Origin of the sequence: Lysobacter yangpyeongensis (assembly GCF_042655745.1) — a bacterium.
Lineage (GTDB): Bacteria > Pseudomonadota > Gammaproteobacteria > Xanthomonadales > Xanthomonadaceae > Agrilutibacter > Agrilutibacter yangpyeongensis.
Genome location: NZ_JBHSNM010000009.1, coordinates 1 through 56,907 on the forward strand (window position 1 = coordinate 1; position 56,907 = coordinate 56,907).

Genomic DNA, 56,907 nt, shown 5'->3' on the forward strand with positions numbered 1-56,907 from the left:
CTTGTCGCCACGCTCCAATAGCCGAACCGCCTCTCGCTTGAATTCCGCAGTGAACCGCTGCCTTGCCATCCAAACACCTCCGGGGTTGTCCCCATTTTCAGGTGTCTGTGGAAGCCGGGCCACTCCAAACTGTGCGACGTGATCGCCGATGCCGCGCTGTATCTCGCGCTGCTGGCGATCGCGGGTCTGCCGGCATGGCTGCCGTGGCTGTTCGCGCTGCTGGCGGCGCTGACCGAATACGCCGGCGTGCTCGGCCTGATGGTCGGCGCGCAACGCCGCTACGACGGGCCTATGGGAAAGAGCGATCGCGCCTTCGTGGTCGGTGCCATCGGCCTGTTGCTGGCCTGCGGCGTGCCAGGCGGACGCTGGATTGCCGTCGTGCTCGGTGTCGCGTGCGTGTTGTGCGCGGCCACGGTGGTGAACCGCGTGCGCGCCGGCCTGCGCCAGGCCCGGGACGCGGCATGAGCGCAGCGGTCGCGGCCGGCGCAACGGCATCCACATTCCGTCGCTGGCGTCTCATTGCGCTGGTTTGGGGCTTCGCCGAGGCGACGCTGTTCTTCGTGATTCCCGATGTGTGGATCACGCGCGTGGCGCTGCGCTCGCGGCGCGAGGCCTTCGCGGCGATCGCCCATGCGATCGTCGGTGCGATGGCCGGCGGCGCGCTGGTGTACCTGTGGGGTGCACGCGATCCCGCGGCGGTGCGCGCAGTCTTCGACGCCCTGCCGGCGATCAGCCCGGCTCTGATCGACAGCATCGGCGCGCGCTGGCAGCAGCTGGGCGTGTGGGCGCCGCTGGTGGGTGCCTTCAGCGGCGTGCCGTACAAGCTGTATGCCGCGCAGGCGGCGGGCTTCGTGAGCCTGCCGGTGTTCGTGGCGCTGAGCGTGCTCGCGCGCGGTGCGCGCTTCCTCATCTTCGCCCTGTTTGCGCACGCGATCGCGCGCCGGGCCACGCCGCGTTTCGGCGAGCGCCGCGTGTTCGCGCTGTGGCTCGGCTTGTGGATCGTGGGTTACACGCTGTACTGGCTGCGCATGCCGAACTGACCACCGGGACCTGCAACGATGCTCGAAGGACTGATCGCCCGTTCCATCAGCTTCACCATCCGTGCGCTCACCGGCGCGCGCGGCCTGTGGCGCGGCTGCGCGCCCTCCGACGATCTGCGCGTGTATTACGGCAACCACGCCAGCCACGGCGACTTCGTGCTGATCTGGTCGGCGCTGCCGCCGGCCCTGCGGCGCAGCGTGCGCCCGGTCGCGGGCGCGGATTACTGGAACCGCGACGCGCTGCGCCGTTACATCATCAACGCGGTCTTCAACGGCCTGCTGATCGAGCGCAATCCCGCCAGGCGCAACACCAATGCCATCGACACGCTGTGCGAAGCGGTCGATGGCGGCGCTTCGCTGATCCTGTTCCCCGAAGGCACGCGCAATCCCGGCGAGAGCGGGTTGTTGCCGTTCAAGAGCGGCATCTACCACCTGGCGTGCAAGCGGCCGGAGGTCGAATTCGTGCCGGTGTGGCTGGACAACCTGGCCCGGGTGATGCCCAAGGGCCGCGTGCTGCCGTTGCCGCTGCTGTGCACGGCCACGTTCGGCGTGCCGCTGCGCCTGCATGCGGGCGAAGACAAGGCGGCGTTCCTGCAACGCGCGCGCGATGCGCTGCTGGCGCTGGCGCCGCCGGAATTCCTCGCCGAAGCCAATGCCGCGAAGGAGGCCGCCGCATGAACGATCCCGTCGTGGTGCAGCGCGAGTTGTGGCTGTTCGGCTCGCGCATGACCTGGCTGTTCCTCGGCATCGCGCTGGTGCTGGTGGTGGCGACGGCGGTCGCCGAGTTCCTGCGCTGGCGCGCACGCGGCAGGCCCAGCAGCGTGATCGACAACCTCGTCTCCCGCATCCGCGCATGGTGGGTGATGGCGGCGCTGGTCGGCGCGGCCTTCGCGCTCGGGCGCATCGGCGTGACGGTGTTGTTCGCACTGGTGTCGCTGTTCGCGCTGCGCGAATTCATCACGCTCACGCCGACGCGGCGCGGCGACTACTGGGCGCTGGTCGCGGCGTTCTACGTGGTGCTGCCGTGGCAGTACTGGCTCGTGTACACCGGCTGGTACGGGCTGGCGACGCTGCTGATCCCGGTCTATGCATTCCTGTTCCTGCCGATCCTGGCAACCTCCGGCGGCGACACCACGCGCTATCTGGAACGCACGGCCAAGGTGCAGTGGGGGCTGATGATCTGCGTGTACTGCATCTCGCACGTGCCCGCGCTGCTCAACCTGCGCATCCCCGGCTACGGGGGCGGCAATCTGCTGCTGATCGCGTTCCTGGTGATCGTGGTGCAGTCCTCCGACGTGCTGCAGTACGTGTGGGGCAAGCTCGCGGGCCGGCGCCTGGTCGCGCCGAAGCTGTCGCCGTCGAAGACGCTGGAAGGTTTCGTCGGCGGCGTGCTCTCGGCGACCGCGCTGGGCGCGGCCCTGTGGTGGATCACGCCGTTCACGCCGCTGCAGGCGGCGGGCATGGCACTGGTGGTCAACCTGATGGGCTTCTACGGCGGTCTGGTGATGTCGGCGATCAAGCGCGACCGCGGCATCAAGGACTGGGGCCACATGATCGAGGGTCATGGCGGCATGCTCGACCGGCTCGATTCGGTGTGTTTCGCCGCGCCGGTGTTCTTCCACTTCACCCGTTACTGGTTCTCGCTGCCGGCGTGAGGCCGCGGGTCGCGTGCCGGCGGCGCGCGGCTTCGGCCATTTGACAGGCGCCGGAAATGGTCGTATTGCTGGCCGCGCTCGCCGCAGCGGGGATGTGGGCCTAACGGAAGAGGCGGCCAGATGGCGAATCGGATCCGTGTACTTGGACGTTGCTGCGCAACCGCGATTGCGCTGATCGGCATTTCGCCCGCGATGGCCGGGCAGGCAGACCCGGGTACCCTCGCCGACTTCAGTCTGGAAGAACTGGGCGACATCGAGATCACCTCCGTGTCGAAACACGCCGAGCGTCTCGCGGATGCGCCGGCGTCGGTGTTCGTGATCACGGCCGAGGACATCCGCCGCTCCGGCGTCACCAGCCTGCCGGAGGCGTTGCGGCTGGCGCCCAATCTCGAAGTCGCGCGCGTCAGTGCCAGCTTCTACGCGATCAGTTCGCGCGGCTTCAACAACGGCGCCGGCAACAAGCTGCAGGTGCTGCTGGACGGCCGCATCCTGTACACGCCGCTGTTTTCCGGCGTGTTCTGGGATACGCCCGACGTGATGCTGGAGGACGTGGAACGCATCGAAGTGTTGAGCGGTCCCGCCGCGACCCTGTGGGGCGCCAACGCCGTCAACGGCGTGATCAACATCATCACGCGACGAGCGTCGGACACGCAGGGCACGCTGCTCGGCGCGAGCGCCGGCGACCGCGAACGCAACTACGCGCTGCGTTACGGCGGCACCGCCGGTGCCGCCTCCTATCGCATCTACGGCAAGTTCTTCGAGCGCGACGCGACGGAGCAGGCCGGCGGCGCGAGCCAGGACGACGCCTGGCATCGCGGCGAGATCGGCTTCCGCGCGGACTGGGGCACGGCGGCGGACGGCTTCACTGTGCAGGGCGCCACGTACCGCGGCGACCTGGACGGACCGGCGGGCGACACGGAAATCGCCGGTACCAACGTGCTCGGGCGGTGGAACCGCACGCTGGCCTCCGGCGGCGCGACGCAGTTGCAGGCCTACTTCGATCGCAACGACCGCGACGTCGACAACCGCCTCGTCGGCGACGCCGGCCAGCGGCTGCAGATCTACGAAGTCGACTTCCAGCACGAGGTAGGCGGACTGCAGCGCCAGACCATCGTGTGGGGCATCAACCACCGCGCCGCGAACGACGACATCGACAACGCCCTCCTCACCGCCTTTCTGCCGGCCGAGCGCAGTCTGCGCTGGACCAGCGTGTTCGTCCGCGACGAATTCGCACTGCGCGACGACCGCCTGCGGCTCATCGGCGGGCTGCGCGTCGAGCGCAATTCCTACACGGGCACCGAGGTGATGCCGACCCTGCGGCTCACCTGGAAGCCGACCGGGTCGCAGCTGCTGTGGCTCTCGGCCGCGCGCGCCGTGCGCACGCCGTCGCGCTTCGATCGCGATTTCTTCCGGCCGTCGCAGCCGCCCTTCATTTTCGCGGGCGGGCCGGATTTCCAGTCGGAAGTGGCCAACGTGTATTCGGTGGGTTACCGCTTCCAGCCGTCGTCGCGGCTGTCCTATGCGATGACGGTGTCGCACCACGATTACGACCGGCTGCGCAGCATCGAACAGATCGCGCCGTTCCGTTTCATCATCGGCAACAAGATGGAAGGCGATGCCACCAGCGTCGAAGCCTGGGGGACGCTGCAGGTGACCGAACGCTGGCGCCTGAGCGCGGGTGGGGCGTGGCTGGACCAGCACCTGCGGCTGAAGGCCGGCAGCGCCGATCCGGCCGGTCCGCGCCTGGCTGGAAACGATCCGAAGTACCACTGGATCATGCGCTCGTCGCTGGACCTGCCGGGCCGGCTGGAGCTGGATGCCAGCGTCCGCCATGTCGCCGAACTGCCGCTGCCGCAGGTTCCGGCCTATACCGCATTCGACATGCGGCTGGGCTGGCATGCGAACGATCGGCTGGAGCTCTCGTTGACGGGGCAGAACCTGTTCGACGCACGCCACGTTGAGTTCAACGCAGGGTCCGCTCCCAGTCAGATCGAGCGCGAAGTACGGATGGGTATCCGATGGCTGTTCTGAACCGTCTTGTTCCGCCCCAGCTGCGCACCGCACGTGTGGGAGGATGGCTCGCCGTGGCAATGCTGGCGCTCGCGGTGATGTTGCACAGCGCGAGCGCACAAGCGATCGCGGCGCCGGTCGAGTTGCAGGCCAGCGAGAGTCGGGTGAAGGCCGCCTTCGTGTACAAGTTCGGCGACTACGTCGAATGGCCCGCGCAGGCTTTCGATGCGCCGGACAGCCCGCTGGTGATCGGCGTGGTCGGCGACGACACGCTCGCGCAGGAACTCGTGCGGATCTCGCAGGGGCATACGATCGACGGCCGCCGCGTGGCCGTGAAGCGAATGCGCCACGGTGATCCGCTTTCAGGATTGCACATCGTCTTCATCGGCGCGTCGGAGGCGCGCCGTGCGGCCCAGGCCATCGAGGCGGGCAGGACCGGGCATGCCCTCACCATCACCGATACGGACGACGGGCTCCGGCTCGGCAGCGTGATCAACTTCGTCGTCGTGGCCAACAAGGTTCGCTTCGATGTCGCGCTGCCTTCGGCCGATGCGAGCGGATTGAAGATCAGTTCGCGCCTGCTCGCCGTCGCACGCACCGTCGTGGAGGGAGCGCCATGAAGCTCGGTCTTGCCGGTTCACTGCGGCGCAAGCTGATGGCGGTGATCCTGCTGACGACCCTGTCGGCGCTGGTCGTCGCCCTGGTGACCATCGTCGTGTACGACCTGCGCGCCTATCACCGCACCTGGGTCGCCGACGTCACCACGCAGGCGACGCTGCTGGGCAGCGCCTCGGCGCCGGCGATCGCCTTCGACGATCCCAAGGTGGCCGAAGAGAACCTGCAGCTGCTGCGCCTGCGCCCGCAGGTGCAGGCAGCCGCGATCTACACCGCGCGCGGCGGCCTGTTTGCCTCGTATGCGCGGCCCGGCGTTGAGGCGCGCTTCCCGAAGTTGCCCGGACCTGAGGGGACACGCATCGACGGCCGCGGCCTGGTGCTGTACCAGCGCATCGTCAACGACAAGGAGATCCTCGGCACCGTTTATCTGCGCACCGATTACGAGATGCTCAAGCGCACCGGCGACTACGTGCTGATCGGAGTCCTGGTCGCGGTGGTCGCGATGTTCGTGGCCCTGCTCATGTCCAGCTACCTGCAGCGGATCGTGACGCAGCCGATCCTGGCCATCACCGGCGTCGCGCGCGAAGTGGTCGAGCAGAAGGACTACTCGCGCCGCGCCGTGAAGATGAGCGGGGACGAAGTCGGTGTTCTGGTGGATGCATTCAACGGCATGCTCGCCGAAATCGAGCGCCGCACGGGGGCGCTGGAGGTTTCCAACGCCGAACTGGGACGCGAGATCGCCGAGCGCAGCCGGGTGGAAGAGGAAGTCCGGCGCCTCAACGCCGAGCTCGAAGATCGCGTCGAGCGCCGTACCGCGCAGCTGGCAGCCGCCAACCGCGAACTGGAGGCCTTTTCGTTCTCGGTATCGCACGACCTGCGCGCGCCGCTGCGGCACATCGATGGGTACGCCCACATGCTGCAGGAAGAAGCGGCCGACCGGCTCGATGGCGACGCGCGCCGCTACCTGGACACCATCAGCGAGAGCGCGCGGCGCATGGGGCTGCTGATCGACGACCTGCTGGCGTTCTCGCGGATCGGCCGCAACGAGGTCCAGCGCACCACGGTGGACATGAACGCCATCGTCGAAAGCGCGCGGCTGGAAGCCGGCAGCGCGCAGACCGTGCAGGCGCAGGTCTGGGTGGGGCAACTGCCGTCGGCGTACGCCGATCCGCGGTTGCTGCACCAGGTGTGGGTCAACCTGGTGTCGAATGCGCTCAAGTACAGCGCCCCGCGCGGCGATGCGGCGCGCATCGAAATCACCGGCGAAGCCTACGGCGATGTGAGCCGCTACCGGATCCGCGACAACGGTGTGGGCTTCGACATGCGCTATGCCGACAAGCTGTTCGGCGTGTTTCAGCGCCTGCACGCGCGCGACGATTTCGAAGGCACCGGCGTGGGCCTGGCGATCGTGCATCGCATCGTGACGCGCCACGGTGGCCGGATCTGGGCCGAGGCCGAACCCGATCGCGGTGCGACGTTCACAATCGAATTGCCGAATGCGGGACCGGGTGTGCGCCCGTCCGGACCCCGGCCCGCGGATACGCGGCCGCCGCCGCAGGAACAGACGGCCGCGACGGGACCGGCGACGGACCAGCCCGATCCGTCGCTCGCGCCGAGCGCCTAGTGCCTGCTGCTGATTTCTAGTCCAGCCCGTATTCGCGCAGCTTCTTGCGCAGTGTCGCGCGATGGATGCCGAGCATCGCCGCCGCGCGGCTCTGGTTGCCGTCGCAGTGGGCGAGCACTTCGATGAACAAGGGAATCTCGAGTTCGCGCAGGGCGATCTCGTAGAGGTTCTCGGTACCGCTGCCGTTGAGGTCGCCGAGATAGCGGCGGATGGAAGTGGCAACGTGGTCGCGCAGAGGGGGGCGCGGTTTCGAGCGTTGATCGTGGCGATCGGCAGCGGCGTTCAAGCGGTTCCCCCCGGAATTCGTCCGCCGCGCCGGCGGCGGGCCGGTGCGGCGGGAGGGGGAGTCTAGCGCGCGCGCGTCGCAGGCAACAACAAGAACTGCGGTGGGTGCCGCAGTTCGCCGCTGTAACGGCGCAAGCGATTTACATGAAGTCGAAGGTGAACGCGACGACCTGTTGCGCCGGCTCGATCACGTCGAGCTGGATGGTCGCGCTCTGTCCCGGCGCGATGCGTCCGCCCTGGCCCGCGGGGAGGTAGTCCGACGGCGCGAAGGCGCGCGATCCCACCTGTCGTCCGTCCATGTCGGACAGCGTGAGCAGCACGGTGGGCCACGGCTGCTCCCAGCGCGCATCGTTGCGGAAACTCGCGCTGACGCGCAGCACGCCGCGTTCGCCCGCCTTGGGCTGCACGCTGCGCTGGAGCATGGTGAAGGCCGCCGGTTCGCGCCAGGCGGGCACATCGCAACGCAACAGCGAACAGGCGCCGCCGACCAGCGGTCGCCAGCGCGCGTCCGCCGCCAGCGTCTCGCGCTGCGCGAGCAGGATCTGCACGCAAAGCAGCAGCGTCAGCGCGGCGATCACCAGCCAGCTGCGCCAGTGCGTGGCACGCACCGGTGCCGGCGCATGGCGCCGCGCGAAACTGGGGGCGTGCGCGGCGCGCCGGCGGCGCGGCGGTTGCGTTTCGGATGCGGCGACGACGTCTTGCTCCTCTACGGCCGAGGCGTCGTCGCCGGATGCCGCATCCGCAGTGGGCACCGGTGCCGGCACCTCGTCGCGCGCCAGCGGCCGGGCGAGCCGGGGATCGATCGCGCTGCCGCAACGCGGGCAACGCTGGATCGCGCCGCCGTGCGCGGCGACCAGGAAACCACAGTGCGGACAGGCGACGAACATGGGCCTATTCAAGCACGCCGGCGTGCATGCGGTCAGCCGTGCCGGCGTACGCCCGTGACGCGCATCCAGTCTTCCAGACGTTCGGCGCGCAGATCGTCGAAGGCGCCCGCATAGCGCGCGATCACTTCGTCTTCCTGCCCCGCGAGGATGCCGGACATGGCGAGCACGCCACCGGGGGCCACGCGTGCGGTGAGCGTGTCGGCGAGTGCGATCAGGGCCGAAGCGAGAATGTTCGCCACCACCACCGGATACATGGCCGTCGGTTCGTCCTGCGGCAGGTGCACGTCGAGCCGGTCGGCAACGTCGTTGCGTTCGGCATTGTCGTGCGTGGCGATCAGCGCCTGCGGATCGTTGTCGACGCCGACCGCACGCGCCGCACCCAGCTTGAGGGCCGCCAGCGCCAGAATGCCGCTGCCGCAGCCAAAGTCGAGCACGCGCTGTCCCTGCAGCGCATTGGTCGAAGCGAGTTCGTCCAGCCACTGCAGGCACAGGGCGGTGGTGGGATGCGTGCCGGAACCGAAGGCGAGACCGGGATCGAGGCGGACGATCGCGGCGTCGTCGGCCTTTGCTTCCTCGGGCAGCTCGCTGTTCCAGGGCACGATCCAGGTGCGGGCGCCGAAGCGCAGCGGCACGTACTGGTCCATCCACGCGCGTTCCCAGTCCTGGTCTTCGACCTTGCGGAAGCGGGCCTGGGTCCAGTCGAGTTCCTCGTCGAACGCCTCCAGGGCGGCCAGCAGCACCAGGCCGTCGGTGTCTTCGGGGAACAACGCCGTCAGGATCAACTCGCCCCACAGCGGTTGTTCGCCGACACCGGGCTCGAAGATCGCCTGTTCGTCCGGCGCATCGGCGTGCGCATCGGCGAGCGTGACGGCGAGCGCGCCGACGTCTTCCAGCGCACGCTCGTAACGCGGTTGCCGGGCTTCGGTGCAGGGGAGGGAGAGTTCGAGGAAGGGCATGAGGGCGTGGTGCGTGAGCCGGCGCGCATTATCCCACCGGGTGGGTGCGGCGCGCTGGGCTGGGATCTGCGCCGCTCGTGGGAATGCGGGCCGCGGCTGGTGCGCCGGTAGCCGGGCGGCCATTCGACTTCGCTTGGCTACGCACAGGGCGAACGGTGTCTTGCGGATTTCCGTAGCGGAGTCTGTGTGCCTGTGCTCCTCAGTGGGAGTCTGCGCGCGTGCACCCAGCGCGCAGACGCGGCGTTGGTTCGCCCGCAATGAACTGCTTTTGGTACTGAGCGAGTGACGTGCTGCGCTTGTGCGTAGGCGCGTAGCGAAGTCGAAGGGAGCGTAAGCGCGCAGAACCAGGAGATTTCTACGCAACCAGCGCAGGAACGCCCCATGAACTTATCCGGCGCCTAATCCCCACCCTCCAGCCACGCGCGTCGCTGGGCCAGTGCCGCATCCAGATCGAAATCGGCCCGGAACGCGCGGCAGGCGTCGGCCAGGATGCGCTGCTGCTTGTTCTCCAGCGCGTTGGCCAGCGCCAGCTGCACGTTTTCGACGACGCAACCGGCCTGTTCCTCTGCGGAACAGTCGAGCCAAGGCTGCCAGTCGACGGCCAGTTCGAGTTCGAGTTGCTCGCCCTGGCGGCGGAACCGGGCGCGCGAAGCGCTGGTGTCGGTCGCGTCGAACAGGCCACAGGTTGCATGGAACTGACGCAGCGGCGAGCCGTGCTGCGCCACGGTCGTGGCCAGATGCCGGGCGAATTGCCCGGAGGCCTGCTCCAGCAGGACCTCCAGCGCTTCGGAAGACGGATCGCGGCCGCCGAACAGGCGCTTGTCGACACTCAATCCGATGAAGACCTGCAGGTCCATGCGGGAGACCTCCGTCCTGCCTGTTGCCGCGTCTGCCTTGCGACCGGAGCGACGCTCGGTCGCTTCGGTTCGCGGACAGCTGCTGCCGTCGCTTACGCCATCGAGATCGACTTTTCCTTCTGTTCCTTCAGCCGCTTCTCGAGGTAATGGATGTTCTGTCCGCCCTGCTGGAAACCGGCGTCGGACAGGATCCGCTGCTGCAGCGGGATGTTGGTCTTGATGCCGTCGACGACCATTTCCGACAGCGCCACGCGCATGCGTGCGATCGCGGTCTTGCGGTCGGGACCGTGCACGATCAGCTTGCCGATCATCGAGTCGTAGTTCGGCGGCACGCGATAGCCCTCGTAGATATGGCTGTCGACGCGCACACCGGGGCCGCCCGGTGCGTGGAAATGCTGGATCAGGCCCGGGCAGGGCATGAAGGTCTCGGGATCTTCCGCGTTGATGCGGCATTCGATCGCGTGGCCGTCGAGGACGATGTCCTCCTGCTTGATCGACAGCTTGTGGCCGGCCGCGATCATCAGCTGTTCCTTCACCAGGTCGATGCCGGTGACCAGTTCGGTGACCGGGTGCTCCACCTGGATGCGGGTGTTCATCTCGATGAAGTAGAAGCGGCCGTTCTCGTAGAGGAACTCGAACGTGCCCGCGCCGCGGTAACCGATGCGCTTGCAGGCCTCGACGCAGACCTTGCCGATTTCCGCGCGCTGTTCGGGCGTGATGCCCGGTGCCGGCGCTTCCTCGACGACCTTCTGGTGGCGGCGCTGCATCGAGCAGTCGCGTTCGCCCAGATGGATCGCGTTGCCCTGGCCGTCGGCGAGCACCTGGATCTCCACGTGTCGCGGGTTCTCCAGGAACTTTTCCATGTAGACCATGTCGTTGCCGAACGCAGCCTTCGCCTCGGTCTTGGTGGTCTGGATCGCCGCGTTGAGGTGCGCTTCGGTGTGCACCACGCGCATGCCGCGGCCGCCGCCGCCACCGGCGGCCTTCACGATCACCGGGTAGCCGATCTCGCGCGCGATCTTGACGTTGGTCGCGGCGTCGTCGCCGAGCGGACCGCCGGAACCGGGCACGCAGGGCACGCCCGCCGACTTCATCGCGCGGATCGCCTCGACCTTGTCGCCCATCAGGCGGATCGTGTCGGCCTTGGGGCCAATGAAGATGAAGCCGCTTTGTTCGACGCGCTCGGCGAAGTCGGCGTTCTCGCTCAGGAAGCCGTAGCCGGGATGGATCGCCTGCGCGTCGGTGACTTCGGCCGCGGCGATGATCTGCGCCATGTTGAGGTAGCTGTCGGTGGACGGCGCAGGGCCGATGCACACCGACTCGTCGGCCATGGCGACGTGCTTGAGGTTGCGGTCGACGGTGGAATGCACCGCGACCGTGCGGATGCCCAGCGCGTGGCACGCGCGCAGGATGCGCAGCGCGATTTCGCCACGGTTGGCGATGACGACTTTATCGAGCATGGGGCTCTTCTCAAAAAACGGGAATAGGGAAGAGGGAGTGGGGAACGCAGGGCCGCGGGGAGCTTTCGTTCCCCATTCCCTTTTCCCCGTTCCCGCTTTACCCGATCACAAACAACGGCTGATCGAACTCGATCGGCTGGCCGCTCTCGACCAGGACCTTGACGATGGTGCCGGCGACGTCGGCTTCGATCGGGTTGAACATCTTCATCGCTTCGATGATGCCGAGCGTTTCGCCGGCCTTGACCGACTGGCCCTGGGTCACGAACGGCGGCTTGTCCGGCGCCGGCGAGGCGTAGAAGGTGCCCACCATCGGCGCGCGCACGACGTGACCCGGCGGCAGGTCGGTCGCCGGCTTGGGCGTGCCGCCGCTGGCGGCTTCGGTGGGGCCGTGCATCGGCATCACCGGGGCGGCGGCGACGGGCGCGGCCGGCATGGCGGGCACCGCGGCCATCGCGAAACCGCCCTTGGGGGCGCGGGCGAGGCGGACCGACTCTTCGCCTTCCTTGATCTCGATTTCGGCGAGGTTCGACTCTTCCAGCAGGTCGATGAGCTTCTTGATCTTGCGCAGGTCCATGGTGGGCCTCTGGTACTCGGAATGGGAAAAAGGGAAGCGGCTTCGCCGCGCTGGAACTAGTCCAGCCGCGCGAGCGCCGCGTCGAGTGCGTAGCGGTAGCTGTCGGCGCCGAAGCCGGCGATCACGCCGACCGCGAGGTCGCTGAAGTAGCTGGTGTGGCGGAACGGTTCGCGGGCGTGCGGGTTGGACAGGTGCACTTCGATGAAGGGAATGCCCACCGCCGCCAGCGCATCGCGCATCGCCACGCTGGTGTGGGTGTAGGCGGCCGGATTGATGACGATGAAGCGGGTCCCGTCCTCGCGGGCGGCCTGGATGCGATCGACCAGTTCGTGTTCGGCATTGCTCTGGAAGCTGGCCAGCTCATGCCCGGCCTTCTGCGCCAGCTGCGCGAGATAGGCGTCGATCTGCGCCAGCGACATGCGGCCGTAGACCTCGGGCTCGCGCGTGCCGAGCAGATTGAGGTTGGGGCCGTGCAGGACCAGCAACTTGGCCATGGCGGGGAAGCGGGTCCGGGAAGCGAAGGCCGCGAGTGTGGCCCAAGGGCGCCGGCGTGTCCAGACGTTCGCTACCGTATCGGCGAAGTTGTCGGGAGTTAAGCAGTTGTTGGAGTGGACGCTCTAGAGGGGCGCCGCGAATGACCAGGGCTACAAGGATCCCCAGCGCGCCGCAGCGCGCCAGGTCACAACACGCACGGGCTTTTCCCATGCGGTCGCATTGAACAGGAGATCGCGTAGCCCGGGTAAGGCCGAAGGCCGCACCCGGGGAGGGTGCCCGCAGGCAAGAGCCCAGGGACGCCGATCATTCTCCCGAGTTGCGGCGCCTCGCATATCATCGCGGGCCGCGTTCCTGGCGGCGCGGCCCTCACCGCACCCAGCCCTCGATTTCCCCTTCCCCGAACGGCCCGACCTTCTGCTTCAGCACGCGCCCGTCCGCATCGAGCAGCACCGAATAGGGCAGCACGCCCTTGCGATTGCCCAGGCGCACGCCGGCATCGCCGGGTCCCGGGGCATCGACGAGCACCGGATAGGCGACCGGGACGCGCCGCAGGAAGGCGCGGACGGCCTCAGGCTCGTCCAGCGCGATGCCGACCACTTGCATGCCGTTCGCCGCCTGGCTCCGGGCGAAGCGGTCCAGTTCGGGCATCTCCTTCACGCAGGGGCCACACCAGCTGGCCCACACGTTCACCAGCACCGGCCGGCCGGCATAGGCGTCGGGCAGGGTGACGGCGCCGCCGTCCAGAGCCGGGACGCTGAAAGTCGGCAGGATCGCGCCACGTTCGGCGATCTTCAGCCCAGCGGGCGGCTCGGGTGCCGAGGCGGACAGGGCTTCCTGCAGGGCACGCTGGCCGAGTTCGGTGTGCAGCAGGGGGTTGGGGCCGTTGCGCCACACGCCCACCGCGACGCCGAGCGCGCCGGCGACGAGCGCGACGCCGAGCAGCCTGGCGGTCGGCCCGAATTTCATTTCGCCGCTTCGGCCAGCGCGTCGCGCACGCTGTCGCCGGTCAGGACCACCGGCAGCACGCGGCCTTCGCCGCCGTTGCGCGGAAACACCACGTAAAGCGGCACGCCGACCGCGCGGTAACGCTGCAGGAACGCCGTCAGCGCCGGGTCGACGTCGGTCCAGTCGCCGACCATGTACACGGCGTTGGCGGCCGTCATCGCGTCGCGGAAGCCGTCGGTGCGGAACACCGCGCGTTCGTTCGCCTTGCAGGTCACGCACCAGTCGGCGGTCATGTTGACGAAGACCACGCGCCCGGCGGCGCGCAGGTCGGCCAGGCGCTGTTCGGAGAAGGGAACCGCGACGATGCCTTCGCTGGGTGCGGAGATCGCGGCATTGGCCGACGGACGCGGCAGGGTATGGATCGCGCGCAGCGGCCAGATCAGCGCGACCGCGGCCAGCACGGACGCCACCAGCGCCCAGCGGTGGCCGGTGGTGCGGGCGCGCGTCCACGCCCAGGCCGTGAAGGCCAGCAGCACCGCGGCGAGCAGCCACCAGCCCATGGCATCGGCGCCGCGCTGACGCGCCAGCACCCAGGCCAGCCAGGCGGCGGTGAGGTAGAGCGGGAAGGCGAGGGCCTGCTTGAAGGTTTCCATCCACGCTCCGGGGCGCGGCAGGCGGTGCGCGAGCGCCGGCACCAGGCCGATGACGAGGAAGGGCAGGGCCAGGCCGAGGCCCAGCATCAGGAACACCAGCAGGGCCACGCCCGCCGGTGCGGTGAAGGCCCAGGCCAGCGCGGCTCCCATGAACGGCGCCGTGCACGGCGTGGCCACCACCACGGCCAGCACGCCGGTGAAGAAGTCGCCCAGCGGGCCGGTCTTCGTGGTCAGCGCATGGCCCATGCCGGTCCAGCGGCCGCCGACGTGCCACACGCCGGACATGCTCAGGCCCAGTCCGAACATGAGCAGCGCCAGCAGCGCAACCACCACCGGCTGCTGCAGCTGGAAGCCCCAGCCCAGGGCCAGGCCCGCCTGCCGCAGCGCCAGCGCCAGGCCGCCCAGCAGCATGAAGCTGAGCACCACGCCGGCCGTGTACCAGAGCGCATGCCGGCGCGCGCGGGCGGGATCCTCACCGTTGCCGGCCAGCGACAGCGCCTTGAGCGACAGCACCGGCAGGACGCAGGGCATCAGGTTGAGCACGAGCCCGCCCAGCAGTGCGAGGGCCAGGGCAGACAGCAGGGTGAGGTTCGCACCGCGCGGCGGGGCGGGGGTCGGCGCGGCTGTCGCCGGCGCCTTCGTCGATGCGGTGCCGTCGGACGAAGGCGTGCCCGGCGCTGCCGCGATCGACGCGTCGGTTGCGCTGACGGTCGCGGTGCCCGCATCGTTCGCACCCGTTGCAGCGCTCGCCGGCGTGATCCGGCCGCGCGGCACGTCCAGCGTCACCGCGCGCGTCATCGGCGGATAGCAGACGCCGTCGGTCTGGCACCCCTGAAAGGTTGTGCTGACCGTCACCCGCGCCGCATCGGCGCGCGTGCGTTGCAGGGGCAAGGGCACGTCGACCTGGTCGAAGTAGACGATGACGTCACCGAAATGCTCGTCGTGATGGCGCGTGCCCGCGGGCCACCGCGGTGCCGCAAGTGCGATCCCCGCCTTCGCCGCCGCATCGAGCCGGAACGAGGTCTTGTCGCGATACAGGTAATAGCCGTGCGCCGGCGTGAAGCGCAGCAGCAGCGTATTGCCGTCGCCGACGATCGCCTCGAACGCGAAGGCCTGTTCCGGCGGCAGCGGTTCGGCGTCGATCGCGCCCGCACCGGAGCTGCCGAGCAGTCCGCCACCCCGCGGCACGCCACGCGCGCTGCCGCGGCCGAAATCCACCACCGGTTCGTCGGCGGCCGCGGGCAAGGCGACGGTGACATTGCGCGTCTGCGGCGGATAGCAGATGCCCGCATCCGCGCAGCCCTGGTAGCGCACCTTGAGCGTGGCCGAGGCCGCGCGCGCCTGGCCGGGCACGACGACCATCAGCGCCTCGCGATACGTCTCGACCCGGCCGAAGATCTCGTCGGTATGCGGCACGCCGGCGGGAATCTGCGGCGCGTCGGCGGCGAAGCCCGCGTCCGCCTGGATCCGCAGCTGGTGCCGGTACAGGTAGCAGCCGGGGGCGATCTTCCAGCGCAGTTCGATGCGGTCGGCCGCGGTCGCCTGCGCCGAGAGCACGAAAGCCTCTTCGACCGGCAACAGGTTGTCGGCGTCCTTGCACGAGGGCGCGGCGGCCAGGGTCGGTGCGATGCCCGCGCCCCACAGCGCGGCGACGGCGAGGAACCAGGGAAGCAGGGCGCGCACGCGCGCAGGCGAAGAATTCATGCGGATCAGGCGTCGGGACCGGGCAGGGGGGCGGATTCCGCCGTTACCCAGTCGAGATAGGCAGGGAGGCCGGAGCGGACTTCGACCGCGACCAGTTCCGGCAGTTCATAGGGATGCAGGGCGCGCAGCCGCGCGGTCAGCGCTTCCAGACGATCGGCGGTGGTCTTGATCAGCAGCAGAACCTCGTCGGCCTCCTCGACCTGGCCCTGCCAGCGATAGGTGGAACGGATGCCGGGAACGCGGTTCACGCAGGCGGCGAGCCGTTCGGTGACCAGCGCCTGCGCGATGCGTTCGGCGCTCGCCGCGTCGGGACAGGTGCTGTAGGCGAGCAGGACGGGCATCGGGCAATTGTACCGGCGGGGGTCCGGCGCCTGGTTTGCCGCAACAACGAAAAAGCCCGGGCAGGCCCCGGGCTTTTCCTGCCTCCATGGCCGGAGCGTCAGTTCAACTGGCAACTGGCCGGCTTGGTCGAAGTGAACAAGGCCGACGTCGCCCACTCGGGATGGTCGATGAAGGGATTGCGGTTGCCCTGGAAGCTGTAGATCACCTCGTTGCGCTCGCGCTCCGCCGCATCCGGCGGATCGGCCTGGTGCCACGCCAGCAGCGTCGACAGCAGGCCCATGTAGGCCGGCGAGGCGGAGGTGATCACGATCCTGCTGCGATCGTCGGTCAGTTCCAGGTCGGGCTCGCTCTGCCCGTTCCGGTCGACGCCGCCTTCGTAGCGGATGGCCATGTACAGCACCGCGCGCGCGACGTCGCCCTTGCGATGGCCCCAGACCTGGAACGAGCCGCTGTTGCCGTCGGGGCCTTTCACCCAGTTCGAATTGCCCGGGTACACGCCGGTGCCGCCACCGAAGCCGTTGTTGGCTTCGGTCGCGCGTTCGCCGCAGCCGCCGGCGAGCGTGCAGTCGGCGTACGGCTTGTTGCCGCGATCGGCGTTCCACGTGGTGTCGCTCAGGTACAGCATGTGCGTGTCGGTGTAGGGCGAATACGGCAGGCCCTTGTCGCCGGTGGGCGTGCCGAAGCCGAGCGAGTTCGGCCAGGTGTGCTCGCGGTTGTAGGTCAGTCCGGTACCGGTGCCCGCGCGTTCGCTGCCCTTGAGGTAGCTGCGGTTGCGGTACACGTCGAGGACGCGGCTGGCGTTGTCGGGATCCTCGTCGGCGATCTCGAGGATGCTCCAGGTATTGGTGGTGCCGCCGCTGTACGGATAGGCCGCGTGATCCTTGATGGTTTCGTGCAGCGAACAGCGCAGCTGGCTGGCGCTGCCGGTATTGACGTGCGCGTAGTAGCCCGTGCCGCCGCTCGCGGCGACGGTGAAATTCACCACCTTGTTCTGCGCCAGCTTCGCGCCACCGGTGTCGGTCACCCGGGTCGCATCGATGGTGAACGTGCAGGTTTCGCCGCCGATGAGGGTTTTGCCCGTGGTGGCGGTGAATCCGGTGCTGCTGGCCGGATACGTCAGCGGCACCGTGCCCGACTGCGTGCATTGCAGCGCGAATGCGCCGCTGGTGAGCGTCACCGCTTCGCTGAAGGTGACGGAGATGTCGGTCGCGGCGGCGACGCCGGTGGCGCCGTCGGCGGGCGAGGTCGACACCACGGTCGGCGGCGGATTGGGCGCGGTGAAACTCTGCGCGTTGTTGCAGGTGCCGAAGGTCTGCGTGGCCGACGCGCGCCAGGTGAAGTTGGCATAGCCGCTGCCGCTGCCGCCGAGCTGCAGCGAGGTGTTCGACGGCGATTCGCTTTCGGACACCGGCAGATTGCTGCTGGTACGGCCCGCGGCCGGGCCGTTCGACGCGGTGATCGCGCCTTCGTAGCTGAGGAACTGCACGACCTGCCCGTTGCCGTTGACCAGGGCGATGCCGTCGTTGGCACCGTTCTGGATGCCGTTGGCGGCATAGCTCAGCGTCGCGATGCGCACGCTGCCGCCGCAGGTCACCGTGCTGCCGGCGGGCACCGGGTCGTTGTCGTAATAGGTCGCGGCCGACGGCGTGGCGCCGTTGTAGAGATAGAGGCGATAGCCCGACAGGCTTTCGCCATTCGTGGCGACCACCTCGATGCGCTCGCCGGTATCGCTACCGTTGTTGTCGTAATGGATCTCGTTGATGAAGACCTCGGCCGACGCCGCCAGCGGCGTGAGCGCGAGCACGGCGGCGAAGGCGCCGCAACGGGCACCACGGATCGACAGCTTCATGCAGGACTCCCTCCCAAGGAAGCCGCGACTCTAGCGGGCGCGGATGACCGTTCGCATGCGGCAGCGCCGCACCGGTCGACCTGGGCGTCCGCTCAGCGGGCGCTGCCGATCTTGCGGCCGGTACGCAGCGACGCGAGTTGCTCCACCACTTCCACCAGCGGCGCGCGCGCGCGCGTGGGCGCATCGCGGAAGGCGAGGATCAGGCGCAGTTCGATCGGATCCTCGATCAGCAGGGCGTCGGCCGCGGCGACCGAGTCCAGCGCCGTATCGCTGGACAGGCTCATCTTGCCGCGGCCGGTCGCGAGCCATTCGAACTGCACGCCGCAGGCCAGCGCGACCTCGCGCATGTGGGTCACGCTCGGATGCTTGCCGTTGTTGGTTTCCCAGTGGCTGACGGCACTGCGCTGCACGCCGATCGCACCGGCCAGCGCGGCCTGGGAGAGGCCGGCATGGCGCCGGGCGAGGCGGATGCGTTGCTGGGGCGTCATGCGTGGGAGCTCCCTGGACGGTCCGGATAGGCCGATTGTTACCGTAAGTCACGTCGCTAGCAAAAGACACCAAGCGGTGTGCGCCGCTGGTCTCCTAAATTCGGGTTAAACCATTATGAATCAGCAGCTTAAAGCGATAAAACGTGCCAATCCGATACCAATAGTAACCAAATGACTACGATTTCATACTGGACAACCCGCCACGACCGGCACAAATTGGCCCCGTCCGGCACGGATGTCGGCGTCGACAAGAGGTCAGGTACGGAGACGCGGCGCGGGAATGCGCCATGCCGAGGACGGCCATCTCCAAACCGGAAAGAGCGCGAACCCCTGTCCGCGCTCTTTCTTTCTTTTCAGGCCTCCGAAGGTCCGGACGTTCCCCGTCCGGACCTTTTTTCTTTCCGGCGCTTGAAAGCGTCCGCTGCGGCCCCATCTGCTGCCAGTCCCGGCTCGCCCGGGTCTTTCTACGCCCCAGGTCTGGCACTCGCCCATGGCGACTGCTAAAGCCAGGGGCATTTGTCCCGTCAATCAACCAGTTACGTGAGGGTTGCCATGAATATCAAGCCGCTGTTCGACCGCGTGGTCATCAAGCGCATGGAAGAGGAAAAGCTGTCCGCGGGCGGCATCGTGATCCCGGACTCGGCCACCGAGAAGCCGATCAAGGGTGAAGTCGTCGCCGTCGGCGACGGCAAGGTCTTCGACAACGGCAACGTCCGCGCCCCCAAGGTCAAGGTCGGCGACAAGGTGCTGTTCGGCAAGTACAGCGGCACCGAAGTGAAGCTCGACGGCACCGAATACCTGGTGGTGAAGGAAGACGACATCTTCGCGACGATCGGCTGATCGCGCGTCCGCTTCCGATTTTCCTTTTCGACTGAATTCTTTTTGAGGTAATCGCAATGGCTGCTAAGGAAATCCGCTTCGGCGAAGACGCGCGCACCAAGATGCTGCGCGGCGTGAACGTGCTCGCCAATGCCGTCAAGGCAACGCTCGGCCCGAAGGGCCGCAACGTCGTGCTCGAGAAGAGCTACGGCGCCCCGACCATCACCAAGGACGGCGTGTCCGTCGCCAAGGAAATCGAACTGGCCGACAAGTTCGAGAACATGGGCGCGCAGATGGTCAAGGAAGTCGCTTCCAAGACCTCCGACAACGCCGGTGACGGCACCACCACCGCCACCGTGCTGGCGCAGGCGCTGATCCGCGAAGGCATGAAGGCGGTCGCCGCCGGCATGAACCCGATGGACCTCAAGCGCGGCATCGACAAGGCCGTGGGCGAAGCCGTCGGCGAACTGAAGAAGATCTCCAAGCCGTCGTCGACCTCGAAGGAAATCGCCCAGGTCGGCACCATCTCGGCCAACTCGGACGCCAACATCGGCGACCTGATCGCGCAGGCGATGGACAAGGTCGGCAAGGAAGGCGTGATCACCGTCGAAGACGGCTCGGGCCTGGAGAACGAACTCGACGTCGTCGAGGGCATGCAGTTCGACCGCGGCTACCTGTCGCCGTACTTCATCAACAACCAGCAGTCGATGCAGGCCGAACTGGAAGATCCGTTCATCCTGCTGCACGACAAGAAGATCTCGAACGTGCGCGAACTGCTGCCGGTGCTCGAAGGCGTCGCCAAGGCCGGCAAGCCGCTGCTGATCGTCGCCGAGGAAGTCGAAGGCGAAGCCCTCGCCACCCTCGTCGTCAACACCATCCGCGGCATCGTCAAGGTCTGCGCGGTGAAGGCCCCGGGCTTCGGCGACCGTCGCAAGGCGATGCTGGAAGACATGGCCGTCCTCACCGGCGGCACCGTGATCTCCGAGGAAGTCGGCCTGCAGCTCGAGAAGGCCACCATCAAGGACCTCGGCCGCGCGAAGAAGGTGCAGGTCTCCAAGGAGAACACCACCATCATCGACGGCGCCGGCGAAGTGTCGGGCATCGAAGCGCGCATCAAGCAGATCAAGGCGCAGATCGAAGAAACCTCTTCGGACTACGACCGCGAGAAGCTGCAGGAGCGCGTGGCCAAGCTGGCCGGCGGCGTGGCCGTGATCAAGGTCGGTGCCGCCACCGAAGTCGAGATGAAGGAAAAGAAGGCCCGCGTCGAAGACGCGCTGCACGCCACCCGCGCTGCCGTGGAAGAAGGCATCGTCCCGGGCGGCGGCGTCGCGCTGCTGCGTGCGCAGGCCGCGATCGCCGGCCTGAAGGGCGCCAACGAAGACCAGAACCACGGCATCCAGATCGCCCTGCGCGCGATGGAAGCCCCGCTGCGCGAGATCGTCTCGAACGCCGGCGAAGAGCCCTCCGTGATCGTCAACAAGGTCAAGGAAGGCAAGGCTTCGTTCGGCTACAACGCCGCGACGGGCGAGTTCGGCGACATGCTGGAGCTCGGCATCCTCGACCCGACCAAGGTCACCCGCACCGCGCTGCAGAACGCCGCGTCGATCGCCGGTCTGATGATCACGACCGAAGCGATGGTCGGCGAACTGCCGAAGAAGGAAGAGCCGGCGATGCCGGGCGCCGGTGGCATGGGCGGCATGGGCGGCATGGACTTCTGAGTCCGGTTGCCGCGATGGCGCCGCCGGTTCCGGCCGGCGACGCCTCATCGAAAAGCCCCGCAGCGATGCGGGGCTTTTTCTTTGCCTGGATGTGATGCGGGCATCGGAATGTCCGCGATGCAACGGCGGCGTCGTGTCACCCGGGGCACTTCGCGCTGCGCGATGCATTCGCCGCAATACGAAGCATCCACGTCGCGCGAACGTGCGAAATGGCGATTGCGGTCGCTATCCTGAATTCCGGTGGCGGATGCCATGCGCGCAGGAGCCTGACCGGTCAGGCAGCGCGGGAACGTTGTCCAGCAAGCCTGTCGACCGCAGGAGCCAAGGAGCACACCGTGGCGCGTACGCCTCTTTTCCGTCTGTTGCAACGCGCTGCCCGCATCGCGCGGGCGGCGAACCGTTCACCGGTTTCCCTCGACGACTTCTACGGGGAGGGTGTCGCCTCGCGCGTCGATGCGCAGCGACGCCGGCTGGTCCAGGGCGCGGGTGCGGCGATGCTGCTGTCCGGCTGCACGCACGTCGCGCGGCCGTTGACCGGACGCGACGACGAAGTGGCGATCGTCGGCGCCGGCATCGCCGGCCTCACCGCCGCGTGGCGTCTGCGCCAGGCCGGCGTGCGCGTTCGCGTATTCGAGGCGCAGGGCCGCGTCGGCGGCCGCATGCTGAGCCTGCGCAACCATTTTCCCGATGGCCAGGTGATCGAACTCGGCGGCGAACTCATCGACACCGGGCACACCCGCATCCGTACGCTCGCATCGGAACTCGAACTCGTGCTCGACGACCTGCTCGAAGGCGACACCGGTAGCGATGCCTGGTACTTCGACGGGCGCACCATCGGCGAGCACGAGATCGTCGAAGCCTTCGTGCCGGTCGCGCAGGCGATCGAACGCGACCTCGCCGCGCTCGGCGACGGCGATCTCGACTACCGCGATGCCAATCCCGCGTTCCGTGCACTCGATACGCTGTCAATCGCGCAATGGCTGGACCGCAACGGCGTCAGCGGCTGGCTGCGCCGGCTGATCGATGTCGCCTACACCACCGAGATGGGGCTGGAGATCGACCAGCAGTCCGCGCTCAACCTGCTCACCTTCATCGGCACCGATACCGACGCGTTCAAGGTCTTCGGCGCGAGCGACGAGCGCTTCCACGTGCGCGGCGGCAATGATCTGGTCGTGCAGCGCCTGGGCGAGCGGCTCGCCGATGCGGTCGAAACCGGCCAGATCCTCGAAGCGGTGGCATCGCGCGGCGACGGTTATGTGCTGTCGTTCCGCAGCGGCAGCGCCTCGCGCGAAGTGGTGGCCCGCCAGGTGATCCTCGCCTTGCCCTTCACGCTGCTGCGCGAGGTGCGCATCGACGCCGAACTCCCCGCGCACAAGCGCCATGCGATCGCCGCGCTCGCCTACGGCACCAATGCGAAGCTGATGATCGGCTTCGATCGCCGTGCGTGGCGCGCGCACGGTGCCAACGGCGCATCGATGAGCGACCTGCCGTACCAGACCACGTGGGAAACCTCGCGCAAGCAGCCCGGCGACAGCGGCGTGCTGACCAACTTCACCGGCGGCAACCACGGGCGGGCGCTGGGCGACGGCAGCGCGAAACAGCAGGCCGATGCCGCAGTGGCATCGCTGGAGCGGGTTTTTCCCGGCGTCGCGGCCGCGCGCGCCGGCGCGCGCGAGGCGCGCATGCACTGGCCGTCGCAACCGTGGGTGCGCGGCAGTTACGCCTGCTTCCGTCCCGGTGACTGGTCATCGCTGCGCGGCGTGATGGGCGAAGCGGTGGGCGGCCTGCACTTCGCCGGCGAACACTGCGCGCTGGAGACGCAGGGCTTCATGGAAGGCGGTTGCGAATCGGGCGAGATCGCCGCGCGCGAGGTCATGATGCAGCTTGGCCTGGCGCGATTCCCGTTCCCGCGCCTGCGCAAGGTGGCGGCCACCGCGTAAGCAGGTGCGTCCGCCGCGCCGCCCCCGGGGAGGATGCGGCGCGGCGACCCTGTCAGGGCACAACGATGTCCGCATCCCGTCTCGCGGTGGCGGGCGAAGCCGCCGCCGCGCGAGCGCGCCGCGACCACGGCAGCAGCATCGGCACGCGCCGCTGGTAGTCGCGGTAGGTATCGCCGTAGAGCGCGAGCAGGTCGCGTTCTTCCAGGAACTTCACCGCCACCAGGATGTAGCCCGTGGTCATCACCGCGAACAGCAGGTGTCCCAGCGTCATGGTCGGGGTGGCCCAGAACGCGATGAGGAAGCCCAGCATCAGCGGATGCCGCACGATGCGATAGAACGCGCGCGTCACGAACGGTTCGTCGGGCATCGGGCGCCGGTGCGCGAAGAACCAGGTCTGGCGCAGGCCGAACAGCTCGAAGTGGTTGATCAGGAACGTGCTCGACAGCACCAGCAGCCAGCCCAGCGCCGACACGCCGTGCACCGCCCAGCGCAGGGCCGGCGCGTCCACGTCCCAGAGCTGCTGCGGCAGCGTGCGCCACTGCCAGAACAGCAGCGCAAGCACGAGGCTGCTGGCGAGCACGTACGTGCTGCGTTCGATCGGCTGCGGCACGTAGCGCGTCCACCAGCGCTTGAACGCGGGACGCGCCATTCCGCTGTGCTGGACCGCGAACAGCGCAAGCAACGCGAGGTCGATACCGAGCGCGACGGCGAACGGTGCATCTATGCCGTGGTCGACGTGCCGCGGCACGCCGACGCCGGCAACGAAGGCGATGGCGTACAGGAACGTCGCCAGGAACGCCGCGTAGCACGCGGCGCCGTAGAGCAGGGCAGGCAGGCGGGACATGGCACGCACCTCCGTGACTAGCGATAGAAGTACGGATCGAGGACCCGCACTTCGGTGATGCGCTCGACCGGCAGGTTGTTGCTGCCGGCCGCGCGGCGAATGGCCTCGGGGCTGGGGCCGTCGTAGACGCAGAAGGTCTTCGTCTTGTCGTCGCTGACGTAGGAATGCACCCAGGTCACGCCATCGCGGGCGTTGGCGTCGACGACGCCCAGGCACGCGCGCGCGCCCTCGTCGTTGACCGGGATGTGCAGGCCGGCGGGGAAGTGGCGTTCGATCATGTAGCGGGGCATGTCGGTTCTCCGGTTGTGAGTTGCAGTTGTGCGGCGCGCGGCCGCGTGGCCGCGCGCGGGGGAAGGGCGTTACCTGGCCTCGAGCGTGACGGGGACTTCGGTGATCGAGTCGACCGGCAGGTGGTTGGCCGCGGCGGCCTGGCGGATGGCGTTCTCGGTCGGGCCTTCGTAGATGCAGAACGTCCGCGTGCGATCGCCGTTGGCGAAGGACATCAGCCACTTCACGCCGAAGCGCGCATTGGTCTGGTTGACCTTCGTTTTGGTCGCAGCGTCCAGCCCGTCGAGGGCGCCTTTTGGGAAGGTGCGCTGGACGACGTAGCGGTGCGTGGGCGCGGTGGCGTTGTCGGCGAAGGCCAGGCCCGACAGGGCCAGGCCGCACGCGGCACTGCAGGCCAGGGCCAGCAGCGGCTTCATCAGGGACTTCATGGGGGAATCTCCGGTCAGGCAGCGGAATGGCTGCGAGGGAGAGGCTACGCAGGCGCCCGCGGCGCGACGTCGGCAGGCTTGCCCGTATTGCGCGGGGCGATTGCCTATTTTTGCGGGTGGATGCCCGCGGCCACCGCCGCGGCCATCGCCTCGGTGCGCGAGCTCACCCCGAGCTTGGCGAAGATCGCCGCGACGTGGTGATCGACGGTGCGCACCGAGCGGCTCAGGCGGGCGGCGATCTGCGCGTTGCGCAGGCCGTCGCACAGCAGCCGCAGCACTTCCACTTCGCGTTCGGTCAGGGCGTGCGGATTGGCTTGGGTCGAAGCGCGCTGGCCGCGCGGTACGCCGCGCACGCCCGCATCGCGCAGGTCGCGGCGCAGGCTTGCAGCGATCGGATTCGCGCCGAGTCGTTCGAAGATGGCGACCGCCGCGAGCCGCGCCTGCGCATCGCCTTCGGCCAGCGCGCGCGCTTCCTCGTACGGGCAGCCGAGCGCGCGCCACGCCGCCGCGGCTTCGTGCCACTGGCCGGCGAACTGCAGCGCGTACGGCGCCGGGCTTTCGTCGGGAAGCGGCGTTGCGATGCCGGCGCAGCGCAACTGGTAGGCCACTTCCGCCATGATCCAGCGGCGGTATTGCGACTGCGCGCGCAGCCCCGCGAGCACCGCGACTTCGCCCGCGCAGGCGGCATGGTCGCCGCGCAGCCGCGCCGCTTCCGCGCGCGCGGCGACGACCGGCCCCACCCGCAGCAGCGAGCGCGTCGGCAGCGCGAGTTCGAGTGCTTCGTCGAGCACGCGCAGCGCGTCGGGATCGCCGCGACGCACGCGCACCTGGCCGAGGACGGTGAGCGCCACGATGCGGTTGATCGTCGCCAGCGCGGGGGCCTGCAGGAGGCGGCCGGCCTGCTCGGCGGCGCGGTCCCACTGTCCCGCCGCGAACCAGGCCGAGGCCTGGTAGGCGGCCAGGTAACGTGCCCATGCGTCGAGATCGCGCGCGTCGCAATAGGCGATGCCTTGTTCCATCAACTCGTGCGCGGGCGCGAAACGCATCAGCATGACGGCGTCGAACGCGAGGTTGACGTAGGCGCGCGCGGCGTGTTCCTCGAAATCGTGCTCCAGCGAGAGCGCGAGGCTGCGCTCGAGCTGCGCGCGCCCGGCTTCGTCGCCGGCATCGAGCCGGGCGGTGCCGATGTTGTTGAGTGCGTGCGCCTGGATCTCGCGGTCGCCCAGTTGCGTGGCCAGTTCCAGCGCGCGCGTGCCGATGGCGACGGCGTCGGCGGTTTCGCCCTGCAGCATGTGCAGTTGCGCGCGGTTGCTGTAGGCCATCGCCAGTTCGCGGCCCGGCGGCAGCGCTTCGAGCACTGCGATCGCCTCGTCGGCGTGGGTTTCGGCGATCGCGGTGCGCCCGTCGTACCAGGACAGGCGCGACAGCCAGCGGATCGCATCGCCTTCCTTCAGGCGATCGCCCAGGTGCTGCCACAGCGCGCGCGCCGCCGTGCGCGCCGCGAGCGCGTCGCCGATGCGGTCGGTCAGGTAGCTCTCGTAGGACAGGCGGTCGAGCAGCTCCGCGCGCACGCGGTCGGGTTCCTGCGTGGCATGGTCGAGCGCCGTGCGCAGGTGCGCCGCGGCTTCGCGATGCGCGCCGCGCCGTCGCGCCTCCAGCGCGGCTTCAGGGGCCAGGCGCAGCACGGCGTCGCGATCGTGCGCGCGCTCGGCGTGGTGCACGCGCCAGGCGAGCGAGGTCCGCGACGGTTCGGCGTGCTCGAGCGCGGCGAGCACCTGGGCATGCAGACGCTGCGCGCGCACGTCCGACAGCGATTTCTCGACCGCGACGCGCGCCAGTTCGTGGCGGAACGCGAGGGCGTCGCGCTGGGCGACCAGCAGGCCCGCATCGAGGCAGGCCTCGATCGCTTCCAGCGGCGGCGCCAGCACCGCCTGCATCAGCCAGTCGTCGATGCGCCGGGGCACGATCGACGCGAGTTGCGCGACCTGTTGCGCCTGCGGGTCCAGGCGGGCCAGGCGCGCCAGCACCAGGTCCTGTACGCCCTGGGGCACGCCGGCGGTCCCGTGCTGGAGCAACTCGCTGACGAAGAAGGGATTGCCGCGCGTCAGCGCGTGCAGGCCTTCGGGCGAGCGCAGCGCGCTTCTGGCCATCGCCGCGACCGCGTCCGGCGAAAGCGATGGCACCTGCACGCGGGCGACGCGCGATGCCGGCAGCTCGCCCATCAGTCGCCGCAGCGGGTGCTGGGCGGTGACTTCGTCGTCGCGATAAGTCACCAGCAGCAGACAGGGCACGCCGTCGAGACGCCGACCGAGGAACCTGAGCAGGTCCAGGGTGGCTTCGTCCGCCCAGTGGGCGTCTTCGACCACGAACAGCGTCGGCGTCGCCTGCAGTTCCGCCAGCACCGCTTCGAACAGGCGCGCACGGCCGGCGTCCTGGGCGAGCAACGGCCCGAACCGCACGGCGTTGGCGCGGGCGATGTCGTGCAGCGGCGCGAGCGGGTGCGGCGTCTGCAACGCATCGCAGGCGCCCCACCACAGTGCGGTGGCGCCGCGGCGGTCGCGCAGCGCGGTCGCCAGGCTGGTCTTGCCGATTCCGGCTTCGCCGCCGACGAGTACCGCGCGGCCGCTGCCACCGGCCGCTTCGCGCAGCAGCCGCTCCAGCGCGTCCAGCAGCGAATCGCGTTCGAACAGATGCATGCGACGCTCCGTAAGCGGCGTGGGGATGAGCGGCCGCGACGGATGCATTCAAGCGCGCGGCGGGGTGCACAGGACATGCGTTCACGCACTCGCGCGATTCGCATCGCCTCCGCAAAGCAACACGTCCGATCGGTCCGGAGCAGGACGACCGCGTGGGCGCCGGCGTTCCGACCGGCCGCGAGGCGCGGAAAGCCGGGGTGTTCTTCGGGCTTGATGAACTGCTCAGTATCGTTTTGCACTGCAGCGTGCAAACCGAATAACGGTTCCTTCACGATCGACCCGCATCCCGACGTGGGGGAGGGAGCAAAGCCCGCTACCGGTTACGGCCGCTAGCGGGCTTTTTTATTTCCGCCGTTTGCATCCGCTGCGATCCGGTTCCCCCCGGAGCGATGCGCGCCACGGCATCGCACCGCCTTCACCTGCGGTGGGCATGATCCATGCGGGGTTGCGCGCGCGGCATCACGGTTGGGGTGGTTCTTCCCACCAGCGTGGCCGGTCGGACGGGGTTTCTGCGTGGCTGCTTGACGGGGCGCGAGGGGAACATTCCGTCGCCGGGCCGCGACGTCGAGCGCCCCTTGGTCAATCACCCAGAGGGACAACCGACATGAGTAACCTTTCCCGGGCCATTACCGTGGCCCTCGGCACGCTTGGCTTTGCCGCATCCGCCCACGCCGCCACCTACGTGGTCACCGCGAAGTCGCAGAACTTCGACACCGTCCTCGCGCGCAAGATCGAAGCCGCCGGCGGCACGATCACCTCGCGCCTGCCGCAGATCGGCGTCGCGTTCGTGCAGTCGAGCGATCCGAACTTCGCCACCCGCGCCGCCAAGGTGCCGGGCGTGCGTTCGGCGGTCGCGGACGTGACGCTGCAGTTCGAGCAGCCCGAGCCGCTGCAGATCAGCGAGGACTTCGCCAATCCGCCGAACTCCGGCGACAACGACCGCTTCTTCGACCTGCAGTGGGGCCATGCCGCCATCGACGCGGCCGGCGCCTGGAATGCGGGCTATCGCGGTGCGGGCGTGCGCGTGGCGGTGCTCGATTCCGGCGTGTACTGCACGCACGTGGATATCGCCCCGAACCTGCTCGCGGCCGATTCGACCTCGTTCGTGCCCGGCGAGAGCTACTGCAACACCAGCGGCAGCAGCCACGGCACGCACACCTTCGGCACCATCGGCGCGGCCGACAACGGCATCGGCACGATCGGCGTGGCGCCGGACGCCAAGCTGATGGCGGTCAAGGTGTTGAGCGCAGCCACGGGCAGCGGCAGCTTCGAAGGCATCATCAGCGGCATCGTCTACGCCGCCGACCACGGCGCCGACGTGATCAACATGAGCCTGGGTGTGCGCGGCGGCCTCGACATCGGCGGCAAGGAAGTGGCCGAACTGGTCAACGCGACCAAGCGCGCGGTGCAGTACGCGCGTTCGCAGAACGCGATCACGATTGTCTCGGCCGGCAACGACGGCCGCGACCTCGATCACGACGCGGGCGTGCAGATCTGCGACGACGACGGCGTGTGCTACCGGGCGAACCTGCGTGCGTTCCCGGCGCAGCTGCCGAACGTGGTGTCGGTGTCCGCGCTGGCGCCGGAAGGCTGGGCGATCGATCCGACCACCGACCTGGATCCGCTGGCCAGCTACAGCAACTACGGCAGCTCCGCGATCAGCTTCGGCGCGCCGGGCGGCGACGGCCGCCTGCCGGGCACGCAGCTGTGCCAGGTCGGGCCGGTGGTGCAGCAGTGCTGGGTGTTCGACCTGGTGTTCAGCACCACCAGCGTGTCGGGCGCCAGCAACTTCTACGGCTGGATGGCGGGCACCAGCATGGCGGCGCCGCACGTCTCGGGCGTGGCCGCGCTGATCATCGGCAAGCACGGCGGCGAGATGGCGCCGGCCGATGTCGAGCGCATCCTGCGCGCCTCCGCCGACGACCTCGGCAAGCCGGGCAAGGACGACGCCTACGGCTATGGCCGCGTCAATGCAGCCAGGGCCGTGCAGCTCTGATCGCTCCTGCTTGTCGGTACCGATGCGGCCGCCTCCGGGCGGCCGCATTTTTTTGCGCATGCCAGAATCGCGGCGATGAAGCACGCCCATTGCCACGCCCTCGCCGAACGCGCGCTGCAGCGCCTGCGCAACCTGCCCGCGTGCGCGGCTGCCCTCGACGATCCACGCGCGGTGGAGCAGGTGCGGCAGCTGGCGATCGCCAGCGACTTCGCCATCGACACGCTGCTGCGCCAGCCCGGGCTGCTGCCGCGCCTGCTGGCCGATCCGTCGCCGGCCGCGCCGCCGCGGCTCACGCCGGAGAATCGTAGCGACTGGCCCGCCCTGCTGCGCCGTTACCGCGCCGCGGAATCCACGCGCCTGATCTGGCGCGACGTGCTCGGCCCGGATGCGGTGGGCGACACGCTCGCCGGCGCCACGGCACTGGCGGAAATCTGCCTGCGCAGCGCGCTCGCCGCGCTCGAGGACGAATTCGCGCAACGCCACGGCGTGGTCCGCGATCGCGATGGCGCGCCGCAACGGCTGGTGGTGTACGGCCTGGGCAAACTCGGCGGCGGCGAACTCAATTTCAGTTCCGACGTCGACCTGGTCTACGCCTACGAATGCGACGGCGAGTCGGACGGCGCGCGCCCGCTGGCGGCGGAGACCTACTACGCGCGCCTGGGCCAGCAACTGGCGAAGCTGCTCGACGAAGTCACCGCCGACGGCTTCAGCCATCGCGTCGACCTGCGCCTGCGCCCGTACGGCAATGTCGGCCGCGTCGCCTGGTCGTTCGCGGCGATGGAGCAGTACTTCCAGCACGAAGGCCGCGACTGGGAGCGCTATGCGTGGCAGAAGGCGCGTCCCGTCGCCGGCGACATCGATGCGGGCGAACGCTTCCTCGAGACGCTGCGGCCGTTCGTGTACCGCCGTTACCTCGATTACGGCGCGCTCGACGGCCTGCGTGCGATGAAGGCGGCGATCAGCGCCGAGGTCGCGCGCAAGGAGCTGGCCGACGACATCAAGCGCGGCCCCGGCGGCATCCGCGAGATCGAATTTCTGGTGCAGGCGCTGCAGCTGATCCGCGGCGGTCGCGAACCGCAGTTGCGCGAACGGCGTCTGTTGCCGGCGTTGCAGGCCCTGGTCGATGCCGGCCACGTGACCGCGGAAGCGGGCACGGCACTGGCCGAGGCCTACGGTTTCCTGCGGCGGCTGGAAAACCGCCTGCAGATGCTCGCCGACGCGCAGACGCATGCCTTGCCCGAACGCGACGCGGATCGCGAGCGCATTGCTGCGGCCCTGGACTGCGCGGACTGGGACGCGCTGCGCGCGGCGCTGGACCTGCGACGTGCGCGCGTCACCGCGGAGTTCGAAGCGCTGCTCGCGCCGCGCCGGCGGACGCAGGCGCCCGATGCGCTGGCGTCGTACTGGCGCGCCCTGCCCGAGGCCGGTGATGCGGAGGAATTGCGCAACGCCGGTTTCGACGAAGCCGAGTCGGCCGACGGCCTGCTGCGCGATCTGGCGCGCAGTCCCGGGGTGAAGGGTTTGTCGGATTCGGCACGTGCGCGCCTGGATCGCGTGCTGCCCGCGCTGCTGCAGGCCGCGGCGGGTTCGCAACAACCGATGCTCGCCTTGCGACGCCTGCTCGCGCTGCTGCAGAACATCCTCCGGCGCAGCGCCTACCTGGCCCTGCTCGACGAACAACCGGCCGCGCTGCAGCGCCTGGTCGACGTGGTCTCGCGCAGCGCGCTGCTGGCCGAGCGGCTCGCCGCGTATCCGCTGCTGCTCGACGAACTGCTGGATGCGCGCGTGGCCGGTCCGTTGCCCGGTCGCGATGCGTTGCTCTCGGCCGCTGTCACGGTAGCCGGCGAGGATGCCGAGAGCGTGCTGCAGGACCTCAACGAAGTGCGGCAGGCACTGAGCTTCCGCATCGCGATGGCGGTGCGCGATCGCCGCCAGCCCGCGGCGACGAGCGCGCAGCAACTGGCATGGCTCGCCGACGGCGTGGTCGCGCGCGTGCTCGCGCTGGCATGGCATGAAGTCGCTGGCGCGCATGGCGTGATCGACGGCGCGCGCTTCGCGGTGCTGGGCTACGGCAGCCTCGGTGGCGAGGAACTCGGTTTCGGTTCCGACCTCGACCTCGTCTTCCTCTACGACGCCTCGCGCGCCGCGGACGGCAGCGAGGCGCATTCCGACGGCGCGCGGCCGCTGGATGCGGCGCGCTGGTTCGCGCGGCTGGCGCAGAAGATGGTCGCGCTGCTGGGCACGGTCACCGGCGCCGGCCGCCTGTACGAAGTCGACGTGCGCCTGCGCCCTGATGGTGCCAAGGGCCTGCTGGTGTCGTCGCTGGCGAGCTTCGACGAGTACCAGCGCGAGCGCGCATGGACCTGGGAACACCAGGCGCTGGTGCGCGCACGCTTCATCGCCGGCGACGACGACCTGCATGCCGACTTCGAGCACGTGCGCGAACGCACCCTGGCACGCCCGCGCGATCCCGCGCAGGTGCACGAAGACGTGGTGTCGATGCGCCGGCGCATGCGCGCGGAGCTCGATCGCAGCGATGCGGCCGCCTTCGATCTCAAGCAGGGCGAGGCCGGACTGGTCGATCTGGAATTCCTGCTGCAGGCGCTGGTGCTGATGCATGCGCACGCACGGTCCGAGCTGCTGGTGCCGCGCAATACGCCGGGACTGATCGCGGCGCTGCATGATGCGGGGCTGATCGGTGAGGCGGCGCCGGCCTTGCGCGTCGCGCACGCCACGCTGCTGGAACGTGGCCTGGACTGCACGCTGGATCGCCGCCAGCGCCGCCTGCCGCTGGACGAGGACATCGAAGCGGCGCGTGCCGCCATCCGCGCCGCCGCGCAGGCGCAGGGCCTGGATCTCGCGACGCTGCCGGCAGGTCCGGGCGCGGCTTAGAGGCCGAGCCGCTGCCGCACTTGCGCGGCCACGCGCGCGGTTTCGCGCAGGGGTTCGACCGCGAAGGGCGCGAGCGTCGCATCGAAGCCGCGAATGCGTCCGCTCGCGAGCAGGCTGTCGACGAAACGCCGCGGCCGGCCGCGCAACGCCGCGATGCCGGTCGCATACACCGGGGCTGCCGTGGCTGCGGCTTCCGACAGCATGTTCACCGAATCGGCGGAGCACACGATGCGGTCGGCCCAGCCGAGCAGGCCGGCATACGGATTGGCGCCATCGCGCTCGTCGCACCACACCATGCCGGGCAGGTGCGCGAGCTTCGCGCGCAAGGCCGCGCGTGCGGCCCCGGGCGTGCGTCGTGACGCAGTCGCCAGCACGCTGCCGCCCTCGCGCGCGAGGTGCCGTGCGAGGGCGTCGAGCCACGCGTCGAGCGCGGCCGCATCGAAGCGTGCATGCGCACTCGTGCCGCCGAGCAGTATCGCCGTGCGTGGCTGCGGCCATTGCGCGAACGCGGCGAACTGCCGGCGCGCCGCCGCCAGCCAGAGGTCATCGACGGAATGCAGACTGCCCAGCAGCGTGATGACGTTGTCGCCGCGCAGTCCGTCGTGCTCTGGTGCGATGACCAGGTCCCAGTGGCGCGGCGCGATGCGCGGATCGAGGATCTGCACGGCGCGTGCGCCGTGTTCGCGCAACAGCCGTGTCGCCAGCGCCGCCTGCCGGCCGCAGCCGATGGCCAGCCCCGGTGCCTGCATCAGTGCGCGGGCGAATTCGTCGCCGAACGCCCCATCTGCGCCCGGCAAGCGGCGCGGCGACAGCCAGCGCCACGGTGCGCGCGCCTGCAGCGTCCATTCGCGTGTGGGCTCCACGCCGAGCGCGGCGGCCAGCGCCTGCGCCTGCCGCACGTTGCCGGCGTGGCCGTCGCTGAGGGCCCAGGCGTCCTGGCGCGGTGGCGATGCGCTTTGTTGCATCGGGGAGTAGGTCCGTTCCGGGGTCGCCGCCTGTCGATTCACGCGCGAGACTCTACACTTTGCCGCCCTGGCCGATGGCCGCACCGTCATTCATGGAGATCGATTGATGCATTCCGCCTTGCCGGCCGATGCGCTGGACCAACTGTTCCGCAACGCGCGCACCCACAACGAGATCGGCGGCGAGGTCGACGATGCGCTGCTGCACCAGCTCTATGACCTGCTGAAGTGGGGGCCGACCACGGCCAACTCGTGCCCGGCGCGCTTCGTGTTCGTGAAGTCCGCCGAAGCCAAGGCCAAGCTCGGCCCGGCGCTGGACGAAGGCAACTACCGCAAGACCATGGCCGCGCCGGTGACCGTCATCGTCGCCTACGACATGGCCTTCTTCGAGAAGATGCCGTACCTGTTCCCGCACACCGACGCGAAGGGCTGGTTCGACACCAAGCCCGAGGCCGCGATCGAGGCGATCTGCCTGCGCAACGGCAGCCTGCAGGGCGCCTACCTGCTGCTCGCCGCGCGCGCGCTCGGTCTGGACTGTGGGCCGATGTCGGGATTCGACAACGCCAAGGTCGATGCGGCGTTCTTCGCCGGCACGACATGGAAGTCGAACTTCCTGGTCAACCTCGGTTACGGCGATCCGGCCAGGCTGTTCCCGCGTTCGCCGCGCCTGGCCTTCGACGAGGCCGCGCGCATCGTCTGAGTTGCGCGAATCTTCCGGCGCCCTGCGCGCCTCTGCTTCCTGTCCCCCATCCCACGGAGCCCGCACCATGCTCAAGCCGCTGACCCTCGCCGCCGCGCTGCTGCTCGCCGGCAACGCCTTCGCCGCCCCGGTCTCGTACAAGATCGATCCCAACCACACCAACGTCGTCGCCGGCTGGACCCACTTCGGCTTCTCGCACCCGGCCGCGAACTTCGGCCAGGTCGACGGCACGATCGTCTACGACGCCGACCACGTCGGTCAGTCGTCGGTCAACGTGACGATTCCGCTGACGGGCCTGGACACCGGCGTACCGGATCTCGACGAGCACCTGCGCAGCAGCGACTTCTTCGACGCGGAGAAGTACCCGACCATCACCTTCGCCAGCACGAAGACCGAGGCGGCCGGCGACAACAAGCTGCGTGTGTTCGGCGACCTCACCGTGCACGGCGTGACCAGGCCGGTCGTGCTCGACGTCACCCTCAACAAGAGCGGCGTGCACCCGCTGGGCAAGCGCGAAGCGATCGGCTTCGATGCGAACACCACGATCCGGCGCAGCGAGTTCGGCGTGGGCAAGTTCGTGCCCAACGTGAGCGACGACATCACCATCCGCATCACCACCGAAGCGATGGTGCCCAAGGCCGACGCCGCGAAGTAAGCCGCGATGATCGTCGATCGTCCTGCCGACAGCCGTGGACGCGGCGGTGCCGACTGGCTGCAGAGCTGGCACACGTTTTCGTTCGCGCGCTATTACGACCCCGCGTGGATGGGCTTCGGCCCGCTGCGCGTGATCAACGAAGACCGCGTCGCCCCCGGCGCGGGCTTCGCGCCGCATCGCCACGCCAACATGGAAATCCTCAGCTACGTGCTCGAGGGCGGGCTCGCGCACCGCGACGACAATGGCGGCGGCGGGGTGATCCGCGCGGGCGAACTGCAATGGATGAGCGCCGGCCACGGCATCGAGCACAGCGAGTTCAACGCGAGCGATGCCGAGCCGGTGCACTTCCTGCAGATCTGGATCCAGCCCGACCGGCTCAACGCGCAGCCCGCATATGCGCAGCGCGCGCCGGTCGGTGCCGATGCCGACGGGCGCTGGCTGTTGCTGGTGTCCCCCGATGGCGCCGAGGGCAGCATCGCCATCCGCCAGGACGCGAAGCTGTACGTCACGCGTCTGCCGCCCGGCGCCGGCATCGAGCGCACGCTCGAACCCCAGCGCCGCTACTGGCTGCAGGTGACCCGCGGCACGGTTGATGTCGCCGGCCGCACCCTCGGCGCCGGCGGCGCGATCGGCCTGGTCGACGAGCCCGGTCCGCTGCGCATCGCCGCGACGCAGCCCGGCGAAATCCTGCTCTTCGACCTCCCGTAGGGCGGGCCCTGGCCCGCCGCGAACGCGACGATCTTCCCCTCGAGGCCATTGCGTAAGGCGGACCTTGCCCCGCCGCGAACGCGACGATCTTCCCTTCGACCCCATTGCGTCGGGCCCGACCGGCGCGAATGACGGCGATCTCCGGTTTCGCCGATGGCGAGCCAAGGCCCGCCCTACGCGACCATCGCGCGCCGGTACAATGCCGGCCCACGCTTCACGAAGTCGCCCCGCCATGACCGCAGCTCCCCTTCATCCCACCCAGGCCAATGCCGAGAAGCGCTACGTCGTCACCCGCGCCGACCTGCCGCTGAGCTGCCCGCTGCCGTCGATGGCGCTGTGGAATTCGCATCCGCGCGTCTACCTGCCGATCGAGGCCGAGCGCGAATGCCAGTGCCCGTACTGCGGCGCCCACTTCGTGCTGGAAGACCAGCCGGAAGCCTGACTTGAACGGCGGCCCGGGGAAGCCGCGCACGGACCGGCCCGCGTGCGGGTTGGGTTCGCCGCTTTCGCTGCCGTTCGTGGCCGCGCCTGTCGGGTTCCGCGCGTGCTGACCGTCGTCCAGCTGCTGCCCGCGCTGGAGTCCGGCGGCGTCGAGCGCTCCACCCTCGAAATCGCCGAAGCCCTGGTGCAGGCCGGGCATCGCGCCCTGGTCGTGTCGGCCGGCGGCCGACTCGTGCCGCGGCTGCAGGCGCTGGGCGCCGAACACATCACCCTCGACATCGGCCGCAAGTCGCCGCTGACGCTGCGCCACGTGCGGCGTCTGCGGGCCCTGTTCGCGCGCGAACGCGTCGATCTGGTGCACGCGCGTTCGCGCCTGCCGGCGTGGCTGGCGGTGCTCGCGCTGCGCGGCCTGCCGGCGGCGACGCGACCCCGCTTCGTCACCACCGTGCACGGGCTCAATTCGCCCTCGCGCTACAGCGCGGTGATGACGCGCGGCGAACGCGTGATCTGCGTTTCGGCGAGCGTGCGCGACTACGTGCTGCGACACTATCCCGCCACCGATGCGACGAAGCTGCGGCTGATTCCGCGCGGCATCGATCCGGCGATGTTCCCGCGTGCGCCGCGTCCCGATCCGGCGGCGCGCGCCTGGGCCGCGACGCAGCATCCGGCCCTCGCCGGCGACGCGCCGCTGCTGTTGCTGCCCGGACGCGGCACGCGGCTGAAGGGCCACGCCGATGCACTGAAGCTGCTGGCCGACCTGCATGCGCGCGGCGTCGCGGCGAAACTGTGGTTGCCGGGCGCGCGCGAAGCGGGGCGCGAGGCCTACATCGCCGAACTCGAACGCGACGCGGCGACGCTGGGCATCGCCGATGCCGTTGCCTTCACGCCGCCCACCGATGCGATCGCGCGCGCGTACGCGGCGAGCGACCTGGTATTGCAGCTCTCGCGCAAGCCCGAATCCTTCGGCCGCACCGTGGTCGAGGCGCTTGCGGTCGGCCGCCCGGTACTGGGCTGGGCGCACGGCGGCGTGGGCGAGTTGCTCGCGCAACTGCAGCCGCGCGGCGCGGTGGCGCCGTTCGACGCCGCCGCGCTCGCCGCCGCCGCCGCGGAACTACTGGCGCAGCCGCCGCTGCCTCCGGCTACCATTCCGCACACGCTGCGCGCGATGCAGGAGTCCACGCTTGCCGTCTACGCCGAACTCTGTGGCTGAATCCCACGCCGACGCCCGCGCGGCCGGCTGGCGCTGGGCACCGGCCTGGATCCTCACCTACGTCGCGCTGTGGCCGGCGCCGGGCTATGCCGAAGCCGTGTTGGTGCTCGGCGCGCTGGCCGCGATCGCGCGCCTGACGCTGTCGCGCTTCCGCGGCGGCGCGCAATTGCTGAGCAATCACGCCTGGGCCCTGACCAGCGTGCTGTTCTGCGCGTACTGGGTCCCCGAGTTGCTGTCGTCGGTCGATGCCGTCGATCGCGCGCATGCCTTCGCGCAGACCGCCGAAGACCTGCGCTACCTGCCGTTCCTCTGGCTGGCCGCGTCCGCCGTCGCCAATCCGCGCGGACGCCGCATCACCTTCACCGGCCTGGCCGTGATCGTCGGCGTGTGGACGCTCGACGCGCTGCTGCAGGCCGTCACCGGCACGAGCCCGCTGTTCTTCGGCATCGATGCCGTCAAACAGCTCATCAGCCACCATCCGATGTGCACGGCCGCGGAAGCGGCCGCGGCCGACCGCCTCAGCGGCGTGCTCGGGCCGTGCAACCTCAAGCTGGGCCAGGTACTCGCGAGCCTGTCGCCGTTCGCGCTGTACGCGATGGGCCGCCGCTTCCATGCGCTGGGCTGGCTGGTCGCCGCGGCGGCGGTCGGCGTGGTGATACTGCTCGCGGGTTCGCGTGCGTCGTGGATCACCTTCGCGCTGGTGCTGCTGTTGTCCGGCTGGCGCGTGCTGGGCTGGAAGAAGCTGCTCGGCGTGTTCGTCTTCGGCGCGGTAGCGCTGGCGGTGATGGTGGCGACGGTGCCGCAGGTGCGCGAACGCATCGACCGCACGTTGTACGCGTTGAACGCCAGCGAGAGCGGCGTCGACAACGCTTTGTCGGGGCGCGGCCGCATCTGGGGCGCGGCGCTGTGCATGGTGCGCGAGCATCCGCTCAACGGCGTGGGCGCGCGCGGTTTTCGCGACGCCTTTCCGGCCTGCGATCCGGATCCGGCGCAACCGCCGGCCTGGGGCAGCGGCCCGGCGCTGCATGCGCACCAGATCGTGCTGGAGATCCTGAGCGAAACCGGCGTCCTCGGCCTGCTGCTGTGGTTGTCGGGCGTCGCGCTGGCATGGCGCGCGTGGCGCTTTGCGGACGAGGCCGCGCGCGAGGCCGCGCGACCGGCGATGCTCGCGCTGGCAGCGACCGTATTCCCGTTCAACACGCATCTGGCGTTCTATTCGACGTTCTGGGGCGGGCTCACGCTGCTGCTGGCGGCGTTGTATGCAGGCAGCCTGCTGTCGCGAACGCAGTCGTAGGGCGGGTCTCGACCCGCCGTCGCGGCATTGGATCGAACCACGGCATCCGAAGGCAATCGATGTTCGAAGCGATGGGTCGAGACCGACCCTACGACTTCCTGTAAGGCGACACCATCCCGGGCGGACGCCGCTTGAAGCGCCGGTGGATCCACAGGTACTGGCTCGGCGCTTCGCGCACCATCGCCTCGATGCTCGCATTGACGCGTGCGCTGTCCGCGGCGGCGTCGCTGGACGGAAAATCGGCGAGCGGCGGCGCCACGCGCAGCACGTAGTCCGCGCCTTCGCGGCGATGGAAGAACGGCACCACCGCGCAGCCGCTGACGCGCGCGAACTGGTGTGTCGCGGTGATCGTCGCCGCCGGCACGCCGAAGAACGGCGCGAACACCGTGTCCTTGCCGCGCATGTCCTGGTCGGGCGCGTACCACAGGAAGCCGCCCTGCTTGAGGTGACGCATCGCCGGGCGGATCTCGTCGTTGCCGAACATCGCGCAGGCATAGCGCAGGCGGCCGCGCTTCACCGCCCATTCGAGCACCGGGCTGCGCAGTGGCCGGTACATGCCGGCGAGCGGGAGGTGGTCGCACATCAGCCGGCCGCACAGCTCCAGGGTCATGAAGTGGCCGGAGACGAACAGCACGCCGCGCTTCTGCGCCTGCAGCGCCTGCACGTGCTCGAGGCCCTCGATCCGCACCGTGCGCCGCATGGGCGCGGCCGATCCCCACCACGCCCGCGCGAATTCGAACAGGCCGATGCCGACGTCGCGGAAGTGTTCGCGCAGCAGCCGTTCGCGTGCCGCGTCGTCCAGCTCCGGGAAGCACAGCGCGATGTTGATGCGCGCCGCGCGGCGGCGGTCGGCGATCAGCAGGCGCGCGAGCTCGCCGACGATGCGGCCCAGCACGCGTTGCAGCGGCCACGGCAGCCGCGCCGCTGCGCACATTGCGAAATAGCCGAGCCACATGGGCCAGTGCCGCATGCCTGTCGGGGCGGGGCCGGGATCGGTCGGGGAGGCCACGCGGGCCGGCAGGGGAGCCTGGGACATGCGGGGATTCTAAGGAACCTGTCGGTGCGAACGGCCTTCGATGCCGTTTCGCGCGGATCGCGCCTTCAGACAGCGCCGCCGAAGGACAGCCCGTGGTGCCAGGTGCGGCAACGCATCGCGGCCAGGGCCGCTCCTACACTATCCTTCGCCGATGCCGCCAGTGACGAAGCCTGACCTCATCGAACGCCTGCTGCGCGTGCTGTATTCGACGGCCCTGTACCTGCTCGCGCCGATCACCGTGTACCACCTGATCTGGCGCGGCTTCCGCCAGCCCACCTACCTGCAACGCTGGTCCGAGCGCTATGCGATCTACAGCGATCCGCCGCATGCGCGCACGCTGTGGGTACACGCGGTCTCGGTCGGCGAGGTCAACGCCGCCGTGCCGCTGGTGCAGGCGCTGCGACGCGGACGGCCGGATCTGCGGCTGCTGGTGACGACGATCACGCCGACCGGTTCCGAGCGCGTGCGCGCGCTGTGGAAGGACGAGGTCGAGCACGTGTACCTGCCGTACGACCTGCCCGGCGCGGTGGGGCGGTTCCTCGCCCACTACCGGCCGATGGCCGCGCTGATCATGGAAACCGAGCTCTGGCCGAACCTGCTGTTCGGTTGCCGCGACCACGGCGTGCCCAGCTACATCCTCAATGCGCGGCTGTCGGCGCGATCGCTGCGCGGCTACCAGGTGCTCGCACCGCTGGTCGGGCGCGCGTTGCGCACCGTGCGCGCCGTGGCGGCGCAATCGCATGCCGATGCGCGCCGCTTCGTGCGCCTGGGCGCGCGCGAGGAACAGACCCTGGAAACCGGCAACCTCAAGTACGACGTCAGCGTGCCCGACAACCTGGCGGCGTTCGCCGACGAATTCCGCGGCCACGCGCCGGGACGCAGGGTGTGGATCGCCGCGAGCACGCACGAGGACGAGGAGCCGGCCGTCGTCGCGATCCATCGCCGGTTGCGCGGCCTGTTTCCCGACCTGCTGCTGGTGTGGGCGCCGCGGCATCCCGAGCGCTTCCGCAACGTGGTCGCCACGGCACGCAGCACCGGCTGGCAGGTTTCCACGCGTTCGCGCGCGCGCTGGCCGCAGCCGGGCGATACGGTGTTCGTGGTCGACACGCTCGGCGAGTTGATGAATTTCTACGCCTGCGCCGACGTCGCCTTCGTCGGCGGCAGCCTGCAGGCCATCGGCGGCCACAACCTGCTCGAACCCGCCGCGACCGGCACCGCGATCGTCACCGGACCGCACCTGCACAACTTCGTCGAGATCGCACACCGGCTCGAACACGCCGGCGCGTTGCAGATCGGCGCCGACGAGCACGCCGTCGAACACGCGCTCGCCGCCCTGCTGGCCGACGACGCCGAACGCGCGCGCAGGGTCGAAGCCGGACGCGTGCTGGTGGAAACCGGACGCGGCGCGCTCGCGCGCACGATGGCGTTGCTGGAACCGGTGCTGGGCGGGCGCGGGTAGGCCGCCATGCAGCGCGTGCTCGTGATCGGTGCCGGAGGCGCGGGCAAATCCACCTTCGCCGTCAGGCTGGGACAGCGCACCGGATTGCCGGTGGTGCATCTGGATCGCGAGTACTGGCAACCGGGATGGATCGAGCCGGCGCCCGCGGCGTGGCAGGCGACGATTGCGCGCATCGTCGCCGCGGATCGCTGGATTCTCGACGGCAATTTCGGCGGCACGCTGGAGCAGCGGCTCGCCGCCTGCGATACCGTCGTCTTCCTCGACCCGCCGCGCCTGCAGTGCCTGTGGCGCGTGTTGCGCCGCCGGCTGCAGCATCGGGCGCAGACGCGCGCCGACATGGCGCCCGGCTGCAACGAGCGGCTGTCACCGGATTTCCTGTAGTGGATCTGGACCTACCGCAGGCGGAAGCGCCCCGCGCTGCTGCAACGCCTGCAGGCATTGCGTGCGGACCAGACCCTGGTCGTGCTGCGCTCGGATGCGCGGGTCGAGGGCTTCCTGCAGGCGCCGCAAGCGGGAATGCCCACGTGAAAACGACAAGGGCGGCCAGCGGCCGCCCCTGCGTGATCCTGTTCGACGCGCTTACTGCGCCGTGGGTGGCGTCTGCAGGTTGGCTTCGGTGTCCACGGTCAGCAGGCGATTGATGTCCTGCACGTCGTCGATGTCGAGCGTGCCGGCGGCCTGTTCCAGCAATAGCCGGTTCTGCAGGAAGTTGTACTTCGCCTGCGCGTAGGCCTGCTGCGCGGTGAACAGGTTGCGCTGGTTGGTCAGCACGTCGAGCACGGTGCGGGTACCGACTTCCAGGCCGACCTGCGAGGCGTCGTAGGCGGCGCGGGCCGAAACCAGTGCGAGGCGGCGCGCCTCGACTTCGCTGATGCCGGCGACCACGGTCTGGTAGGCGTTGCGGGTGTTGCGATCGAGCGCGCGCTTGGTCTGCTCCAGGTCGTCCTGGGCGATGTCGCGACGCGCGAGCGCCTGGCGCACGCCCGATTGCGTGGCGCCGCCGGAGAAGATCGGCACCGACAGCGTGAGCCCGATCTGACCACTGCCGTCATTGACGTTGAAGCGGCTACCGTTTTCGCGGCCCCAGGTGGTGCTGTCGCCGTAGCGGCCGCTGAGGTACAGGCTCGGATAATGGCCGGCGCGGGCAGTGCCGACATCGGCTTCGGCCGACTTGAGCGCGAATTCCTTCGCCTTGAGCGCCGGGTTGTTGGCCACGGCGGTGGCGACCCATTCCTCGACGCCGGTGGATTCGGGCAGCGCCGGTTTGAAGTCGTCCGGAAGACCCTTCAGACGTGCGACCGGCTGGCCGGTGAGCTCGCGCAGCGCCTGGTAGGCATCCTCGACCGCGTTGCGCGCGAGGATCGTGCTGGCGCGCGCGCTGTCGTACTGGGCGCGCGCTTCGTGCACGTCGGTGATCGGCGCCAGGCCGACTTCCAGGCGCTTGGAGGCGAAGTCGAACTGCTTCTTCAGCGCGGTTTCCGCGGCTTCCGCGGCGGCCAGCGTTTCCAGCTGGACCAGCACGTTGAAGTAGGCGGCCGACGTGCGCGTGATCAGGTCGTCGCTGGCGGCGTCGAGGTCGAAGTCGCTGGCCTTGCTGAGCGCGTTGGCGCTGCGCAGGCGGGTGAAGTTGGCATGGTCGTAGACCATCTGCCGGGCATTGACTCCCAGGCCGCGCGAGGTGGTTTCGTCCTCGCCGTCGGCGAGGTCGCGCGAGATCGAGGCATCGCCGTCGATTTGCGGCAGCAGTGCCGCGCGTGCCTGCACCGAACCCTCGCGGGTGACGAGGCGGCTGGATTCGGCGGCGGAGAACTGCGTATCGCCTGAGCGCGCCAGTTCGTAGGTCTGCAGCAGGTCTTCAGCGTGGGCCGCGGCGGGCAGCAGGGCGAAGGCTAGGGCGAGAACAAGCGGGTGACGGCTCATGCAGGGTCCTTTTTTGAACGGCGCGTTCCGGGAAACGGCGCGTTACAGCTCGAACGTGGGCGCCGGCGCAGCGCCGGCGAGGTAGGGGAGGTCGGTTTCAAACAGCGATTCGATGCGCGGGGCGCCCGACTGGTTGCGCACCAGCACCGCTTCCATCGCCGGCGACCGGCCGCGCACCACGAACATGCGGCCGTCGGGCTGCAGCCATTCGAGGAAGCGCGGCGGAATCGCGGCGACCGCGCCGGTGACGCAGATCGCGGCGAAGCGGCGGTCGTTGTGCCACGAGAACGCATCGGCGGTGATCACGTTGACATTGCCGGCGCGGTGCGCGGCCAGGCGCGCGCGCGCGGCGTCCGCGAAGTCGGCGCGACGCTCGAGGCTGACGACTTCGCGCGCCAGGCGGCCCAGGCAGGCGGCGAGGAAACCGCTGCCGGTGCCGATTTCCAGCACGTCGTCGCCGGGCGCGAGTTCCAGCGCCTGCAGCGCGCGGCCTTCGACGACCGGTTTCATCATCGATTCGCCGTGGCCCAGCGGCAGGGCCAGGTCGGCGTAGGCCAGGGCGCGGTGCGCGTCGGGAACGAAGTCCTCGCGCGGCAGCGTGGCGAGCACGTCGAGCACGCGCGGATCGAGCACGTCCCAGGGTCGAACCTGCTGTTCGACCATCAGTTCACGGGCTTTGGCGAAATCGATCGTGCTCATTGGGGGTTCTGTAGGGGGTCAGCGGGGCGCCAATTCTAGCGACTGGGGGCGTCGGCCGCGGCGGGCATGCCCGCGATGGCGGAAAGGATCGCCGTGAGGCCGTTTTTCGCCTTAGTGCCAGAAGTAACCAAGACTGATGTACCGGAATGCCCGTCAGCGCTTGCGCGCCGGCGCGGCCTGGTAGGCGCGCAGGAACATGTCCACCGTGGCCTGCACGTGCGCCTCCGCTTCGCCCGCGTCGATGCAGTCGATGCAGCCGCACAGCAGCAGCATGTGCATCTCGCCCTTGAGCAGGCAGAAGAACTGCGAGGCGGCGCGGTGCACGTCGGGAATGTCCAGCGCACCCGCCGCGACCTCGTGGCGCAGCAGGCCTTCGAACGCTTCCTGCACGCGGCGCGGCCCGGCGTTCCAGAACAGCTGGCCCAGCTTCACCGGCGGCGGTTGCGTGGTGACCACGCGATGGATGGCCAGCGCTTCCTCGCTGTTGATCAGCGCGACGAAGGCCCGGCCGATGCCGACCAGACGCTCGCGCAGCGACGAATCCGGGTCGACCGCGAACAGCCCCTGGGCCAGCTGCTCCTCGCACTTGGCGCTGATCGCCTCGGAAAACAGCGTCTCCTTGTCGCCGAAGTGGCTGTAGACGGTGAGCTTGGAGACACCGGCCTCGGCGGCGATCTGGTCCATGCTGACCCGCTCGAAGCCGTGCGCCGTGAACATGCGCTTGGCGGCATCGAGGATCGCGGCGCGCTTGCCCAGATCCTTGGGGCGGCCGGGGGCGGCGGGCTTCGGGGCGGGCGGGGTCTTGCGGGAGGGAGCGGACGTCATGGGCAGATACTAGACTAGCCGGTTTGGTAAATATACAGTACCCGGGAGTTCATTAATCCCCCGGTCGAGGCGGTCGCCATGAGTACCAGTTTCCTCTCCCCCAGGACATCGAGCACCTCGTTCCGCGGCCTCCCGCTGGCGGTGCTGCTTGGCGCTTCACTCGCGCTCGCCGGCTGCGGCAGCGAAGCGGCACCCGCGGAAACGCCGCGTCCGGTCCTCGTGGCGCACCCGGGCGGTGGCGCCGGCGCGGCGCTGACGGCCTATGCGGGCGAAATCCGCGCCCGCGAGGAAAGCCCGCTGTCCTTCCGCGTCGGCGGCAAGCTGGTGCGCCGCGAAGTGGACGTTGGCGCGCACGTGCGCAAGGGCGACCTGCTCGCGGTACTCGACCCCGGCGACCTCGCCGCGCAGGCCCGCGCCGCGCAGGCCCAGCTGACCGCCGCGGAGGCCGAGCTCGCCCGCGCGCGCGCCGACCAGGCGCGTTTCGCCAAACTCGCCCAGCAGCAACTGGTCAGTCGCTCCACGCTCGACGCGCAGGACGCCGCGGCCACCGCCGCGCAGGGCCAGGTCAATGCCGCGCGCGCGAATCTCGACGTCGCCCGCAACCAGGCCGCCTACACCGAACTGCGCGCACCGCATGACGGCATGATCGCCAGCCGCGCGGCCGAAGCCGGCCAGGTCGTCGGCGCGGGCCAGACCACCTTCACCATCGCCGCCGACGGCGGTCGCGAAGTGGCCATCGCGCTGCCCGAATCGCGCATCCGCGCATTCGCCGTCGGCCAGCCCGTCGCCGTCGAACTGTGGAGCGCGCCGGGCCAGCGCCTGTCCGGCACGATCCGCGAGATCGCCCCGGCCGCCGATCCGCAGGCGCGCACGTATGCCGCGCGCGTGAACCTGGCAGGCGACGCCGCCAAGGCGGTCGAACTGGGCCAGAGCGCACGTGTGTACGTGCAGGAAAACGGCACGCGGGCGGCGCTGACCGTGCCGCTTTCGGCGATCCAGCGCGGCGCGGGCGACGCGACCACGGTGTGGGTCGTGGATCCGGCGACCAGCCGGCTGCGCGCGACCGCGGTGCACCTGGGCCCGCTCGGCGAAAACGCCGCGCCGGTGCTGGCCGGCCTGAAGCCGGACGCCTGGATCGTCACCGCCGGCGGCCACCTGCTGCGCGAAGGCCAGGCCGTGGCGCCGGTGGACCGCGAGAACCGCCCCATTGCAATGAACATGACGAAGCGGGCGGCGTTGGCCGCTCGATGAGCTAGTCGAAGCGAGTACTGCCCGGCACCGACTCCCCTCTCCCCGCACGGCGGGGAGGGCAAGGGGTGAGGGGCGCGCGCCGCGAGGCGCGCCGAACAACAGCAAAAGCGGCCCCTCATCCGCCCCTTCGGGGCACCTTCTCCCGCAAGCGGAGAGAAGGGGGGAGGTGAGGACGTTTCCGAATCACGGAGCGCAAATCCATGCGTCGTTTCAACCTCTCCGAGTGGGCGCTCAACAACCGCACCCTCGTCGTCTACGCGATGCTGCTGCTGGCGCTGATCGGTGCCTGGTCGTATCGCCACCTGGGCCAGTCGGAAGATCCGCCCTTCACCTTCAAGGCGATGGTGGTGCGCACGCTGTGGCCGGGCGCGACCGCCGACGAGGTCTCGCGCGAGGTGACCGAGCGCATCGAGAAGCAACTGATGCAGACCGGCAAGTACGAGTTCATCCGCTCGTACTCGCGCCCGAGCGAATCGCAGGTGATCTTCATCGCGCGCGATTCGCTGAAGTCGAAGGAAATACCGGACGTCTGGTACCAGGTGCGCAAGAAGGTCGGCGACATCCGCGCGACCTTGCCCGAAGGCGTGGTCGGGCCGTTCTTCAACGACGAGTTCGGCGACACCTTCGGCAACATCTACGCGCTCACCGGCAAGGGTTTCGACTACGCCGTGCTCAAGGACTACGCCGAGCGCGTCGAACTGGAACTGCAGCGCGCGCCCGACGTGGGCAAGATCGAACTGGTCGGCCTGCAGGACGAGAAGATCTGGATCCAGGTCAGCAACACCAAGCTGGCCACGCTGGGCATTCCGCTGGACGCGGTTAAGAGCGCGCTGGAGCAGCAGAACGCGATCGTGCCGGCGGGCTTCTTCGAAACCGCCACCGACCGCGTGCAGTTGCGCGTCACCGGCGGCTTCAAGTCCGTGGACGAGATCCGCGACTTCCCCATCCGTGCCGGCGGCCGCACGATCCGTCTCGCCGACGTCGCCACGATCACGCGCGGCTTCAGCGATCCGGCCGCGCCGCGCATGCGCTTCATGGGCGAGGACGCGATCGGCATTGCCGTGGCGATGAAGGACGGCGGCGACATCCTCAAGCTCGGCAAGACGCTCGAAGCCGAATTCCGGCGCCTGCAGCAGTCGCTGCCCGCCGGCATGGAGCTGCGCAAGGTCTCCGACCAGCCCGCCGCGGTGCACGAATCCGTCGGCGAATTCGTCCGCGTGCTCGCCGAAGCCGTGGCGATCGTGTTGCTCGTGAGCTTCTTCTCGCTCGGCTTCCGCACCGGCATGGTCGTGGCCGTGAGCATCCCGCTGGTGCTGGCGATGACCTTCGCGGTGATGCACTACTTCGGCATCGGCCTGCACAAGATCTCGCTGGGCGCGCTGGTGCTCGCGCTGGGCCTGCTCGTGGACGACGCGATCATCGCGGTGGAGATGATGGCCATCAAGATGGAGCAGGGCCTCTCGCGCCTGAAGGCGGCCAGCTTCGCCTACGAGACCACCGCCTTCCCGATGCTCACCGGCACGCTGGTGACGGCGGCGGGCTTCCTGCCGATTGCTACAGCTGCCTCGTCGACCGGCGAATACACGCGCTCGCTGTTCCAGGTCGTCACCATCGCGCTGATCGTGTCGTGGATCGCCGCGGTGCTGTTCACCCCGTACCTCGGCGACCGCATGCTGCCTGACCTGCATCAGCCGCAGGCGCCGAAGCCGGGCTCGCTGCGCGCGCGCTGGAATGCGTTGCGCGAACGCGCCGCCGACCGCTGGCCGGCCTTCGCCGGCGTGCTCGCGCCGCCGCCGCATGACCACGCGCACGATCCGTACGCGACGAAGTTCTACGTCGGCTTCCGCCGGCTGCTGGACCGGTGCCTGCGCCGGCGCTGGCTGGTGATCGGGCTCACCGCGGCCACGTTCGTCGCCTCGGTGTTGCTGTTCCGCTTCGTGCCGCAGCAGTTCTTCCCGGATTCCACGCGCGTCGAGCTGATGGTGGACATGGAGCTGGCCGAAGGCGTGTCGCTGCGCGCGACCGAGATGCAGGCGAGGAAGCTGGAAACGCTGCTGCGCAAGCGTGCCGGCATCGACAACTTCGTCGCCTACGTCGGCACCGGTTCGCCGCGCTTCTACCTGCCGCTGGACCAGCAGCTGCCGCAGACCAACTTCGCCCAGTTCGTGGTGCGCGCGGAGAACATCGCAGCGCGCGAGGAGCTGCGCGACTGGCTGATCAACGACGTCGCCCCGCAGTTCCCCGAGTTGCAGTTGCGCGTCACGCGCCTGGAAAACGGCCCGCCGGTGGGCTATCCGGTGCAGTTCCGCGTCTCCGGCGAACACATCGACCGCGTGCGCGCGATCGCGAAGCAGGTCGAGGCGAAGGTGCGCGAGAACCCCAGCGTCGCCAACGTGAACCTCGACTGGGACGAGCCGAGCAAGGTGGTGAAGCTGGTGATCGACCAGGATCGCGCCCGCGCGCTGGGCGTGAGCTCGGCCGAAGTCGCGAAATTCCTGTCGGGCTCGCTGTCGGGACTGCACGTGAGCACCTATCGCGAAGGCAACGAACTGGTCGAGATGCTGATGCGCGGTCCCGACGACGAACGCGCACGCCTGGACCTGCTCGGCAGCCTCGCGGTGCCGACCGCGAACGGGCCGGTGCCGCTGTCGCAGATCGCCAGGCTCGACTACGTGTTCGAGGACGGCGTGATCTGGCACCGCGACCGCCTGCCGACCGTCACCGTGCGCGCGGACATCCGCAACCAGCTGACGCCGCCGACGGTGGTCGCGCAGATCCTGCCGACGCTGGAGGGTATCCGCGCGCAGTTGCCGGAAGGCTACCTGCTGCAGACCGGCGGCACCGTCGAGGATTCCGCGCGCGGACAGAACTCGATCAACGCCGGCATGCCGCTGTTCCTGCTGGTGGTGGTGACGCTGCTGATGCTGCAGCTGCGCAGCTTTTCGCGCACGATGCTGGTGCTGCTGACCGCGCCATTGGGACTGATCGGCGTGACCCTGTTCCTGCTGGTGTTCCGCGTTCCGTTCGGTTTCGTGGCGATGCTCGGCACGATCGCGCTGGCCGGCATGATCATGCGCAACTCGGTGATCCTGGTGGACCAGATCGAGCACGACATCGCCGCCGGCAACGACCGCTGGCACGCGATCGTCGAAGCGACGGTGCGCCGCTTCCGCCCGATCGTGCTGACCGCGCTGGCCGCGGTGCTGGCGATGATTCCGCTCACGCGCTCGGCGTTCTTCGGTCCGATGGCGGTGGCGATCATGGGCGGCCTGATCGTGGCGACCGTGCTGACGCTGCTGTTCCTGCCGGCGCTGTATGCGGCGTGGTTCCGCGTGAAGCCCGTCGCGGCGAAGGTGCACGGCTGACCGTTTTCGCGGCGGGCCGTCCGGAGGCTCTCTCCCCCTCCCGGACTTTCGGATGGCCCGCCGCCCTTCTTCCGCTGCAGTGCCCGAGCCATGCGGGCATCTGCACAGACACGCCACGGCATCCGGCGGCACGCGCGCGCTATCACGCGCGCGGTGGTCGAACCCTCGCGAGATAGCGGCCGGCCTCTGGGAGATACCCGCGTGCCCCTGCCGCGAGCCCGCCCGCCCTGCCGCAGACACCGGCTGTGTCTCGCCAGATATGCTGCGATCGTTCCGCGAGGCGCGGGAGCTTCTGCCGCGACTTCGCCCGCCTCTCGCCAGGCGCGCCGGCCGTCTGCGCGGACATGGCGAGGGGCGCCGCAGACGCGGCCAGGTGCACGCGAGAGCCGGCCCAGGTCCAGCACAGACCCAACGACTCCTGTCCTGGCGGCTGCCACGCAGGCCCGGACAGGCGGCGGTTATTCCAGTTGCGCGCGCAGCGCACCGTAATCGGCGGCCAACGGTTCCGATCGCGCCGGGCGCGTCAGCCATGCGGCGAGCGCCGGCGGGGGAGACACCGCGTGGCCCACCAGCGGCTCGACGATGCTGTCGAACTTCGCAGGATGCGCGGTCGCGACGACTGCCCACGGCCGGTCATCGCCGGCATCGCGCAGTCGCTCCAGCACGCGCAGTCCGACCGCCGTGTGCGGACAGGGCACGATGCCGTGCCGCTGCGGCGCGTCGCGGATCGTGTCGCGGATCGCCGCGTCATCGACGGCGCAGGCGCGCAGGTCCGCGCGCAGCTCGGCATCGTCGCGATGCCACCAGCGCAGGCGCTCGAAATTGCTCGGTGCGCCCACGTCCATCGCATTGGCCAGCGTCGCCACCGTCGCGTGCGGTTGGTAATCGGCGCCGGCGAAGTAGCGCGGCAGCACGTCGTTGGCGTTGCTGGCGAGGACGATGTCGCCGATCGGCAGCCCCATGCGCCGTGCCAGCCAGCACGCGAGCGCATTGCCGAGGTTGCCGGTGGGCACGATGAAGTTCAGCGCCTGGCCGCGCGCGGCATGGAATTCGAGCGCGGCGTGCGCGTAGTAGGCCATCTGCGGCAGCAGGCGGCCGAGGCTGATGCTGTTGGCCGAACCCAGTGCCCGGCGCGCCCGCAGCGTTTCATCGCCCAGTGCCTCCTTCACCAGACGCTGGCAATCGTCGAACGTGCCCGCGACGCGGAACGTGCGCACGTTGTCGCCGAAACATTCCAGCCCGTGCGCCTGCCGCGGCGACACGCGCCCTTCGGGGTACAGGATCACCACGTCGAAACCGGGACGACGATGGAAAGCCGCACCGACCGCGGCACCGGTATCACCGGACGTCGCCACCAGGATGGTCACCGGTGGCGATGCCTGCTCGCGCAGGCGCGCCAGGCATCCGGCGAGGAAGCGCGCCGCGTAATCCTTGAACGCGGCGGTGGGGCCGTGGAACAGCTCGAGCAGCCAGGTGTTCTGCGAAGACAAGCAGCGCAGCGGCGCGGGGAAATCGAAGGCGTCGGCGCAGATCGCCGGCAGCGCGTCGCGCAGGTTGGACGCGTCGAAGTAGGGAGCCAGCAGCGCCTGCGCGGTCTGCGCCAGCGTGGGTTGCGCCTGCGCCAGCGCGCTCGCGGGGATGTCCACCGGCACATACAGGCCGCCATCGGGCGCCAGCCCGGCGGAAAGGGCGGTGTCGATGGAGACGCGGGTGGGGGTGCGGGTGCTGGTGAAGTGCATGGGATGGCGGCTGCCGGTGGATTGGGCGGGGACGCTGTGGCTAGCGCGCGGGGTTGTTGCTTTGGCTGCGGCCGTTGCAGTTGCTCTTGCTGTTGTTGTTGCTCGTCATTCCCGCGAAAGCGGGAATCCAGCGACTTTGTTTTTGCCTTTGCTTTTTCCACCGAAGACAAACCAGAGCAAGAGTGAAGACATGGATTCGACCGGACATCCGTCCGTTGAAAGCCGCGGGAATGACGAGCAAAAAGGCCCTACTCCCCCACCACCTCCGCCTGCGGCCCATTCACCGGCGACACATGCACGTCGCTGTCCAGCCCCGCGCCCGCGAACGCCACCTGCATCGCATGCGCCGCCCACGACGCCTCGTCGGCGGTGTTGAACCAGCCGAACACCGTCGGGCCAGCGCCGGAAATGCTCGCGCCCAGCGCGCCGTGCGCCAGTGCCGCGGCCTTCACTTCGGCGAAGCCGGGAATCAGCGCCGCACGCCGCGGCTCGACCAGCGCATCGCGCAGGCCCGCGGCGATCAGCTCGCGATCGTCGCGCGCCAGGCCGGTGAGAAACAGCGCGAGGTATTCGCTCTGCCGGACGAAGTCGCCGATCGCATAGGGCGCGGCGAGCGCCGCGCGGGCCTTGCGCGTTTCCAGCACGAAATGCGGATGCACCGCGGCGCAGTACAGGTCCGGCGCGATCAGCGGGATCGCGCGGGTCGGCGTGGCCAGCACCACGCCGCCGAACAGCATCGGCGCGACGTTGTCGCCGTGCATGCTGCCGCTGGCGACTGCTTCGCCGGCCAGCGCGAGCGGGTACAACTGCCCGCGCGTCAGCGGCGCGTCGAGCAGTGCATTGGCCGCCACCAGTGCCGCGACGCAGGACGCCGCCGAGCCGCCCAGGCCCGAACCGAGCGGAATGCCCTTGTGCAGGCGCAGTTCGAAGCCGTGCGCGATGCCATGACGCTCGCGCAGTTCGATCAGCGCGCGTCCGGCCGTGTTGCGCTCCGCTTCCAGCGGCAGTTGCGCAGCGCCTTCCACGTCGCCGTCGATCGCGACGATCCGCACCACCGGTTCGCCGATGCGTGCGACCTGGGCGCGGTCGCCCGGGCCGCTGATCGTGTGGCCGAGCAGGTCGAAACCGACACCGATGTTGCCGACGCTGGCGGGGGCGAAGGCGGTGGCTTGCTTTGCGGTCATGGCGTTGGGACGTGGAGGTTGTGGGGCGCCCTTCGACTTCCGATCTTGGGCCGTACTGTTCTGAGCGCCGCAGCGCAGCCGAAGAGCTCAGGGTCTGCCAACCGCGGGCGGCGAGGGCAAAGCATCGCCCATCGCCTCGCCAACGGAAACCGTTCGTGGCGAGCGCAGGCGCGCAGCGCCGAAGTCGAAGCAGTCGGCAGCGCCTCGTGATTGAACTGAAGCGCGCGATTCGCCCGCGCACCAACGCGACCTCACGGCCGCGCCCCCAACGCCTGTGCGATGGCCAGAATGTCGCCGAACACGCCTGCCGCCGTCACTTCCGGTCCTGCGCCGGGGCCCTGCACCACCAGTGGATTGCTGGCGTAGCGACGCGTGCGGAACTGGATGAGGTTGTCGGTGAGCTGGCTGTGCAGGCTGGCATGGTTCGGTTCGGGCGACACCAGGCCGACACGCGCGCGGCCGTTGCGATCGAGGCGGGCGAGGTAGCGCAATGCCCGGCCTTCGCGCTTCGCCGCGTCCAGGCGCGCCTGCAGCGGTGCATCGAGTTCGTGCAGGCGCGCAAGGAAGTCCTCGCGGCTCACCTCGCGCAGCGCCGGCGGCACCAGGCTCTCGATCTCGACGTCTTCCAGCGACAGTTCGCGCCCGGCTTCGCGCGCCAGGATCACCAGCTTGCGCGCGACGTCGAGGCCGCCCAGATCGTCGCGCGGGTCGGGCTCGGTGTAGCCGGCGTCGCGCGCTTCGCGCACCAGCTGCGAGAACGGCACGCTGCCGTCGAAACGATTGAACAGCCACGCCAGCGTCCCGGAAAACACGCCCTCGACTTCGGTCAGTTCGTCGCCGGTATCGAGCTGGCTGCGCAGGGTCTGGATCACCGGCAGACCCGCGCCGACCGTGGCTTCGTAACGGAAGTGGCCACCACCGTTGCGGGTCGCGGCGCGGATCGCGCGGTAGCGCTCGATCGGTCCGGCGCCGGCCTGCTTGTTCGGCGTCACCACGTGGATGCCGGCGGCGAGCCAGTCGGCGTAGTGCGCGGCGACGGCATCGCTGCCGCTGCAGTCGACGATCATCGCGTGCGGCAGGTGTTCGGCGCGTACGTGTGCGGCGAAGCGGTCGAAGTCGAGCGCCTGGCCGAGTTCGAGCGCCTCCACCGCTTCGCCCGGATCGAGTCGGCGCGGCGCCAGGTGCATGCGTCGGCTGTTGGCGATCGCGCGCAGGCGCAGATCGAGACCGCTCGCGCCTCCGCCGTAGCGCGACGCCGCCTGGGCGAACTGCGCGAGCAGCGCGCGACCCACGTTGCCGGGGCCGATCAGGCCGATCGACAGCGTCTGCGGCGACAGCCAGAACGCCGCGTGCGCCGCGCGCAGGCCGCGCGTGGCGTCCTCGCTCGCGATGGCGACGGAAATGTTGCGTTCGCTGGCGCCCTGCGCGATCGCGCGGATGTTGACCCGCGCCTGCGCCAGGCCGTGGAACAGCCGCGCGGACACGCCGGTCGTGCCGACCATGCCGTCGCCCACCGCGGCCAGCACCGACACGCCGGGCGTGATGCGCACGCCTTCGACCTGACCATCGGCGATCGCGTCGCGGAACGCCGCCTGCACCGCCCTGCGTCCGCGCTCGGCCTGGTCGGCGCGCAGCACGCAGCAGATCGAATGCTCGGACGAGCCCTGCGAGATCATCGTCACCGACACGCACGCGGTGTGCAGCGCGGCGAACATCCGCTCGGCGGTGCCGGGCACGCCGATCAGGCCGGCGCCGGTGAGTTCGAGCATGGCCATGTCCGGCACCAGGCTCAGGCCCTTCACCGGTGATGCCGCCGGCTGCGATTGCGCGGTGATCAGCGTGCCGGGCGCCTCGGGATCGAGCGTGTTGCGGATGCGGATCGGCAGGCCGGCGTGCATCGCCGGCGCCATGGTCTGCGGATGCAGCACCTTCGCGCCGAAGTAGGCGAGTTCGCAGGCTTCCGCGTACGACATCGACGCCAGGCACACGGCATCGGGCACCAGGCGCGGGTCGGCGCTGAGCACGCCGTCGACGTCGGTCCAGATGGTCAGTTCGCGCGCTTCGAACAGCACGGCGAAGATCGCCGCCGAGTAGTCGCTGCCGTTGCGGCCCAGCGTCGTGGCCACGCCGTTGCCGTTGCGGGCGATGAAGCCGGTGGCGATCACGTTGGCGTGCGGCCGCGCGCCACGCCACGCCAGCAGGCGCGCGCGGCTGGCCGGCCAGTCGACACCGACGCCGAGTTCGCCCGCATGCACCTCGAGCACGTCGCGCGCATCGAGCACGGCCCAGCGCGAAGCATCGTCCCCGAGCGCGGCATGCAGCAGGCGCGAGGCCCAGACTTCGCCCACGCCCTGGACCTCCGCGAACCACTCCGGCGAACGTTTCGGCGCGGACAATTGCGCGTGCAGGGTGGCGAATTCGTCTTCCAGCCACGCGGCTAACGCGTGCACGCCGCCGGCATCGAGCGCGTGCGCCGTGTCGAGGTGGCGTGCACGCAGCGCGCGGAAGTCGTCTTCCCAGGGCTGCTTCGCCAGTGCGCAGTTGGCCAGTGCGGTCAACGCATCGGTGACGCCCTGCATCGCCGAGACCACGACGATGCGCGCTGCGTCCTCCTCGCGCAGCAGCGCGGCGACGTGGCGGATGCGTTCGGCGTTGGCCAGGCTGCTGCCGCCGAACTTGTGCGCGTGGCAGGCGACAGCGGACGCGGCGGCGAGCGGCGTGGCCGGCGCGGGAACGGGCGGTGGCGAGATGGACATGCAGGGGCTCCTTGTAAGCCCCGCAACGGCCGGAGGGGTCGCCCCGCATCCGGACCGGATGCGGGGCGGGGTGATGGATTCTCAGTCCACGACGCCCAACCGCATCCGCCACCGGGTACCGGTGGTAGTGCGGGTGGTGGTCATCGCCGCCGGCGAGGCGACGCGCACGGCGTTGCGGCGAGTCGTGCGGTCGGCGATGGCGGGGACGGCGTGCATGGGCGAAGTGATAGCGGGGTGCGCGACGGGCTGTCAAATAACCTTACGGCTGAAACCGGCAGGACCGGACGAAGTCCGGTTCCACCCTCCCGTACGCAAGAGGCAACCCCCGTGCGCCCTGAGCGTAGCGAAGCGACGTCGAAGGGCTGCCCGGATGCCGACGCACAGGCCACACCGCGGCATCCGCTCGCGCGAATGCATTTCGCTGCGAGCAAAGCCGGTCGCGCCAGCTGCGCGCCTCAATACTTGCGGAAGTAACCGTTGGAGTATTCGTTGGCGTACAGCACCGAGACACGCTCGGGGCGGTTCGCGAAGAACTCGTCGGTGGCGCGCTTCACGCCGGGCGAGGCGTACGGGCCGCGGATGCCTTCCTGCCGGTAGACCTCGGGGTCGTAGTACACGCCGAACATCGCGATGGCCCCCGGCGACATGCGTGCGTAGACATGCGGCAGCACGTGCGCGGTGGACGAATACAGGTCGCAGTCGATCATCGCGAAGCTGATCGTGTCCGGCAGTGCCGCCGGAATGGTGTCCTCGAACCAGCCGCGATGGATGACGGGACGCGCGGCGAGCCCCGCCTTGACGAACGTTTCCTCGAACCGTTCCAGCGGCGCGAGCATGTCGCCCTTGCGATAGATGCCGTCGACGGCATCGGCCGCAGCCGGTGCGGGCAGGCCTTCGAAGCTGTCGTAGACGTGGAAGCGCTTGCGCTGGTCGCCGCCGGCGGACAGCACCGACTGGATCACCACCGACGACTCGCCGATCGCGCAACCGATCTCGACGAGGTCGCCCGGCACGCCGTACGCGCAGGTCTGGCTGGCCAGGTGGAACACGTTCATCCGCGACTCGGTGTTGCCATAGCCCCAGGCATACGGCTGCGGGGCCACGCGCAACCGCGTGCCCAGGCGGGCCAGCAGGCCGTTGGCGAGCTGTTGCCGCCGTCCCGGCGGCCGCTTGAGGCGGGCTACGACGATGTCGTCCATGGGCAGATCCTCGGGTTTGGGGCCCTTCTCGCTGTGAGGGTAGCGACGGGGCACTGTGGTCTAATACCCCCCCGAAGCGGGGGTACCGGCCAGGGCCGGTTGAGACAGACCCTTCGAACCTGACGCGGTTGAGACCGCCGTAGGGAGCTTCGCCGGACCTGACCCTCGGTCCGTGCGCCGCCGCTTCGTTGCGCCGCGAAGACCCTCCGCAGCCATCCCCTCCAACGTGCCACGGCGCGTCGGCAGGACAGGCCACCCGGATTGCCCCGCGACCGTGGTACCACGCACCGAAACCGGACCGACCCCATGAACGCAGTCCCTTCCCAGCTCCTCCAGCAAGCCGAACAGCTGTCGGCCGACGTCACCCGCCCGATCCCGGGCTCGCGCAAGATCCATGTCGAAGGCTCGCGCCCCGACATCCGCGTGCCGATGCGCGAGGTGGCGCTGACGAAGACGCCGACCATGTTCGGCGGCGAGGACAACGCGCCGTTCGCGATCTACGACTGCTCCGGCCCGTACACCGATCCGGAGGCGCGCATCGACCTGGCCCGCGGCCTCGCGCCGCTGCGCGCGCAGTGGATCGCCGGGCGCGGCGACACCGAGCTGCTGGCGGCACTGAGTTCCGAGTTCGGCCGCGCACGCGAACACGACCCGAAGCTCGACGCGGTGCGCTTCCCCAGCCGCCCGCAGCCGCGCCGCGCGCGCGCCGGCGCCAACGTCTCACAGATGCACTACGCGAAGAAGGGTATCGTCACGCCGGAAATGGAATACATCGCCATCCGCGAGAACCAGCGCATCGAGGCGATCCGCGAGGCACACCTGCTGCGCCAGCATCCGGGCGAAGCCTTCGGCGCCAGCATCCAGAAGCTGATCACGCCCGAGTTCGTCCGCGACGAGGTCGCGCGCGGCCGCGCCATCATCCCCAACAACATCAACCATCCCGAAAGCGAGCCGATGATCATCGGCCGCAACTTCCTGACCAAGGTCAACGCGAACATCGGCAACTCCGCGGTGTCCTCGGGCATCGCCGAGGAGGTGGAGAAGCTGGTGTGGGCGATCCGCTGGGGCGCGGACACGGTGATGGACCTGTCCACCGGCAAGCACATCCACGAGACGCGCGAGTGGATCATCCGCAACTCGCCGGTGCCGATCGGCACCGTGCCGATCTACCAGGCGCTGGAGAAGGTCGACGGCCGCGCCGAAGAGCTGACCTGGGAGCTCTTCCGCGACACGCTCGTCGAACAGGCCGAGCAGGGCGTCGACTACTTCACCATCCACGCCGGCGTGCTGCTGCGCTACGTGCCGCTCACGGCGAAGCGCGTCACCGGCATCGTCTCGCGCGGCGGTTCGATCATGGCGAAGTGGTGCCTGGCGCACCACAAGGAAAACTTCCTCTACACGCACTTCGAGGAAATCTGCGAAATCATGAAGGCGTACGACGTCG

Annotated in this window: 47 protein-coding genes, 1 pseudogene and 1 riboswitch (1 of these 49 only partly in view); of the genes and pseudogenes, 23 read left to right on the forward strand and 25 right to left on the reverse strand. The window is 69.5% G+C overall.

The window, feature by feature from the left end:
- Positions 1–123 precede the first annotated feature (123 nt).
- The 7 genes and pseudogenes from ACFPN1_RS15555 to ACFPN1_RS15585 form a co-directional block, all read left to right on the forward strand.
- Positions 124–465, forward strand: a pseudogene (locus ACFPN1_RS15555) (CDP-alcohol phosphatidyltransferase family protein); the annotation flags it as partial.
- Positions 462–1,040 (forward strand): hypothetical protein, encoded by a 579-nt coding sequence (locus tag ACFPN1_RS15560; protein WP_386756113.1) that lies wholly within the window; start codon positions 462–464, stop codon positions 1,038–1,040. The pseudogene ACFPN1_RS15555 and the gene ACFPN1_RS15560, both read left to right, overlap by 4 nt.
- 18 nt (positions 1,041–1,058) lie before the next feature.
- Entirely contained in the window at positions 1,059–1,718 is a 660-nt protein-coding gene (locus ACFPN1_RS15565; RefSeq protein ID WP_386756115.1) for a lysophospholipid acyltransferase family protein, read from the forward strand.
- Positions 1,715–2,695, forward strand: coding sequence for a phosphatidate cytidylyltransferase (locus ACFPN1_RS15570; protein ID WP_386756116.1), 981 nt, complete (start codon positions 1,715–1,717; stop codon positions 2,693–2,695). Before ACFPN1_RS15565 ends, ACFPN1_RS15570 begins: the two co-directional genes overlap by 4 nt.
- Positions 2,696–2,887: 192 nt before the next feature.
- Positions 2,888–4,726: a TOL_0244 family TonB-dependent receptor gene (locus tag ACFPN1_RS15575; RefSeq protein WP_386756117.1), complete on the forward strand. Its 1,839-nt coding sequence runs from the start codon at positions 2,888–2,890 to the stop codon at positions 4,724–4,726.
- Positions 4,714–5,325: a TOL_0243 family YfiR-like periplasmic protein gene (locus tag ACFPN1_RS15580; protein ID WP_386756118.1), complete on the forward strand. Its 612-nt coding sequence runs from the start codon at positions 4,714–4,716 to the stop codon at positions 5,323–5,325. Before ACFPN1_RS15575 ends, ACFPN1_RS15580 begins: the two co-directional genes overlap by 13 nt.
- The gene (locus tag ACFPN1_RS15585; protein ID WP_386756120.1) at positions 5,322–6,944 is read left to right on the forward strand and encodes a sensor histidine kinase, YfiR-like protein-associated; all 1,623 of its coding nucleotides are present in this window, start codon (positions 5,322–5,324) and stop codon (positions 6,942–6,944) included. Before ACFPN1_RS15580 ends, ACFPN1_RS15585 begins: the two co-directional genes overlap by 4 nt.
- 16 nt (positions 6,945–6,960) lie before the next feature.
- Here the strand turns inward: ACFPN1_RS15585 and fis are convergent, their stop codons facing one another.
- The 12 genes from fis to ACFPN1_RS15645 all read right to left on the reverse strand — a co-directional run bounded on the left by fis (position 6,961) and on the right by ACFPN1_RS15645 (position 18,439).
- A complete protein-coding gene (gene fis / locus ACFPN1_RS15590; protein WP_386756121.1) occupies positions 6,961–7,230 on the reverse strand; it encodes a DNA-binding transcriptional regulator Fis in 270 nt (89 codons plus the stop codon).
- A gap of 139 nt (positions 7,231–7,369) precedes the next feature.
- Complete coding sequence (locus ACFPN1_RS15595) at positions 7,370–8,116, reverse strand: DUF3426 domain-containing protein (RefSeq protein WP_386756122.1); 747 nt, start codon at positions 8,114–8,116, stop codon at positions 7,370–7,372.
- Between the two features lie 32 nt (positions 8,117–8,148).
- Complete coding sequence (gene prmA, locus ACFPN1_RS15600; RefSeq protein WP_386756123.1) at positions 8,149–9,072, reverse strand: 50S ribosomal protein L11 methyltransferase; 924 nt, start codon at positions 9,070–9,072, stop codon at positions 8,149–8,151.
- A 398-nt stretch (positions 9,073–9,470) separates the two neighbouring features.
- A complete protein-coding gene (locus ACFPN1_RS15605; protein ID WP_386756124.1) occupies positions 9,471–9,929 on the reverse strand; it encodes a hypothetical protein in 459 nt (152 codons plus the stop codon).
- 92 nt (positions 9,930–10,021) lie between these two features.
- Positions 10,022–11,389 (reverse strand): acetyl-CoA carboxylase biotin carboxylase subunit, encoded by a 1,368-nt coding sequence (gene accC, locus ACFPN1_RS15610; RefSeq protein WP_386756125.1) that lies wholly within the window; start codon positions 11,387–11,389, stop codon positions 10,022–10,024.
- A 97-nt stretch (positions 11,390–11,486) separates the two neighbouring features.
- Entirely contained in the window at positions 11,487–11,963 is a 477-nt protein-coding gene (gene accB, locus ACFPN1_RS15615) for an acetyl-CoA carboxylase biotin carboxyl carrier protein (protein WP_386756126.1), read from the reverse strand.
- A gap of 56 nt (positions 11,964–12,019) precedes the next feature.
- Positions 12,020–12,457: a type II 3-dehydroquinate dehydratase gene (gene aroQ, locus ACFPN1_RS15620; RefSeq protein ID WP_386756127.1), complete on the reverse strand. Its 438-nt coding sequence runs from the start codon at positions 12,455–12,457 to the stop codon at positions 12,020–12,022.
- A gap of 367 nt (positions 12,458–12,824) precedes the next feature.
- The gene (locus tag ACFPN1_RS15625) at positions 12,825–13,424 is read right to left on the reverse strand and encodes a TlpA family protein disulfide reductase (protein WP_386756129.1); all 600 of its coding nucleotides are present in this window, start codon (positions 13,422–13,424) and stop codon (positions 12,825–12,827) included.
- A complete protein-coding gene (locus tag ACFPN1_RS15630) occupies positions 13,421–15,739 on the reverse strand; it encodes a protein-disulfide reductase DsbD family protein (RefSeq protein WP_386756195.1) in 2,319 nt (772 codons plus the stop codon). The genes ACFPN1_RS15625 and ACFPN1_RS15630 overlap by 4 nt, the downstream gene beginning before the upstream one ends.
- A 26-nt stretch (positions 15,740–15,765) precedes the next feature.
- Positions 15,766–16,101 (reverse strand): divalent-cation tolerance protein CutA, encoded by a 336-nt coding sequence (gene cutA / locus ACFPN1_RS15635; protein ID WP_386756130.1) that lies wholly within the window; start codon positions 16,099–16,101, stop codon positions 15,766–15,768.
- A gap of 98 nt (positions 16,102–16,199) precedes the next feature.
- Complete coding sequence (locus tag ACFPN1_RS15640) at positions 16,200–17,951, reverse strand: endonuclease (RefSeq protein ID WP_386756132.1); 1,752 nt, start codon at positions 17,949–17,951, stop codon at positions 16,200–16,202.
- Positions 17,952–18,043: 92 nt separating this feature from the next.
- Positions 18,044–18,439 (reverse strand): helix-turn-helix transcriptional regulator, encoded by a 396-nt coding sequence (locus tag ACFPN1_RS15645; protein ID WP_386756133.1) that lies wholly within the window; start codon positions 18,437–18,439, stop codon positions 18,044–18,046.
- 552 nt (positions 18,440–18,991) lie between these two features.
- On the opposite strand from ACFPN1_RS15645, the gene groES reads away from it, so the two are divergent.
- From groES to ACFPN1_RS15660, 3 genes are all read left to right on the forward strand, one after another.
- On the forward strand, positions 18,992–19,279 hold the full coding sequence (groES, locus tag ACFPN1_RS15650; RefSeq protein ID WP_386756134.1) for a co-chaperone GroES: 288 nt from the start codon (positions 18,992–18,994) through the stop codon (positions 19,277–19,279).
- A gap of 56 nt (positions 19,280–19,335) precedes the next feature.
- Positions 19,336–20,976, forward strand: a complete 1,641-nt coding sequence (groL, locus tag ACFPN1_RS15655) for a chaperonin GroEL (RefSeq protein ID WP_386756136.1) — start codon at positions 19,336–19,338, stop codon at positions 20,974–20,976.
- A 335-nt stretch (positions 20,977–21,311) separates the two neighbouring features.
- Complete coding sequence (locus tag ACFPN1_RS15660; RefSeq protein ID WP_386756137.1) at positions 21,312–22,916, forward strand: flavin monoamine oxidase family protein; 1,605 nt, start codon at positions 21,312–21,314, stop codon at positions 22,914–22,916.
- 52 nt (positions 22,917–22,968) lie between these two features.
- On the opposite strand, the gene mddA is transcribed toward ACFPN1_RS15660, so the two are convergent.
- The 4 genes from mddA to ACFPN1_RS15680 all read right to left on the reverse strand — a co-directional run bounded on the left by mddA (position 22,969) and on the right by ACFPN1_RS15680 (position 27,172).
- On the reverse strand, positions 22,969–23,760 hold the full coding sequence (mddA, locus tag ACFPN1_RS15665) for a methanethiol S-methyltransferase (RefSeq protein WP_386756138.1): 792 nt from the start codon (positions 23,758–23,760) through the stop codon (positions 22,969–22,971).
- 17 nt (positions 23,761–23,777) lie between these two features.
- Positions 23,778–24,050 (reverse strand): DUF4242 domain-containing protein, encoded by a 273-nt coding sequence (locus ACFPN1_RS15670; RefSeq protein ID WP_386756140.1) that lies wholly within the window; start codon positions 24,048–24,050, stop codon positions 23,778–23,780.
- Positions 24,051–24,119: 69 nt separating this feature from the next.
- Entirely contained in the window at positions 24,120–24,476 is a 357-nt protein-coding gene (locus ACFPN1_RS15675; RefSeq protein WP_386756141.1) for a DUF4242 domain-containing protein, read from the reverse strand.
- Between the two features lie 104 nt (positions 24,477–24,580).
- Entirely contained in the window at positions 24,581–27,172 is a 2,592-nt protein-coding gene (locus ACFPN1_RS15680; RefSeq protein WP_386756142.1) for an ATP-binding protein, read from the reverse strand.
- 604 nt (positions 27,173–27,776) lie between these two features.
- Between ACFPN1_RS15680 and ACFPN1_RS15685 the strand changes: the two genes are divergently transcribed.
- Positions 27,777–29,168: a S8 family peptidase gene (locus tag ACFPN1_RS15685; protein WP_386756143.1), complete on the forward strand. Its 1,392-nt coding sequence runs from the start codon at positions 27,777–27,779 to the stop codon at positions 29,166–29,168.
- 75 nt (positions 29,169–29,243) lie between these two features.
- A complete protein-coding gene (glnE, locus tag ACFPN1_RS15690) occupies positions 29,244–32,060 on the forward strand; it encodes a bifunctional [glutamate--ammonia ligase]-adenylyl-L-tyrosine phosphorylase/[glutamate--ammonia-ligase] adenylyltransferase (RefSeq protein ID WP_386756144.1) in 2,817 nt (938 codons plus the stop codon).
- Here the strand turns inward: glnE and ACFPN1_RS15695 are convergent.
- Positions 32,057–33,025, reverse strand: a complete 969-nt coding sequence (locus tag ACFPN1_RS15695; RefSeq protein WP_386756146.1) for a mitochondrial fission ELM1 family protein — start codon at positions 33,023–33,025, stop codon at positions 32,057–32,059. The two genes, glnE and ACFPN1_RS15695, sit on opposite strands and share 4 nt — an antisense overlap.
- Before the next feature lie 106 nt (positions 33,026–33,131).
- Here ACFPN1_RS15695 and ACFPN1_RS15700 point away from each other — a divergent pair, with 106 nt between their 5' ends.
- From ACFPN1_RS15700 to ACFPN1_RS15725, 6 genes are all read left to right on the forward strand, one after another.
- A complete protein-coding gene (locus ACFPN1_RS15700) occupies positions 33,132–33,722 on the forward strand; it encodes a malonic semialdehyde reductase (protein WP_386756147.1) in 591 nt (196 codons plus the stop codon).
- 67 nt (positions 33,723–33,789) lie between these two features.
- A complete protein-coding gene (locus tag ACFPN1_RS15705; protein ID WP_386756148.1) occupies positions 33,790–34,377 on the forward strand; it encodes a YceI family protein in 588 nt (195 codons plus the stop codon).
- Between the two features lie 6 nt (positions 34,378–34,383).
- Entirely contained in the window at positions 34,384–35,085 is a 702-nt protein-coding gene (locus ACFPN1_RS15710) for a pirin family protein (RefSeq protein WP_386756150.1), read from the forward strand.
- A 232-nt stretch (positions 35,086–35,317) separates the two neighbouring features.
- Positions 35,318–35,527 carry a zinc-finger domain-containing protein gene (locus tag ACFPN1_RS15715; protein WP_386756152.1) on the forward strand — a complete coding sequence of 70 codons (210 nt, stop codon included), beginning with the start codon at positions 35,318–35,320 and terminating at the stop codon, positions 35,525–35,527.
- A gap of 102 nt (positions 35,528–35,629) precedes the next feature.
- Positions 35,630–36,736, forward strand: a complete 1,107-nt coding sequence (locus tag ACFPN1_RS15720; protein WP_386756153.1) for a glycosyltransferase family 4 protein — start codon at positions 35,630–35,632, stop codon at positions 36,734–36,736.
- Positions 36,708–38,030 carry an O-antigen ligase family protein gene (locus tag ACFPN1_RS15725; protein WP_386756154.1) on the forward strand — a complete coding sequence of 441 codons (1,323 nt, stop codon included), beginning with the start codon at positions 36,708–36,710 and terminating at the stop codon, positions 38,028–38,030. The genes ACFPN1_RS15720 and ACFPN1_RS15725 overlap by 29 nt, the downstream gene beginning before the upstream one ends.
- A gap of 88 nt (positions 38,031–38,118) precedes the next feature.
- On the opposite strand, the gene lpxL is transcribed toward ACFPN1_RS15725, so the two are convergent.
- Positions 38,119–39,000 (reverse strand): LpxL/LpxP family Kdo(2)-lipid IV(A) lauroyl/palmitoleoyl acyltransferase, encoded by an 882-nt coding sequence (lpxL, locus tag ACFPN1_RS15730; RefSeq protein WP_386756196.1) that lies wholly within the window; start codon positions 38,998–39,000, stop codon positions 38,119–38,121.
- A 217-nt stretch (positions 39,001–39,217) separates the two neighbouring features.
- On the opposite strand from lpxL, the gene waaA reads away from it, so the two are divergent.
- Together waaA and ACFPN1_RS15740 are read left to right on the forward strand one after the other, a co-directional pair.
- Positions 39,218–40,525, forward strand: coding sequence for a lipid IV(A) 3-deoxy-D-manno-octulosonic acid transferase (waaA, locus tag ACFPN1_RS15735; protein WP_386756155.1), 1,308 nt, complete (start codon positions 39,218–39,220; stop codon positions 40,523–40,525).
- A 6-nt stretch (positions 40,526–40,531) separates the two neighbouring features.
- Complete coding sequence (locus ACFPN1_RS15740) at positions 40,532–40,906, forward strand: isopentenyl transferase family protein (RefSeq protein WP_386756156.1); 375 nt, start codon at positions 40,532–40,534, stop codon at positions 40,904–40,906.
- Between the two features lie 198 nt (positions 40,907–41,104).
- On the opposite strand, the gene ACFPN1_RS15745 is transcribed toward ACFPN1_RS15740, so the two are convergent.
- From ACFPN1_RS15745 to ACFPN1_RS15755, 3 genes are all read right to left on the reverse strand, one after another.
- Positions 41,105–42,445 (reverse strand): TolC family outer membrane protein, encoded by a 1,341-nt coding sequence (locus ACFPN1_RS15745; RefSeq protein ID WP_386756157.1) that lies wholly within the window; start codon positions 42,443–42,445, stop codon positions 41,105–41,107.
- A gap of 42 nt (positions 42,446–42,487) precedes the next feature.
- Positions 42,488–43,144, reverse strand: a complete 657-nt coding sequence (locus ACFPN1_RS15750) for a protein-L-isoaspartate O-methyltransferase family protein (RefSeq protein WP_386756159.1) — start codon at positions 43,142–43,144, stop codon at positions 42,488–42,490.
- 153 nt (positions 43,145–43,297) lie between these two features.
- Complete coding sequence (locus ACFPN1_RS15755) at positions 43,298–43,969, reverse strand: TetR/AcrR family transcriptional regulator (protein WP_386756160.1); 672 nt, start codon at positions 43,967–43,969, stop codon at positions 43,298–43,300.
- A gap of 78 nt (positions 43,970–44,047) precedes the next feature.
- Between ACFPN1_RS15755 and ACFPN1_RS15760 the strand changes: the two genes are divergently transcribed.
- Together ACFPN1_RS15760 and ACFPN1_RS15765 are read left to right on the forward strand one after the other, a co-directional pair.
- Positions 44,048–45,220: an efflux RND transporter periplasmic adaptor subunit gene (locus ACFPN1_RS15760; protein ID WP_386756162.1), complete on the forward strand. Its 1,173-nt coding sequence runs from the start codon at positions 44,048–44,050 to the stop codon at positions 45,218–45,220.
- Positions 45,221–45,420: 200 nt separating this feature from the next.
- Positions 45,421–48,585, forward strand: a complete 3,165-nt coding sequence (locus tag ACFPN1_RS15765) for an efflux RND transporter permease subunit (RefSeq protein ID WP_386756163.1) — start codon at positions 45,421–45,423, stop codon at positions 48,583–48,585.
- Positions 48,586–49,043: 458 nt separating this feature from the next.
- On the opposite strand, the gene thrC is transcribed toward ACFPN1_RS15765, so the two are convergent.
- From thrC to ACFPN1_RS15785, 4 genes are all read right to left on the reverse strand, one after another.
- Entirely contained in the window at positions 49,044–50,324 is a 1,281-nt protein-coding gene (gene thrC / locus ACFPN1_RS15770) for a threonine synthase (RefSeq protein WP_386756164.1), read from the reverse strand.
- Positions 50,325–50,572: 248 nt separating this feature from the next.
- On the reverse strand, positions 50,573–51,508 hold the full coding sequence (locus ACFPN1_RS15775; RefSeq protein WP_386756165.1) for a homoserine kinase: 936 nt from the start codon (positions 51,506–51,508) through the stop codon (positions 50,573–50,575).
- A gap of 251 nt (positions 51,509–51,759) precedes the next feature.
- Positions 51,760–54,264, reverse strand: a complete 2,505-nt coding sequence (thrA, locus tag ACFPN1_RS15780; protein WP_386756166.1) for a bifunctional aspartate kinase/homoserine dehydrogenase I — start codon at positions 54,262–54,264, stop codon at positions 51,760–51,762.
- Positions 54,265–54,719: 455 nt separating this feature from the next.
- Entirely contained in the window at positions 54,720–55,463 is a 744-nt protein-coding gene (locus ACFPN1_RS15785; protein WP_386756167.1) for a TylF/MycF/NovP-related O-methyltransferase, read from the reverse strand.
- 68 nt (positions 55,464–55,531) lie between these two features.
- Positions 55,532–55,626, forward strand: a riboswitch (TPP riboswitch).
- A 143-nt stretch (positions 55,627–55,769) separates the two neighbouring features.
- Between ACFPN1_RS15785 and thiC the strand changes: the two genes are divergently transcribed.
- A protein-coding gene (gene thiC, locus ACFPN1_RS15790; protein WP_386756168.1) for a phosphomethylpyrimidine synthase ThiC crosses the window boundary here: on the forward strand, positions 55,770–56,907 show its 5' portion. Its footprint extends 740 nt past the window's final position; 1,138 of the gene's 1,878 nt are visible here — the first part of the coding sequence; the start codon lies at positions 55,770–55,772; its stop codon lies off the right edge, out of view.

Bases quoted from the DNA above. Each gene is read 5' to 3' on its own strand.
- ACFPN1_RS15560 (WP_386756113.1), top strand. From the start codon at position 462: ATGAGCGCAGCGGTCGCGGCCGGCGCAACGGCATCCACATTCCGTCGC.
- ACFPN1_RS15565 (WP_386756115.1), top strand. From the start codon at position 1,059: ATGCTCGAAGGACTGATCGCCCGTTCCATCAGCTTCACCATCCGTGCG.
- ACFPN1_RS15570 (WP_386756116.1), top strand. From the start codon at position 1,715: ATGAACGATCCCGTCGTGGTGCAGCGCGAGTTGTGGCTGTTCGGCTCG.
- ACFPN1_RS15575 (WP_386756117.1), top strand. From the start codon at position 2,888: ATGGCCGGGCAGGCAGACCCGGGTACCCTCGCCGACTTCAGTCTGGAA.
- ACFPN1_RS15580 (WP_386756118.1), top strand. From the start codon at position 4,714: ATGGCTGTTCTGAACCGTCTTGTTCCGCCCCAGCTGCGCACCGCACGT.
- ACFPN1_RS15585 (WP_386756120.1), top strand. From the start codon at position 5,322: ATGAAGCTCGGTCTTGCCGGTTCACTGCGGCGCAAGCTGATGGCGGTG.
- ACFPN1_RS15595 (WP_386756122.1), bottom strand. From the start codon at position 8,116: ATGTTCGTCGCCTGTCCGCACTGTGGTTTCCTGGTCGCCGCGCACGGC.
- prmA (WP_386756123.1), bottom strand. From the start codon at position 9,072: ATGCCCTTCCTCGAACTCTCCCTCCCCTGCACCGAAGCCCGGCAACCG.
- ACFPN1_RS15605 (WP_386756124.1), bottom strand. From the start codon at position 9,929: ATGGACCTGCAGGTCTTCATCGGATTGAGTGTCGACAAGCGCCTGTTC.
- accC (WP_386756125.1), bottom strand. From the start codon at position 11,389: ATGCTCGATAAAGTCGTCATCGCCAACCGTGGCGAAATCGCGCTGCGC.
- accB (WP_386756126.1), bottom strand. From the start codon at position 11,963: ATGGACCTGCGCAAGATCAAGAAGCTCATCGACCTGCTGGAAGAGTCG.
- aroQ (WP_386756127.1), bottom strand. From the start codon at position 12,457: ATGGCCAAGTTGCTGGTCCTGCACGGCCCCAACCTCAATCTGCTCGGC.
- ACFPN1_RS15625 (WP_386756129.1), bottom strand. From the start codon at position 13,424: ATGAAATTCGGGCCGACCGCCAGGCTGCTCGGCGTCGCGCTCGTCGCC.
- cutA (WP_386756130.1), bottom strand. From the start codon at position 16,101: ATGCCCGTCCTGCTCGCCTACAGCACCTGTCCCGACGCGGCGAGCGCC.
- ACFPN1_RS15640 (WP_386756132.1), bottom strand. From the start codon at position 17,951: ATGAAGCTGTCGATCCGTGGTGCCCGTTGCGGCGCCTTCGCCGCCGTG.
- ACFPN1_RS15645 (WP_386756133.1), bottom strand. From the start codon at position 18,439: ATGACGCCCCAGCAACGCATCCGCCTCGCCCGGCGCCATGCCGGCCTC.
- groES (WP_386756134.1), top strand. From the start codon at position 18,992: ATGAATATCAAGCCGCTGTTCGACCGCGTGGTCATCAAGCGCATGGAA.
- groL (WP_386756136.1), top strand. From the start codon at position 19,336: ATGGCTGCTAAGGAAATCCGCTTCGGCGAAGACGCGCGCACCAAGATG.
- mddA (WP_386756138.1), bottom strand. From the start codon at position 23,760: ATGTCCCGCCTGCCTGCCCTGCTCTACGGCGCCGCGTGCTACGCGGCG.
- ACFPN1_RS15670 (WP_386756140.1), bottom strand. From the start codon at position 24,050: ATGCCCCGCTACATGATCGAACGCCACTTCCCCGCCGGCCTGCACATC.
- ACFPN1_RS15675 (WP_386756141.1), bottom strand. From the start codon at position 24,476: ATGAAGTCCCTGATGAAGCCGCTGCTGGCCCTGGCCTGCAGTGCCGCG.
- ACFPN1_RS15680 (WP_386756142.1), bottom strand. From the start codon at position 27,172: ATGCATCTGTTCGAACGCGATTCGCTGCTGGACGCGCTGGAGCGGCTG.
- ACFPN1_RS15685 (WP_386756143.1), top strand. From the start codon at position 27,777: ATGAGTAACCTTTCCCGGGCCATTACCGTGGCCCTCGGCACGCTTGGC.
- glnE (WP_386756144.1), top strand. From the start codon at position 29,244: ATGAAGCACGCCCATTGCCACGCCCTCGCCGAACGCGCGCTGCAGCGC.
- ACFPN1_RS15695 (WP_386756146.1), bottom strand. From the start codon at position 33,025: ATGCAACAAAGCGCATCGCCACCGCGCCAGGACGCCTGGGCCCTCAGC.
- ACFPN1_RS15700 (WP_386756147.1), top strand. From the start codon at position 33,132: ATGCATTCCGCCTTGCCGGCCGATGCGCTGGACCAACTGTTCCGCAAC.
- ACFPN1_RS15705 (WP_386756148.1), top strand. From the start codon at position 33,790: ATGCTCAAGCCGCTGACCCTCGCCGCCGCGCTGCTGCTCGCCGGCAAC.
- ACFPN1_RS15710 (WP_386756150.1), top strand. From the start codon at position 34,384: ATGATCGTCGATCGTCCTGCCGACAGCCGTGGACGCGGCGGTGCCGAC.
- ACFPN1_RS15715 (WP_386756152.1), top strand. From the start codon at position 35,318: ATGACCGCAGCTCCCCTTCATCCCACCCAGGCCAATGCCGAGAAGCGC.
- lpxL (WP_386756196.1), bottom strand. From the start codon at position 39,000: ATGCGGCACTGGCCCATGTGGCTCGGCTATTTCGCAATGTGCGCAGCG.
- waaA (WP_386756155.1), top strand. From the start codon at position 39,218: ATGCCGCCAGTGACGAAGCCTGACCTCATCGAACGCCTGCTGCGCGTG.
- ACFPN1_RS15740 (WP_386756156.1), top strand. From the start codon at position 40,532: ATGCAGCGCGTGCTCGTGATCGGTGCCGGAGGCGCGGGCAAATCCACC.
- ACFPN1_RS15745 (WP_386756157.1), bottom strand. From the start codon at position 42,445: ATGAGCCGTCACCCGCTTGTTCTCGCCCTAGCCTTCGCCCTGCTGCCC.
- ACFPN1_RS15750 (WP_386756159.1), bottom strand. From the start codon at position 43,144: ATGAGCACGATCGATTTCGCCAAAGCCCGTGAACTGATGGTCGAACAG.
- ACFPN1_RS15755 (WP_386756160.1), bottom strand. From the start codon at position 43,969: ATGACGTCCGCTCCCTCCCGCAAGACCCCGCCCGCCCCGAAGCCCGCC.
- ACFPN1_RS15760 (WP_386756162.1), top strand. From the start codon at position 44,048: ATGAGTACCAGTTTCCTCTCCCCCAGGACATCGAGCACCTCGTTCCGC.
- ACFPN1_RS15765 (WP_386756163.1), top strand. From the start codon at position 45,421: ATGCGTCGTTTCAACCTCTCCGAGTGGGCGCTCAACAACCGCACCCTC.
- thrC (WP_386756164.1), bottom strand. From the start codon at position 50,324: ATGCACTTCACCAGCACCCGCACCCCCACCCGCGTCTCCATCGACACC.
- ACFPN1_RS15775 (WP_386756165.1), bottom strand. From the start codon at position 51,508: ATGACCGCAAAGCAAGCCACCGCCTTCGCCCCCGCCAGCGTCGGCAAC.
- thrA (WP_386756166.1), bottom strand. From the start codon at position 54,264: ATGTCCATCTCGCCACCGCCCGTTCCCGCGCCGGCCACGCCGCTCGCC.
- ACFPN1_RS15785 (WP_386756167.1), bottom strand. From the start codon at position 55,463: ATGGACGACATCGTCGTAGCCCGCCTCAAGCGGCCGCCGGGACGGCGG.